This window comes from Streptomyces sp. NPDC096013 (assembly GCF_044763565.1).
Lineage (GTDB): Bacteria > Actinomycetota > Actinomycetes > Streptomycetales > Streptomycetaceae > Streptomyces.
This window is the reverse complement of sequence record NZ_JBIWGK010000024.1, coordinates 1-55,221: the sequence shown is the minus strand read 5'-3', so window position 1 is coordinate 55,221 and position 55,221 is coordinate 1. Positions and strand designations below refer to the sequence as shown.

Here is a 55,221-nt window from a genome sequence, read left to right as displayed (position 1 = left end):
TTCACCCGGCCTGGACCAGGTCCAGGTCACCTGCTGGAACTCCTGGATGCGCTGGTCGCCGTTCTCCCAGATCGCCGCCGCCGTCCTCGCACTGACCCTGCACGCCTTGACGCCCGGCACCACCGTCAGCGCGAGGCCCGTCCGGCTGGTCCCCCCGGCCTGCCCGGAATTCGTACGTCTCCTGCGCGGCCTCGTTCTGCCACCACCCGCCCGTGACCGCGAACACGTCCTGCACTGGACCGGTTGGCGCCGACACCATCAAGCCACCGCCCAACCTCATATATTCAGCCGCGGCCGTGACTTGACGCCCCGACAGAATAAGGGTGCCTCCCACCTGCGATGATCTGGACCGTCTAGTCAAAAGCGTCGCAGAGAAGTGGCACCCAACAGGTGCAGGCTACCGATGGGATCACCGGCTTGCCGTGCGGGCCAGCGGCAAGAACCGGTGAAGGCCGCAGGACAGCGCACAACGCCACGGGGGAGCCGAGCCGAATGCTCCACGTGCAGACCACGGTCCGCTCAACCGTTGCCGAGGCTGCTGGGTGACATCCACCGCCGACCAGGTCCCCGAGTGAGATTTTCGCACAGTGCAAAATCTGTCGCCAGGTCTTGGGGTGGCCTTGGCCTGGAGTTGAACCGGCGCGGTGCCCTGGCTTCACGGTGGCCGGGTTCAGGGGCCGGCGTCCAGACGTACGAAGGGGATGCTCCGGCCGGCCTCTCGGAATCCACCGTCGGTGCCGTCGGGTGACAGGCCTATGAACGCGCAGAGGCGTCGTGCGGCCCGTCGATGACAACGCGCGTAGCGGGCCATGATCTCGGCGCCCTCGTCCGGTGTGAGGAAGCGGGCCGTGACCGCGTGATGGCGGGTGCCCGCCATGATGAACGTCTTGGGTTCCGCGCGCAGATTGCTGTACCAGGCCGCCTGCGGACCGAAGCCGGACGCGATGGTCCAGCTGCTCTTGTCCGGTGCGCGCTCCACCACCTCCAGGACCACGTGGCGGTCGAGTCCGGTGATGCGGCCCACATGATGCAGCAGGAGCAGCCGACCTCGGAAGATCCAGCCCAGGCCGCAGCGGAAGAGCGGTATCGGCAGGCGGGCAAGTAACCGCCGCCAGCCGATGGGGAGTTGGGGGCGTTTTGGTGAAGTAGGTCTGTGGGGCATCTTTCCCTTCCGGCGTCGGACTTGTCGGCTCCCGGCCTCTGTTGGGTAAAAGGCTGGGCCGTGAATGTCTTCATCGCGCGAACCTTTGCATAGCCTAAATGAGGGGAGGGGTGTCTGTGCCACAAGGGATCAGACGGCTCTCGTGCGCTGGAACTTCTCTGGAGGACGCATGAACGGGCAGAAGTCGACGCAGAGTTCTGCGGTGCTGTCCTGGATGCCGGTGGCGGCGATAGTTGTGGTGGCAGGGGTGGACGTCGTTGCCGGTCCCGGGGTGGGACTCCTGCCGCTGGTCTCGCTGGGGCCGGCGTTCTCCGGGCTGGTCGGCGGGTGGCGGCGTACGACGCTGATCGGTGCGCTGGCTCTGCTCGTGTGTGTGGCGCTCGGGATGTACGACGGGCTGTTCGAGGAGCGCCGGGGGTTCACCGCCATGGCTTCGGTGGCGGGTGTGACGGGGGTGGGTATCGCGGCTGCGGTGACGCGGTCGCGCCGGGAGGCGGAACTGGCCAGTGTCCGGTTGATCGCGGAGGTGGCTCAGCGAGTGCTGCTGCGGCCGGTGCCGACGACCGCGGGCCCGTTACGGGCGGCGGTGTCCTACACATCTGCGGTCGCGGAGGCGCGTATCGGCGGGGACCTGTACGAGATGGTGGCCTCGCCGCACGGGATCAGAGTGATCGTGGGAGACGTGCAGGGCAAGGGGCTGGCCGCGGTGGAGACGGCCGCCGTGGTCCTCGGCGCCTTCAGGGAGGCGGCGCACGACGAAGTCGACCTGGTCGGGCTGGGGGAGCGTCTGGAGCGCAGCGTGTCCCGGGAGTTGGAGGGCGAGAAGTTCGTCACCACGGTTCTTGCCGAGATCGGCTCGGACGGTGAGGTCGTATTCCTCAACTACGGTCATCCGGCTCCCATGGTCGTACGCCAGGACGGCACGGTCGACTTCCCGCAGCCGCCCGTGTACGCCCTCCCTCTGGGACTCGGTGCCCATGGCACGGAAGGGCCGCAGTCGTATCGGGTGGACTTCGCCCCCGGCGAGCAGCTGCTGTTGTATACCGACGGTGTCACCGAGGCCCGGGACGCGGACGGTTCCTTCTACCCTCTCGCTGAGATGGCGGGCCTGCTCAAGGAATCCGACGCGGGCCACGCCCTGGAGGCGCTGCGCGAGGACCTGGTGCGCCATGTCGCAGGGCCGCTCCACGATGATGCCGCGATGCTCCTGCTGCGCTACCACGGTCATGGGGAAGGAAAATCTGTTCCCATCGGGTGAGGGGGCATCACCTTTGGCAAGGTAGAAAGGACGCATGCAGGAGCGTGAGAACCCCGCGGGGGCGATGGACGACGTCGATGCGGTCACCCGAGCGGTGCTGACCGCGTCCCGGCTGCTGGTGGCGGTCTCGGCCCGCTCGCTCGCCGCCGTCGAGGAAGGGGTGACGCTGCCCCAGTTCCGGATGCTGGTCGTGCTGTCCACTCGTGGCGCCACCAAGCTGGTGACCCTGGCCGACCTGCTGCAGGTGGCACCGTCCACGGCGATGCGGATGGTGGACCGGCTGATCGCGGCCGGTCTCGCCGACCGGCAGACCAATCCCGGCAACCGCCGCGAAACGCTGCTGCAGCTCACCGAGGAGGGTCGGCGCACGGTCGAGGACGTCACCGCCCGGCGCCGCTCCGAGATCGTCGCCATCGTCGAGCGGCTCTCCCCGATTCAGCGTCTGGCGCTCGTCGAGGCCCTGGGCGCCTTCAACAAGGCGGGGGGCGAACCCTCTGCTCCCGCCCTGGACGACCCTGAACCATATCCTCTCGGCTGGGTCGTCGACGGCGTGACGGCCCACGACACCTGACGGCTCCCCGGCCGCTCGTCACGATTCCCGGACGGCGGTGTTCTGGGCCCAAGGAAACCGTGAACGTCAACTCCCCTGTCTTGCCGCGGCAACACGCGCGACGGGCCGGTGTCCGGTCGCGGGTGTTCCTCCGAGCGACGGAATGAACGGCCGCCGACGGACGGGAAGAGTACGGCGGTATGAGACGCGTGCCCCTGAGAGGTCACCACTCGTCCTCGTCCGAACGTCACCTGACGGCGTACTTGCGCGCCATGGTGTGGGGCCCGGCGGAGTTCGTCGGGCGGCCACCTGGTGGCTCGTGGGGGAGGGGCTCCTGGCCGGGGGCCTCGGTGCCGGGCTGATCGTCGGTACCGTGCTCTTCGGGGCGTGGTCGGGGCGACCTTCGTTGGCCGATGAAGAGGCGAGCCTGGTGTGTACTGGGTCGTTGAGCGTTTATCTGTCCGTCGTGAGGGCCGGACGTGCGCTGATCGGCATCGTCGCGTTGCTCGATGTGTGTCTCGCTCTCCAGGCCCCGGAAGCAGCGGCCGGGGTAGTGCTGGCCGAGCGGGGGCACGTGCAGTCCGTGGTGGTGACTTCCGTCGAAGACCGGGCGGCCACAGGCGGGCACGCCCTCTCTTGTGTTCGGTGCCGGACCGCGACGGCAGCCCCCTCAAGGCCCGCATCTGGCGCGGCTGCGGAGAAGCCACCCGGCCCGGAGACGCGCTCGCAGTCGTGTCCGACCCCGAGGGACGGGTATCCCCGCGCGGTGCGCAGACGGGGTCCGCTGTGCCGGGGCTGCTGCGCGGCCTGGCTCCGTGGGCCGTGATCCTCGTGGCCGCGAGCGTGATCGCCGCCGTCCGCTCCTACCGGCTCTCCGTGCTTTCCATCGCCTTGGCGTCTCCCGGGCGGGGCATCGTCGCGAACTGTTGATCATCCAGCCGTCGGGGTGGGTGCGGGCGAGGCGGTGTTGACGTTCAGGTCGGGGCGGGAGGTGAGTGCGACGAGGGGTGCGCCTGCCTGCGGCGGGGGCGGGGTCACCTGGTCCTTGGGGAGCTTGGGCGGGGTGCTCTGCTGGAAGTTGACCTGGTCGAAGTTGACCACGCCGGTCTTCTCCAGCACGGTGATGTGATCCAGGACCGTCTCGTTGGCGAGGTCGGCGAGAGCGCGGACCATGGTGTTCGTGTTGGTGGCGCGGATCTTGGCGATGGCCGGGAAGATCTGGCCGTGGGTGACGCGCATGATGTTGGCGGCGGTGGTGTCGAACTGGGTGCCCGACTGGGCGGCGGAAGTCGCCACGAACTGCTGCTGTTGAGGGGTGGCCTGGTTGGGAAGGGTGATGTTCAGCTCAAGGGCGATCTTGCGGCACAGCTCGTCGAGGCCGGCATGGCCGACGATCAGATGTCGGCCGGCTTCCCTCATCTCCTCCGTGGAGCCCTTCTTCAGCGCGATTTCCCCCAGCGGGTACTCCCACAGTCCGGCCGAACGGACCTTGACGACGAAGTCGCGGTCGGCCTCGGTGAGCGGGCCGTAGCGGGTGCTGGCGATGATGCGTGAGGGGATGCCGGAGGTGTTCTGCACGCCGAGCATCGCGGGGTAGGCGAGGGCGCTGCGAGTCACGCCCAGGGCACCGACCACGAAGGCGGTTCCTGCCGTGTTGCGGGAGATGGGCATGCGGCCTCCAAGTGAGAGCGGCTCGCACGCCAGGGGGTACGGACAGGCCGGCCGGTCCGATCATTGCTCTGAGTAAATTTTGCATGCCGTCATATGGAGTGCGTCACATAGTTGACGTCATCCGGTGGTGGGGGAGGCGGACGGTGAGGGTGCCGCGGCAGGGTCCGCCGGGCCTGTCGGTACTCCGGCGGTCGGCAGTCCGGGGGGCACGGTGAGGGTGACCAGGGGTGCTCCCGGTTGCGGCACCGGTGGTGTGACCTGGCTGGCGGGCAGCTTCGGCGGGGTCGTCTCCTGGAAGTTGACCTGGTCGAAGTTGACCAGCCCGGTCTTCTCCATCTGGGTGATGTGGTCCAGGACCACGTCGTTGGCCTGGTCGGCCAGTGCGCGCACGAGGGTGTTCTCGGTGGTGGAGCGGATCTTGGCGATGGTGTTGAAGATCGAGCCGTGGGTGATGCGCAGGGTGTTGGCGAAGTCGGTGTCGAACTGCTTTCCGGTGTCCGACTTGAACTTGTCCAGGAAGCCTTGCTGCTGCGGGGTGGGCTGGTTGGGGATGGTGATGTTCAGTTCGGGGGCGATCTTCCGGCAGGAGGCGTCGAGTGCGGCGTGCCCGATGACCAGATGCCGGCCGGCCTCGCGCACGGCCGCGGTCGTCCCTCTCTGCATGGCCAGATCCCCGGAGGGGCCTTCCCACAGTCCGGCGGAGCGCACGAAGACCACGAAGTTGCGGTCGGCCTCGGTGAGCGGACCCCACTGGGTGTTGGCGATGATGCGGGATGGATTGCTGGACGTGTTCTGCACCCCGAGCATGCTCGGGTAGGCCAGAGCGGCGAGCGTGACACTCAGAGCGCCGCCCACGAAGACGGTTCCGAGCGTGCTGCGCGAGATGGGCATCGTGCCTCCTGGAGCGGACAGCGGTACGTCGGCAGGTACGGGTCCGCAACGGAAAGAAAACCCTTGCTCCAGGTAAAGATTGCACTATGCCATTTCGTGTCCTGCGGGAAGTTACCCGCGACGACGTCCTCACCTACATCAAGACACTGCACGGCCACCAGCGCCACGACCAACTCGTCGCCCTGCGCTCGCTGTTCACATGGGCCAAGCGGAACGGCCTGATCTTCCGCAACCCCACCAGTCGGATCAAGGTCGGGCAGTACGAGTAGGCCGTGCTGCAACCGCTCGTCCCCGAGCAGGTCGACCGCTCCGTCGCCGCGGCCACCACCCCGGCGACGCGGCTCATCCTCGCCTTCGCGGCGGTCCACGCCGCCCGAGTCGCCCTGATCGCCACCCTCATGCTCGACGATGTCGGCCTCGGCAACCGTCGCCTGACCATCGCCGGACGCGCCCGCCCCCTTGACGACCTCACCTTGAAGCTGCTGCTGGACTGGCTGGAACACCGGCGCCGCCGATGGCCGAACACCGCGAACCTCCACCTACTGATCAACAACCAGACCGCTACGAAGACCAGCCGCGCCAGCAACCACTGGATCAGCGCCGCGATGCGCGGACAGGACGCGACGCTGGAACGGCTCCGCGTCGACCGACAACTCGAAGAGGCCCTGACTCACGGGCCCGACCCGCTCCACCTCGCCGAGGTGTTCGGGCTCGACGAGAAGACCGCCATGCATTACGCGGCCTCCGCACGAGCCCTGTTGGAACAGGCCGCTGAACAGCAGCTTCGATGAAACCCGCTCGACCGGGACGCACCGTGAAGGGAATCATGAGCGAGTGACGTCGACCGAAGCAGCAGCAATCGCTCTAAAGGACCATGCCGCCCTCTGGAGCATGGGGGAAATCCGCGCCAGCGACGTCGTCAATGCCGCCTGTGATGCGCTCGTCGCCGGACTCGACACTCCCGGCCTTCGAATCCTCGCCGCCTGCACGCGCGCCGAGGCGGACTACGACGTCCACGACTTGCTTCCCGCAGCACTCGACGAACTCGGCCTCACCTTCTATCCGATCGCCAGCGAGGCCGGCAAAGGAGCCGCCGCCCGAGCCCTCGCACGCCGCATGCTCGCCGGCGAGCTCACGCCTCGGGAGTTCACTTTCCGGATTCACCAGCGCTACGGACATGAGCTGCCCCTGACTGAGCGGCTCGCCGAACTCGACGATGAGTACGACGTCCTCGAATACGACGACAGGACCGTGGACCAGGTCGATACCGAGGTCACGACCGAAGCCCGCCGCCTCGTGACCCACCCCACGGTTCCCGCCGAACCCACGGACACGCCCAGCTGATGCGCACGAACCGACCCGCGAGTTCCCGTTGAACAGGCTTCAGTTTCCCTGAACCCACGGGGCTCTCAGGGGGTGAGTTACATCCGCTCCTTCCAGCCGACGCGGACCAGCCAGCCGTTGACCGGCCAGGCCGTGAAGAAGCCCACGATCATGGCGAGCTGCATCAGTAGCCAGTACGAGGCCGTGGTCTTCGCCAGTCCTGGGGTGAAGAGGATCACCTGGTAGCCCCACATGCTGGCGAACAGGCCGATCTGGAAGGCGACGATGGAGAACGTGTCGGCCTTGACCGCCGTCCATAGGCCCTGAGCGGGGCCGATGTCACGCATGGGGGCGATGGTGAAGTACTGGAACCCGCTGCCCAGCAGCCAGGCGAAGGCGAAGTCCAGGAGAAAGTCGGGGTACAGAGCCTTGCCCGCGATCGTCAGGCCGGTCGCCCGCACCAGCCACTCGCCGCCGAGGTCGCCCAGGACGCAGCCCGCGCCGCAGTGGCTGACGGTCTTGACGGACGTGACCCACTCAGGCAGCTTCTCCGGATCCGGCTCGCCCTCCCGCTCGATCACCGGACGGCAGGTGCGCCGACCATGAGGGAGGTAGAACCACAGGGCGGCCGGACCCCAGTACAAGGCCGTGACCGGGTACACCAGATGCATGATCCACATCTGCTGGCGGTAGCCGCGCAGTGCCATGTCCGCCGCGATCGCCACAGCGCTCGCCCCGGCCAGGCCGGCCCAGCCGAGCATCTCCAGCCAGATCGGAGGCTGGTGATGGGGTTCCGTGATGATCACTTCTCGTGGAGGCGGGCGGTCGCCACGCGCCCAGGCCGCATGATGCGTATCTTGCGATTCTCGCAGGAGGGGCAGCGGGGCGACTGCAGCGGTGACGGCACCCGCCTGCCGTCGAGGTGGTAGACGGCGTTGATCTGTGCCTCTTCGTCCACGGTCACGTCGATGTCGTAGGTGTCCTCCCAGCCGTGGCCGCAGTCGAGGCACACGAACGAGTAGGGGCGCTGGACATGGTCTGTATGCATGAACCACCTCATTGGTGATGATTCGGGCGTCAAACCCCGTGTATCCAGTTTTGCATAGTGCAAAAGTTAATGTCGGGTTCGGCAGCGCGGGGTCGGGCACCGTCAGGGGGCCGCGTGTACCGCGCGCAGCGCGCTCTGGTGGCTGAGCCAGCCGACCGGTTTGCCGTGCTCCGAGTCGAGGACCGGAACGCCGGTTCCGGCGGCCGACAGCAGCGCGTGCAGGGCCTGAGCCAAGGGCTGATCTGCGGTGACAGCGGCGGGAGGTTCGGCGAGCTGTCCGACCTGGGTCGGGGCGTCCTCCGGCTGTTCGGCGAGGGCCTCGGCCACCGCCTGTGCGGTGACGACCCCTGCGTAGGCGCCTGAGTCGTCGATCACCGGAAGGGCGCCATGCCCGGACAGGCTCAGCAGATCGGCGGCGTCTGCCAGCGCCGTGGAGGTGGCCAGGGGGGAGGGCAGCGGTTCCATCACGGCGCCGACGTGCTGGGTGCCGATCCGGGCGCCAGGGGCGGGGCCTTCGAGGTCGATGCCGCGACGGCGCAGCTTCAGGGTGTAGATGGTGTCTCGGGTCAGCAGGCGGCTGGTGGCGGTGGCCAGCACGATCGCCAGCATCAGCGGCAGGATGATCGAGTACTCGCCCGTGAGCTCGAAGAGGATGACCACGGCCGTGATCGGTGCGCGGGCCGCGCCGGCGAACACGGCGCCCATGCCGACCAGTGCGTACGCGCCGACCGCGCCGGCGGAGTGGGGCAGCAGGTGGTGGACACCGATGCCGTACGCCGAGCCCAGCATCGCCCCGATGAACAGGCTGGGGGCGAAGACCCCGCCCGAGCCGCCGATCCCGATGGTCAGGCTGGTCGCGAGCATCTTGCCCGCGAGCAACAGGAGCAGGAATCCGACGGCGTAATGGCTTTCGGTCGCCTTCTGCAGCACGGGGTAGCCGACGCCGTACATCTGCGGCAGAGCCAGCAGGAGCGCCCCGAGGGCCAGCCCGCCGACGGCCGGACGCAGCCACTCCGGGCCCCGCCAGACCCAGTCGCAGGCGTCCTCGATCAGATACAGGAACCGCGAGAAGCCCACCCCCACCACAGCGGCACCGACGCCGAGCGCGGCGAACAGCCCGTACTGGGCGAGGTGGTCGACATGGAAGTCGGGCAGGCTCAGGAAGGCGGCGTCACCGAACGCGGCCCGCCCGATGACGCTCGCCGTCACGCTGGCCAGCACGGTGGCACCGAAGGCTTCGGCGGTGAAGGTGCCCAGGATCAGCTCCATGGCGAAGAACACACCGGCCAGCGGTGCGTTGAAAGTGGCCGCGATACCGGCCGCCGCACCACATGCGACCAGCAGTTTCATCCGCCCCTCGGTCACCTGCGTCACCCGGCCGAGGGTGGAGCCGAGCGCCGAGCCGATCTGCACGATCGGTCCCTCCCGGCCCACCGAACCGCCCGAGCCGATGCACAGAGCGGAGGCGAGGGTCTTGACGACGGCGACCTTCGGGCTGATCCGCCCGCCGCGCTGGGCGACGGCCAGCATCACCTCGGGCACCCCGTGCCCGCGCGCCTCCTTGGCGAACCGGTTCACCAGCGGCCCGTACAGCAGACCGCCGACCACCGGCGCAAGGAGCACGAAGTACGGGCCCAGCCACGGTACGTGCGGATTGCTCGCGCCGGGGGCTGCCGCGTAGTCGGCATGACCGGAGAACAGGCGCGTGAACGTCCTGATGCACCAGCGGAAGACGACCGAGCCCGCTCCGGCTCCGGCGCCGACCGCCACGGCCAGCGCCATCAGGCCCCAGGGGGCGGTGCGCAGTCCCGCGAGCCTCGGTGCGGGTGTGAAACCACTGGTTGTGCTGATGGACACGTACTTCCCGTCAGTCGTTGCCGGTATGGCGCTCATCGCTGCCCCTTTCCCACCTTTGCATTATGCAAAACGAGTCAAGGGTGCGCGTCACCGGCCGTAGTCTGCCGATCGGGGCCGAAGGGCCCGGCAGGTTCAGGTTGGGTCGGGGGAGAGTGGGTGAAAGCACGAGACGCGGGCGATGAACAGTGAACAGCCAGGTGTCCCCACGCTCATCGTGGTGAGTGTCGACGGGGCCGAGACGGGCCGGGCGGTTCCTGTGCTGAGCGTCCCGCCAGGCGGGACTGACCGGTGAGCGGCTGCGCCCTGCGCAAGCGGGGCGGATGGCTGCGACCTACGGCATGCCCGCGACTGCTCCGACGCGGACTTCGGGATACAGACCCGCCGGAAGCTACGGGTCACGGTCAAGGAGTACCTGGGGGAGCATCCGGGCGTACCGGTCGACCCCCAGGCCGTCGAAGGCCATCCGGCGGCGGAGCCGACCGGGGCGGCCAGGGGGGCAGCCTGCTGGTCGCCGGAAGCCACCAGCGCGGCGCCATCGCCGGGATGCTCTTCTCGGAGGGGTGTTCCTCGGCTCAGTCAGCCAGTACCGGGTGTGCCACGTCGCCTGGCCGGTCTACGTCGTCTGGGCCGGCAGTGGCTTCCCTTCCTACGGGTGTCAGTTCGCTTCGGCATGCGTCTCGACGTCCTCGATGCCGCTGGGGCGCCCTGCCCGTGTCCACCGGACGTACAGTCCGGCCGCGATGAGAAGGGTGGCGGCCAGGGAGAGCAGGGGCCAGCCGCGCAGCAGGTTCACCGCGAGGGTGAAGGCGACGGCCCCGGCGGCCAGGCCGTTGACCCAGGCAAGGACGGTCTTCTGTTCGCGGGTGGCGAAGCGGGCCATGGCCATCAGCCCCACCAGGAAGCTGACGAACACGGCGACGGCGTAGAACAGGACCAGTTCCTGCTCCTGGCCCGCGGCGGCGACGATGATCAGCGCGGCTGCGGCGAGGTAGACGACGACCGACCAGTACGGGGTGTGGTGCCGGTTGGTCCGGCCGAGTACCGGGGGCAGTACCCCGGGCTGTTCGGCCGTGCCCGACAGTGCCTTCAGCAGTCCGGGTCCGGCTTGGAAGGAGGAGCTGGCGGCGGCGAGCAGCAGCAGTGAGCTGGTCAGCTGGAAGGCGCCGTAGAGCTGGCCCGGTCCGGCTGCGGCGTGGGCGATGTCGGCGATCTGGGTGGAGTCGGTGGCTGGGATGCCGACGTGCAGGTGGACAGCGAGTGCGGTCAGGGCCAGGGTCAGGCCGCCGACGATCACGACCAGCAGTGCGAGGGTGCCGCGGCCGAAGCGGCGGCGGTGGGTGTCGTCGAGCTGGCCGAGCTGGGCGATGGCGGTCGACGGCGCCTCGATGCCGGTGGCCAGGGCCATAGCGACCGGGAAGGCCAGGACCACCGCGAGTGCTGCCGAGCGGCCGGGGTCCGTGGCGGCAGCGGCGTGGCCGGTGGCGTGGGGCGAGGTGAAGCCCAGGATCAGCACGGCCACGGAGATGACGACGAACGCGACGGTCATGACGGCGAACAGCAGTCGACCGCCGTGCCCGAACCAGGTCAGCCCGGCCACCACGACGAGCAGCACCATGGCCAGCGGTATGCGCCACGCGGCCAGCCCCGGGAACAGGGCGATCACCGCGCTGGCTGCCGCCGAGATCGAGATACCGATGGTCAGCACGAAGTCCACGACCAGCGCGCCGATGGGCAGGAAGGTCCAGCGCGGCCCGAAGGCCCGACCGGCCGCCGCCGCCGCGCCACCGCCCTTGGGGAAGCGCCGTACCAGTTGCCAGTAGTTGGCGGTGACGACCACGACGAGCCCGACGACCAGGCTCATCGTCGGCAGCAGCAGCGCCAGATCCCCGTGCAGGGCACGCAGCGCGGCCTCGATCGCGTACGCGACGGAGGAGACCGGGTCGGCGATCACCGCGAAGGCGAAACCGAAGAAGAGAACGGAGCGGCGCGGGCCACGGCCGCGCTCAGCGAGGGGCGGGGCTGTCGCGACGGCAGCGGTCGGCTTTGACGAGGTCACGCGAAGACCTTCCTGGGGATGGTTCGTTCAGGACACTTCGCCGACCCGTCTTCCCGGCACACCGCTCATGACAATACGTCAGGAGACCGTCAGCGAGGCGTTAGGGAAGTATCAAGATTCCCCGCCTCCGGGTGGCCCGGACAGGACCTTCTTGCCCCGAGCTTTGCATAATGCAAAAGTGGGGGAGAGATGAACGCCCAGGGAGTGGAGAGGCGAAACGCATCGATGAGAGCAGTGATCTGCGGAGCCGGTATCGCCGGGCTGTCGCTGGCCGGCCGCCTGCACAGCATGCTCGGCTGGGAGATCGTAGTCCTGGATCAGGCTCAGCAGCCCCGCACCGAGGGATACATGATCGACTTCTTCGGACCGGGCTACGCCGCGGCCGAGGCCATGGGCGTGCTGCCCTGGCTGGAAGAGCTGGGCTATCCGGTCGCCGAGGCGGCCTTCCTGGACGACGACGGCCGGTGTCGCGCGCGGCTCGACTACGGCCGGTTCGCCCGTTCCCGGTCGCCGCGATCTGCCACGTGCCGTGGACGCTGGTCGAGGCGGGCGTGCTCTCGGGCCGCACACTGACCTCGTGGCCGAGTCTGCGCTCGGACATCCGCAACGCGGGCGGACCTGGGTTGACGAACAGGTACACGTCTGTGACCAGGGGTCCAACACGCTGGTCACCAGTCGCAAGCCGGACGATCTGAAGGCGTTCTGCGAAGCCCTGCTCACCGAGTTCGCGAAGGCCGGCATCGAGGTCTGACGCGTCGGCCCCGGACGTTAGCTGCCTCGATCAAGGGGCACTCGACCGGTTGCGTCCGAGCGGTCCTCCCGGTCGGGGCCATCGTTGAGGGGAGCAGTAGGTGAGCGAGGCACGTGGATCGGAGTCGCCGCTGGACAGGCGTGCTCTGGAGCGGGCGCTCCGCGAGCGGGTCGACGGCGAGGTGCGCTTCGATGCGGGCAGCAGGGGCGCCTACGCGACGGACGGCTCGAACTACCGGCAGGTCCCCATCGGGGTCGTCGTCCCCCGCACGATCGACGCCGGCGCCGAAGCGGTCGCGGTCTGCGCCGATTTCGGGGCGCCGGTGCTCTCCCGGGGCGGCGGGACGAGCCTGGGCGGCCAGTGCACCAACATCGCCGTGGTCATCGACTGGACGAAGTACTGCCACAAGGTGCTCTCCATCGACCCCGAACGGCGTACCTGCCTCGTCGAACCCGGCATCGTGCTCGACGAACTCAACCGCCACCTCTCCGACCACCAGCTTCAGTTCGGCCCCAAGCCGTCCACCCACAGCCACTGCTCCCTCGGCGGCATGATCGGCAACAACTCCTGCGGCGGCTCCGCCCAGGCCTACGGCAAGACCGTCGACAACGTCCGGCGCCTGGAGATCCTCACCTACGACGGCACCCGCTGCTGGGTCGGCCCCACGACCGACGAGGAGTACGCCGAGATCGTCGCCGCCGGCGGACGGGTCGCCGAGATCCACCAGGGGCTACGGCAGATCATCGACCTCACGATGGCTGACGTACGGCGCGGATTCCCCCGCATCCCGCGCCGCGTCTCCGGCTACAACCTCGACTCGCTGCTGCCCGAGAACGGCTTCGACGTGGCCCGCGCGCTCGTCGGCAGCGAGGGCACCCTCGTCACGGTCCTGCGCGCCGAACTCGACCTCGTCCCCCTGCCGCCCTGCGAAGCCCTCCTCGTCCTCGGTTACGACGACATCTGCACAGCGGCCGACGACGTGCCCCGGCTGCTCGAGCACAGCAGCCCGACCCAACTGGAGGCCCTCGACGGGCGGATGGCCCAGCTGATGCGCGAAGAGGGCGCCTACCTCGACTCGTTGAACGAACTTCCGGAGGGCGAGAGCTGGCTCCTGCTCCAGTTCACCGGGGACAGCCAGGCCGAAGTCGACGACCAGGGACGGGAATTGCTCCGGGCGCTCGGACGCGACGAGAAGGATCCGACGGTCACGTTCTCCGACGACCCGGCGCGCGAACGCAAGATGCTCAAGGCACGCGAGGCCGGACTCGGTGTCACGGCACGGCCGCCGGACGGCCGGGAGACCTGGGAGGGGTGGGAGGACTCGGCCGTGGCGCCCGAGGTCCTCAGCGACTATCTGCGCGACCTGAAGAAGCTCTTCGCCGACTTCGGCTACGACCACCCCTCCCTGTACGGGCACTTCGGGCAGGGCTGCGTGCACACCCGCATCCCCTTCGAGCTCACCACCGCCGAAGGGGTCACGCACTTCCGGGAGTTCCTCTTCCGGGCGGCCGATCTGGTCGCCTCCTACGGCGGTTCGCTCTCCGGCGAGCACGGCGACGGACAGGCACGCGGCGAACTGCTGCCGCGCATGTACGGGGAGTCGGTCGTGACCGCCTTCGGACAGATGAAGGCCCTGTTCGACCCGGACAACCGGATGAACCCCGGCAAGGTCGTCAACCCGTACAGCGTCGACGAGAACCTGCGCCTGGGACCCCTGTGGCGCCCCAACAGCCATGACACGCACTTCAGTTACCCCGACGACGACCACTCCTTCGGCCGGGCGGTGCTGCGCTGCGTCGGCATCGGCAACTGCCGTACGCACGCAGGCGGAGTGATGTGCCCCTCCTACCGGGCGACCGGAGAAGAGGAGCACTCCACGCGCGGACGGGCCCGGCTGCTGTTCGAGATGCTCGACGGCCACGCGGACTCCGCGATCACGGACGGCTGGCGCTCCACCGAGGTCCGCGACGCCCTGGACCTCTGCCTGGCCTGCAAGGGCTGCAAGTCCGACTGCCCGGTCGGCGTCGACATGGCCACCTACAAGGCCGAGTTCCTCTCCCACCACTACGAGGGACGACTACGGCCCGCCGCGCACTACTCCATGGGCTGGCTCCCGGTGTGGGCCCGGCTCTCGCGCGTGGCACCGCGCCTGGTCAACGCCGCGCTCGGCGCACCCGGCATCGCCGCGCTCGGCAAGCGCCTCGCGGGCGTGGCCGCCGAACGTGACGCACCTGTATTGGCCGAGCAGTCCTTCGTGCAGTGGTGGCAGGCGCGCGGCACTCCCGACCCCGATCCGGCCGACCCGCGCACCGTCCTGCTCTGGCCCGACACCTTCAGCACCTACTTCCACCCGAACGTCGCCAAGTCCGCGGTCCGGGTCCTGGAAGACGCCGGATTCAACGTCACCGTCCCCACCCGCTCCGTGTGCTGCGGACTCACCTGGATCTCCACCGGCCAACTTGCCACCGCGGAGCGGGTGTTGCGCCGCACGCTCGACGTGCTGCGGCCCTGGCTGGAGGCGGGCACCCCCGTCATCGGTCTCGAACCGTCCTGTACGGCCGTCTTCCGCGCCGACGCCCCCGAGCTGCTACCCGAAGACCAGGATGTGCGGCGCCTGGCCGGGCAGTTCAGGACGTTCGCCGAGCAACTCCTCAACCACACACCGGAAACCTGGCAGCCCCCGCCCCTCGCCAGGGCGGCGACCGTGCAGACCCACTGCCACCAGCACGCGGTCACCAAGGACGACGCCGACCGCGAACTGATGCGACGCGCCGGGATCGACGCCGACGTCCTGGACGCCGGCTGCTGCGGTCTGGCCGGCAACTTCGGCTTCGAGCAGGGTCATTACGACCTGTCGATGACCGTGGCGGAAGACGGGGTGCTGCCCGCCGTACGGGAGACCGACCCCGGCGCACTCGTCCTCGCCGACGGCTTCAGCTGCCGTACACAGATCGAACAGGGCGACACCGGCCGGCGCGCCCTGCACCTGGCCGAGGCCCTGGCCCTCGCCCTGGACGGCCAACACCTCCCCGCCGACCACCCCGAGAAGCTCGCCGACCGGCCCGAGGGCTCGCCCCGAGACGGCCGCCTGCTGGCGGCGGGCACGGCAGCTGTCGCCCTCGGCGCGTCGGTGGCCGGGACCTACTGGCTGCGCAACCGCTCCTCAGCACGATGAAAGGAACTCCCGTGTCCATCAAGGTGTCCGACTACGTTCTCCAGCGGCTGCGTGAATGGGATGTCGAGCATGTCTTCGCGTACGCGGGCGACGGCATCAACGGCCTGCTCGCCGCATGGGGCCGCTCCGACAACAAGCCGAAATTCGTGCAGGCGCGGCACGAGGAGATGGCCGCGTTCGAGGCCGTCGGCTACGCCAAGTTCTCCGGCAAGGTCGGCGTCTGCGTAGCGACTTCGGGCCCCGGCGCGATCCACCTCCTCAACGGTCTCTACGACGCGAAGCTCGACCACGTCCCGGTGGTGGCGATCGTGGGACAGACCAACCGCAGTGCCATGGGCGGCAGTTACCAGCAGGAGGTCGACCTGCTGAGCCTCTACAAGGACGTCGCCTCGGAGTACTGCGAGATGGTGACCGTCCCCGAGCAGCTGCCCAACGTCATCGACCGCGCCATCCGCACCGCCTACGCAAAGCGCACGGTCACCGCGATCGTGATCCCCGCCGATGTACAGGAGTTGACGTACTCGGAGCCCACCCACGCCTTCAAGATGGTCCCCTCCAGCCTCGGGCTGACGCACTCCGCGCCCGTCCCGCCGACCGCGGAACTCGCGCGCGCCGTCGAGGTGTTGAACGCGGGAGAGAAGGTCGCGATCCTGATCGGCCAGGGCGCGCGCGGCGCCCGCGCCGAGGTGGAGGAGATCGCCGACGTACTCGGTGCCGGGGTCGCCAAGGCCCTCCTCGGCAAGGACGCCCTGCCGGACGACCTCCCTTACGTCACCGGCTCGATCGGCCTGCTCGGCACCCGCCCCTCGTACGAGCTGATGCAGGAGTGCGACACCCTGCTGGTCATCGGCTCCAGCTTCCCCTACACCCAGTTCCTGCCGGAGTTCGGCAAGGCCCGCGCCGTCCAGATCGACATCGACCCGTTCATGATCGGGCTGCGCTACCCCTTCGAGGTCAACCTCGTCGGCGACGCGAAGGAGACCCTCCGCGCGCTGCTGCCGCAGCTGAAGCCGAAGAAGCACGGCAAGTGGCGGCAGAAGATCGAGAAGGACACGGCGCGCTGGTGGGAGGTCATGCAGCGGCGCGCGGCCGTCGAAGCGGACCCGATCAACCCCGAACACGTCGTGCACACCCTCGACGCGCTGCTGCCGGACGACGTCATCCTGGCCGCGGACTCGGGCTCCGCCGCCAACTGGTACGCACGTCACCTGCGGATGCGCGGGAGCATGCGCGGCTCGCTGTCCGGCACGCTCGCCACCATGGGGCCAGGGGTGCCGTACGTCATCGGCGCCAAGTTCGCCCACCCCGGCCGCCCCGCGCTGGCCATCGTGGGCGACGGGGCGATGCAGATGAACGGCCTGGCCGAACTCATCACCGCCGCGAAGTACTGGCCCGAGTGGGAAGACCCCCGGCTGATCGTCGCGGTCCTCAACAACCAGGATCTGAACCAGGTGACCTGGGAGATGCGGGCCATGTCCGGCGCCCCGCAGTTCCTGCCCTCCCAGGGGCTCCCGGATGTGCCGTACGCGGACTTCGCCCGCTCGATCGGGCTGGGCGGCATGCGGGTCGAGAAGCCCGGAGACGTGGAGGACGCCTGGCGACAGGCGCTCGGCGCCGACCGGCCGTTCGTCATCGACTTCCGCACCGACCCCGCCGTACCGCCCATCCCGCCGCACGCCAGTCTCGACCAGATCGAGGCCGCCGCCTCCGCCGTCATCAAGGGCGACAGCGACCGGGTGGGCATGATCCGCCAGGGCCTGAAGGCGAAGGTCCAGGAGATGCTCCCCGGCGGCAAGCAGCGCCAGGACGAGCCGGGGGAGTGATGACCCCGCAGAGCGGCACGCGCGGCGAACCGCCGGTGGACCGGGTCGACACCGCCGTGTACACCGTCCCCACCGACGCACCCGAGGGCGACGGCACCCTGACCTGGGACTCGACCACCATGATCGTGGTCCAGGTCAGCGGGGGCGGCGCCACGGGACTCGGGTACACCTACGGCGCGGCGGCGACCGCCCACGTCGTCGAGCAGCAACTCGCCGACGTCGTCACGGGATTGAGCGTCTGGGACGTGCCCGCCGCCAACGAGGCGATGAACCGGGCGGTCCGCAACGCCGGCCGCCCCGGCCTGATCGCCGGCGCCGTCTCGGCCGTCGACATCGCCCTGTGGGATCTGAAGGCCCGTCTCCTCGACCTGCCCCTGGTACGGCTGCTCGGCGCGAGCCGCACCGACGTACCCGTGTACGGCAGCGGCGGCTTCACGACGTACGACGAGAACCAGTTGGGCCGTCAACTGCGCGGCTGGACGGAGGAGTTGGGCATCCCCCGAGTGAAGATCAAGATCGGGGAGTCGTGGGGCGGGGCCGAGCGGCGGGACAGGGAACGGATCGCGCAGGCCCGCCGCACCATCGGCGACGCCGCGGAGTTCTACGTCGACGCCAATGGCGGGTACGGCCGCAAACAGGCGATCCGCATGGGCCGCCACCTCGACGAGCACGGCGTGACGTGGTTCGAGGAGCCCGTCTCCTCCGACGACCTGGCCGGGCTGGCGGCGATCCGGGAATCCATCACCCCCGAGGTCACCGCCGGTGAATACGGCTACACCCTCGCCTACTTCGGGCAGATGCTCGGCGCCGGAGCCGTGGACTGCCTCCAGGCCGACGCCACCCGCTGCGGCGGCCTCACCGTCTGGCTGCGTGCGGCGGCCCTCGCGGAAGCCGCCGGACTGGAACTCTCCGGGCACTGCGCCCCGCACATCCACGCGCACGCGGCCGCCGCGATCCCCAACCTGCGCCATCTGGAGTGGTTCCACGACCACACACGCATCGAGGACCTCTTCTTCGACGGCACCCTCGACCCGCACGGCGGCAGCATCCGTCCAGGCGCCGACGGCGCACCCGGCCACGGTCTGACCCTCCGCGCCGAACAGGCGGAGAAGTACCGGACCGGATAGCGGCGGAACAGGAAGTGAGTGATGACGAACATGCCGAACACGACTGGGTCGGCCGAGCACGACGCCTACCCGCCACAGGCGCTGCACGACTATGCCTTCCTCGCAGACGGCGAGCGCGGGGCACTGGTCGGCCCACGCGGGGAGATCGCCTGGCTGTGCGCCCCCCGCTGGCACAGCGGCTCGGTCTTCTCCACCCTCATCGGCGGACGCGGTCTCTACGCCGTCACACCGGCAGGCCGCTTCGTGTCCGGCGGACACTACGAAGAGGGCTCCCTGATCTGGCGCAGCCGCTGGGTCACCGAGGACGGGATCGTGGAGTCCCGGGAAGCGCTGGGGTTTCCGGGCGAGCGGGGCCGACTCGTCCTGCTGCGACGCGTGCGGGCGACCGAGGGACCGGCCCGTATCCGGGTGCTGCTGCATCCCCGCGCCGACTACGGCACCCGGCCCCTGAGTGAGGCGCGACGCGGCGACGACGGTGTGTGGACCGCACGGCTGGGCGACCTGCACCTGCGCTGGACCGGTGGCGGCGACGCCTCGCTCTCCGAAGCCGACGCCCTGGCGGGGCAGTTCACCCTCGACCTGGCGCTGGCCGCCGGACAACAGCACGACCTGGTGCTCGAACTGAGTGCGTTCCCCCTGCATGACGTCCCTCTGCCCGTCCCGTCCACCGAGTGGTCCCGCACCGAACAGGCCTGGAAGGACGCCGTACCCGGGCTCGACGACACGGTGGCCGCCCGCGACGCCCGGCAGGGGTACGCCGTGCTGCGCGGCATGACCAGCGCCGACGGAGGCATGGTCGCCGCGGCCACCACGAGCCTCCCGGAGCGCTCCGAGGAGGGACGCAACTACGACTACCGCTACGCATGGATCCGCGACCAGTGCTACGCGGGCCAGGCGGTCGCCGCAGCCGGTCAACACCCCCTGCTGGACGAGGCTGTTCGGTTCGTTGGCGCCCGCCTGCAGGAGGACGGCCCGAAACTGAAACCGGCATACACGGTTGACGGCGGCCCCGTTCCCGACCAGCGCACGCTCGAACTGCCCGGCTATCCCGGCGGATTCGACCGGATCGGGAACCACGTCAACCGTCAGTTCCAACTCGACGCGTTCGGCGAGGCGTTGCTGCTGTTCGCCGCCGCCGCGCGCCACGACCGGCTCGACCGGGACGGTCGGCGGGCCGCCGAGACCGCCGTGGCAGCCATCACCGCTCGCTGGAACGAACCGGACGCGGGCATCTGGGAGCTGGACGACCGGGCCTGGACGCACAGCCGGCTGATCTGCGCGGCGGGGCTGCGGCGGATCGCCGACGTGGCGCCGGACGCGGCCCACAGGGACGAGTGGACCGACCTGGCCGACACGATCCTCGCGCACACCACGGCGCACGCACTGCACGCCGACGGACACTGGCAACGCGCCCCGGACGACTCCGGGTTGGACGCCGCCCTGCTGCTGCCCCCGGTACGCGGACTGCTCCCGGCCGACGACCCGCGCACCCGCGCCACCCTCCACGCCTACACCGAGAACCTCGCCCGCGACCACTACGCCTACCGCTTCCGGCACGACGAACGCCCCCTGGAGGAGGCGGAAGGCGCCTTCCTCCTCTGCGGGTTCGTCACGGCACTGGCCGAACACCACCAGGAGCGGGACGTGGAGGCGCACCGCTGGTTCGAACGCAACCGGGACGCGTGCGGAGCGGCAGGCCTCTACACCGAGGAGTACGACATCGCCCAACGGCAGCTGCGCGGCAACCTGCCGCAGGCCTTCGTCCACGCCCTCATGCTCGACACCGCGGCCACCCTCGCCCGAACTCCGGCCTCTCCCGACCGACCTCCGACCCGAACAGGACGCGCATGAACCAGCAGACCGTAGTCATCACCGGGGCCAGCGCCGGCATCGGCCGGGCCACCGCGCGGCTCTTCGCCGAACGGGGCGCCAACGTCGTTCTCCTCGCACGGGGCAAGGCGGGCCTCGACGCCACGGCAGCCGACGTCGAGGAGCGAGGCGGACATGCCCTCGCCGTGCCCACCGACATGGCCGATCCCGCACAGGTCGAGGCCGCGGCCGCGGCCGCCGAAGAAGCCTTCGGTCCGATCGACGTCTGGGTCAACAACGCCTTCACGTCGGTGTTCGCACCGTTCATGGAGATCGAACCCGCCGAGTACAAACGGGTCACCGAAGTGAGCTACCTCGGCTTCGTGCACGGCACCCGGGCCGCGCTGCAGCGCATGATGCCCCGGGACGCCGGAGTGATCGTGCAGGTCGGCTCCGCCCTCGGTGACCGCTCCATTCCTCTCCAGTCCGCCTACTGCGGTGCCAAGCACGCGGTCAACGGCTTCACGTCGAGCGTGCGCACCGAGCTGATGCACCAGCACAGCGCGGTACGCATCACCGTCGTGCAGATGCCCGCCGTCAACACCCCACAGTTCTCCTGGGTGTTGACCCGGCTGCCGAAGAGCCCCCAGCCCGTACCGCCCATCTACCAGCCGGAGGTGGCCGCCCGAGCCGTCGTCAACGCGGCGGACCATCCGCACCGCAAGCAGTACTACGTCGGCGCGTCCACCGCCGCGACCATCCTCGCCAACAAGCTGGCACCCGCCCTGCTGGACCGCTACCTCGCGCGCACGGGCTACGCGTCGCAGCAGACCGATGAAAGCGACAACGATACCCGCCCGGCCAACCTGTGGGAGCCGGCGGACGAAGCCCCGGAACACGACTACGGCGCCCACGGCTCCTTCGACGAGAAGTCCCACCCCCGCTCCACGGAGGCCGCACTCGCACGACACCCCAGGCTCGTGCTGGCCGCTGCGACGGGAGCGGCGGTGGCGGGTCTGGGAGCGGTGATCCGGAGCAGGCGAGCGCGCTGAGCCCCGCCACCTCAGGGGTGAGGGAGAAACGAACGTGCTCGGCCGTCGCCAGCGGCCTGGTGCCCGACGATGACGTGTTTCCCGGAGCACGAAGGGAAGTGACGCGGGACGTCAGCCGGCGGTGAGCACGGAGTCGTCCTCGGGACGGGCGCCGGGGAGGTGGTGCCGGGCGGCGACCAGAGCGGTGTCGATGTCCCGGGTGCCGGTCGACACGCACAGGGTGTAGGCGACGTCGTCCATCCGTCGGCGTGTGGCCGGGCTGCCGTTCTCCGCATGCAGCGCGTGGAGGGTCTCGTACTGCTCGATCAGGTTCTTCAACACCGCGGGGTGGGCCATCAGCACCTGGGATCTCCATTCGCGTGTACCTGCCATGCAGGTTGACCTGTGTGGCCGAGTACCCGCTGCTCGCTCGCTCATGCGGTCGCTTTCGAGCCCCGCTTATCCGTCCGGTGCCCAGCCGGTTGCGGCGCACTGCCTGGAGAGGTCGCGTGGCGCTCCTCGCCGGATTCTCCCGGCATCCCGCTGACGACCGATGCCGCCGGTCACGCGAGCGGGCCGGTCACCTCGCCTTCGAGGTGCCGGCCGTTGCCGCATCAATTCCCGTGCTCAGGATTTCTGTTTCTTGACCGAGACAAGGTGAGCGAAGACGACGACGTTGGCCGCATAGCCTTGTTTCTTGTCGAAGTTTCCGCCGCACGTCATCAGTCGGAGTTCCGGACGCCTGGTGGCTCCGTACACCTTGTCGTCCGGGAATTTGTCCTTGGCGAACCTCTTCACCGTGTCGACGGTGAAGGCGGCGGTCGTCCCGTCGGCCCGGGTGACCTTCACCAGGTCACCCGGGTGCAGGGCGTTGAGGTTGAGGAAGATCGCCGGCCCGGTCTTGGTGTCGCGATGCCCGACGATCAGGGAAGCCCCCGCCTCACCGGGTGATGGACCGCCGCGAAACCAGCCCACCACTTTCGGCGTGCTCATCGGCGGAGCGCCCAGCCGACCCCTCTGGTCCAGGTCGAGGCCGGTCACCGGGGCCTCGATGAAGATGGCCGGGATGGCGATCTTCACCGGCAGGGAGCGCGACAGCGGTGGGTGCGGAACCTGTCGGGCTGGGGGAGCGCCGCCGCCCGCGGCGTCATTGGCACGGGCGGCGGCGACCTCGGGGGTGTCGGAGGGGTCCGAGAACGCCCAGACGGCACCGGTCACCAGCGAGAGCGTCGCACACAGCGTCATCGACAGGCGGCAGGCACGACTGGGTCCCCGTCGTCGCCGTGGTCGTCGCTGTGGGCGTCGGTGGTGGCTATGCGTCGTGGCGGGCACGGCGGCGCGCGGCTCGGCGGACCATGACGAGTGCCGCGACGGCGATCCCCCCGGCGGTCAGCGCGGTGGTGGTGCCGGCGGTCGAGTCGCTCTCCGAGCTGAGGTTCTTCATGTCCGGGACACCTCCACCGCCCGCGGGCACGCCGCCGGTGGGCTGGTGGTATTCGTGGCCGGGGCCGATGGCCGCGGGACCGCGGTTCTGCTGCTCCGGCGCGGCGAGCTTGGCGTGACGGTGGCAGTCGACCGCGAAACGTCGCTGCTTGGGGCCGGACGGAGTGGTCCACACCAACTGGTACGTGCCGTGCGGGAGAAGGTACTTCGCGCTGTGCGCCGAGCCGTTGATCAGCGGCAGCGTGCTCTGGAGAGTGTCGCCCGGCGGGATGGTCGGGGGCTGCGCGGTGATCGTCCAGGCGACCGCCGGGAACGACTCGAAGTTGCTCGCGACGAGGACGAACTCGCAGACCTCGACTCCGTCGCTGCCTCGTGAGTGGAAGTCGACCGAGCGGATGTCGATGTTGCCGCTGTCCCCCGCGGCGGCGTAGGCCGCTCCGGCTCCCGCCGCGGTGGCGCCGGCGAGGACGACTGCCGCGGCGGCACTCCCGAGGACACTACGGGAGCGGAGGAAAGAGGACATGACCATGCTGGACTCCTTCAAGCCGGAATGATTGTCGTACTTTTCGGTCGCGCCCGTAATGAATGACATGGAAAGCCAAAGAATGTGTTGAGGCGCCACTGAGAAAACAAGAAACAACTCAAATGGACCACGAGGCGATAAAGGCGTGTCCGAGGCACAGGGGGCCCCGCTCGCGGCGGGCACGGAATCCCGGGTACTCGGAGCTACGGTTCTCCCTGCCCTTGCCGCCAACGCCGTACCGGAAGCGCCCTGCCGCCGAGTTGACTCCTCTCCACGGTCGGGGGCGCCGTCGGCGGTTGCGGGCGCTCCCCGTGGTTCCCCGGTCATGACCATTGACCGAAGGACGAACGAGGAGGCGGACAGTATGCGTGCTCTGACCTGGCAGGGTCGGCGGGACGTTCGGGTGGAGACCGTCCCGGACCCCCGGATCGAACAGCCCGACGACGTGATCGTACGGATCACCTCCACCGGCATCTGCGGATCCGACCTGCACCTCTACGAAGTCCTCGGGCCGTTCCTGGACCCGGGCGACATCCTGGGCCACGAGGCCATGGGCGTCGTAGAGGCGGACGGCCCCGAGGTGCGCGCCCTCGTACCCGGGGACCGGGTCGTCATCCCGTTCAACATCTCCTGCGGCACCTACTTCATGTGCTCCCGGGGCCTGCGCTCGCAGTGCGAGACGACGCAGGTGCACGCGTACGGCTCGGGCGCCGCCCTGTTCGGCTACACCAAGCTGTACGGGCAGGTGCCGGGTGGTCAGGCGGAGTACCTGCGGGTGCCGTTCGGCAACATCTTCCGGTCAAGGTGCCCCAAGGGCCGCCCGACGACCGCTTCGTCTGTCTCTCCGACGTGCTGCCCACCGCATGGCAGGTCGTCGAGTACGCGGCGGTACCGCCCGGCGGATCGCTCACCGTGCTCGGACTTGGCCCGATCGGTGACATGGCCACGCGTATCGCCCAGCACCGGGATGTCGGCCTGGTCATCGGCGTCGACCTGGTGGCCGAACGGCTCGACGGGGCATCCGCGCACGGAGTGACCTGCCTGGACCTGCGCCGTCACGAGAAGGACCTCGGGGACGCGGTGCGGGAACTGACCGACGGGCGCGGCACCGACGCGGTGATCGACGCGGTCGGCATGGAAGCGCACGGCAACGCGGGAGCCAAGGCCGCCCAGTGGGCGACAGGGCTGCTGCCCGACGCGCTGGCCCAGCCGTTCATGGAGAGGCGGGCGTGGACCGCCTCGGCGCGCTCTACGCGGCGATCGACCTCGTACGGCACGGCGGTACCGTCTCGCTCTCCGGGGTGTACGGCGGAGCCATGGACCCGTTGCCGCTGCTGCACGGTGTCCTTGCGGAACCGCTTGCGTTGCCGGAGGGCGAGCGGGGGCCCGAGGCGGTCGATGATGCGGTCTGCTGCGGACTTGGACACCCCGAACAGCGGCGCCAGTTGGCGCAGTGTCAGGTTCGTCCGCCAGTACGCGGCGACCATCAGCACTCGGTCCTCCAGCGGCAGGCTCCACGGCCGGCCCCTGCGTATCGGATCTGCCCCCTCGCGCCGGAGGGCGGTGATCAGCCGGCCGAACTGACGCGGGCTCAGCCCGGTGAACGGGGCTATCCAGAACGGCTCCGACGCCGTGATCACACCAGACACGCGGCGATCATCCCACTACAAGATCACACACGGTGCAACTTCGAGGGCAAGGCCGCCTGCCTGCCTCGTGAGCGTGGAAATCCCTTTGCCGGGACTCGCCGCGTGACTCCAGACTGAGGGCATGCTCGGGTTCATCAGCACCGACGACGACGCCCTCGTTTCGTGCCTGGGCGATCCTCAGCGCACCATTGCGGCATACCGCGAGCTTCTGCGACGCGGGGAGAACGCACTGAGCGCCATCTGCGCCGGCCTGCGCGACGCGAATCCGGCCGTCCGTGAAGGCTGCTGTCGCTTTCTCGATCACCTGGTCGACACCGAATCGATGGGCGAACTCATCACCATGGCCGACGACCCCGACGCCCGTGTCAGGATCGCCGCATTCCACGCTCTGGCCTGTGACCGGTGCAAGGGCGACACCTGCGCACCGGGCCCGGACCGGGTCCTCGAACCCGCGTTGCGCCACCTGATCTCCGACCCCGACCCGCACGTCCGGGCAATGGCTGCCGAACTCGTCGGCAAGTTTGCCCACTCCGATGCCCGCGCCGTTGCAGTCCTGAAGGCGTCTCACGCCAACGACCCGAGCCCCGCAGTCCGGAAGAAGGCGGGTTGGTTCACTCCCGGCGGGACCATCTACGAACGGAACCTTCCACCCACAGTCAGATAACGGGGGCCGGCTCTGCGACTCCGTCGCCCTAGGGAAGCACGGACGCCGGTCGCTCACTGTGCTTCCCTCCCACGGCAGGGTGTGGACGCGCGTGCGGGTACCCAGCGGGCTGGATCCCACACCGGGCGGATGTGCGGGGGCCGGCTCCCGTCCGAGTCCTGGACATGCCGACGGCATTCGGCTTGATAAGGGGGGAGAGGTGGAAGAACCCGTCGATGGAGTCGCGACGAAGATCACCTTGCCGGGCCAGTCCCCGAGCAGGCCGCCGACGATGCCGATGAGCATGGTGACGACCTCTGCGACTGCTCCGCCCTCAACGCATGGACGACACGCGGGAACGCGCACCGTCTCAGCGCTGCCCTTTGCGATCGCGGTGGGCCAGCCGGCTCTGGAGATGAGCCAGCGCTCCGGTGTGCCGGCGAAGGGCGGCCCGTGCGGCGTTCGCTCCGGGGGCGCCGTGCACACCTCCGCCCGGGTGAGCCGAGGCGGAGGCGAGGTACAGGCCGGGCACGGGCGTTTCGGGTCGTCCGGTGCCGGGAGTGGGGCGGAAGACCAGCTGCTGGTGCAGGGCCGTGGTACCGCCGTTGATGGCGCCGCCGTGAAGGTTGGCGTCCATGCTCTCCAGCGTGGGCGGGGCGAGGATGCGCCGTGCTCTGATGAGACCGCGGAAACCCGGTGCGTAGCGTTCGACCTGCGTCTCGACGCGGTCGGCCATGGCCTCCTGTTCCCGGGCGTCCCAGGAGCCGGTCAGCTTGCCGTCCCCGGCATCGCCCCGCACCCGGTGCGGCACGTGTGTGTAGGCCCAGGCGGACTCGGTGCCCCGGGGCGAGCGACTGGCATCGGCGGTGGTCATCTGACCGAAGAGGGCGAAGGGTTCGTCGGGCACGTGGCCCGTGGCGATCTGTGCCGCGAAGCGGGTGAGGGCGTCGACCCCCTCCGCCAGATGGACGGTCCCCGCCTGCGCCGCTTCCGGACAGTTCCACGGCACCGGACCGTTCAGCGCCCAGTCCACCTTGAACGTCGCGAAGTCCCAGTGGAAGCGCCTCAGGTCGCCGAGCAGCCGTGCGGGGAGGTGGTGTTCCGCGACGAGGGAGCCGTAGAGGACGGGTGCGGAGACATCGGCCAGGACCGCCCTGCGGGCCACGACCGCTTGGCCGCTCGCGGTACGGACGCCGACGGCCCGGCCGCCGCGGACGACGACCTCGGTGACCCGTTCCCCGCAACGGACCGTGCCACCGCTGCGCGTGACGCGCCGGACGAGGGCGTCGGTGAGGGCTCCGGCGCCGCCGACGGGGACGGGGAAGCCGTAGGTCTGGCCGAGCATGGACATCAGCCATCCGAAGCCGCCGCTGCCCGCCGCTTCCGGTGCGAGGTCCGCGTGCAGGGCGTTGCCCGCGAGCAGGAGCCTGCCGCCTTCGCCGCGGAACTCCTCCTCACCCATGCGCCGGACCGGCAGCAGCATCGTCCTGGCCAGGCGTAGTCCGCCCGCCGCCCGCAGCCGCAGCGCCAGCCGGGCCCCGGCACGGACCGGGGGGAACGGTGTGAACAGCGCGTCGAGGATGCCGGGCCGCAGGGTTTCCCAGACCTTCCACAGCTCCTTCCACGCGGCTCCGTCGCCGGGGGCGAAAGCCTCCAGGCTCGCGGCCGTCTCGTCCAGGTCTCGGCTGAGGACCGCGCAGCGGCCGTCCCGCAACGGGTGGGCGAGCACCTTCGGAGCATGAGTCCAGCTCAGCCCTTCGCGCTCCAGGTGCAGGCCAGCCAGGACCGGGCTGGCGGCGGCGAGGGGATAGAAGGCGCTGAAGAGGTCGCTGGCGAAAGCCGGGTCGACCCCGCGGTCGTGCCGCACCGCGCCTCCGGGCTCGTCCTGGGCTTCCAGGACTTCCACGCTCCAGCCGGCGTCGGCCAGGAGGTTCGCGGCGACCAGCCCGTTGGGACCGGCCCCGATCACTACTGCGTCCGGCATGACTCGCTCCTGGCTCGATAGGGGCGCCGCGCCCGGCGGCGCGGACTTCTCTTCAGGTCCCGCCGCTGTTTCAGGCCGGGCGCGGTCGTGGCCGTCCGGGAGTGGCACGGGAGGGACCCTCGTCCTCCTCACACAGCCGGGCCAGACGGGCCAGCATCGCGCGGCTGCGCATCTGCTGCGCCGCGTCCAGCAGGGGATTGTGCAGGGCGCCTCCCGCGCCGCGCAGCGGGTGTTCATCGAGGATGATCAGGGTCTGTTCGCCCCAGGGCCGCAGTTCCATCGCGATCCTCGCGGTCCCCAACGGCCCGCTGTGTGCCTCCAGTTCGAGGACGGAGGGTGGTTCGCTGCGGCGTACCACGGTCCGGTTGTGCAGGGTGAGCGGCCCGATCCTGATCTCGTAGCGGAGGGACGCGCCCACCTCGGGCCACAGCCCCTCGTCCAGCTCGGCCCGCGAGGTGCCGACGACCCAATCCCCGTACCGCTCGGCGTCGGACAGGATCTTCCAGACGTCCTCTGGGGACCTCTCGATCAAGCGGTGTCGTACGGCCATGGGGTCCTCCGCCGTTCGGATTGTCGCGTCCGCCGCCGCGAGTTCCCGTGCTGGGCTCGTGTACACACTCCCCGGGTGAACGACCTTCGTCCGAGGAGCCCACCGGGCGCCGAGCGGATCGGTAGGCGGGGGCCCGGCCACCGCCGCCGAGACTTTCCGCCGAGGCCGTGTGCCAGCTGCCGGGTCGAGGGGCACCTGGGGGCGGAAGCCGAGGACACACCTGCTGCCCGAGTGCTGATCGTTTCGCGCGCGGCACCGCCCCCCAAGGGGGCGCGGCTGTACGACACGGACCATTCCCTGAAGGCAGGACCGCGGCCCGGTGCTGCTCCAGGACCACCATCTGCGGGAGAAGGTCACTCACTTCGATCACGAGCGCATCCCCGAGCGGGTGGTGCACGCCCGTGGTGCCGCGGCCCACGGTGTGTTCCGTGGCTACGGCGCCGCCGCGGGGATCACCAAGGCGGCCTTCCTCGCCGAGGGCGTCGAGACACCGGTGTTCGTGCGCTTCTCCATCGTGCTCGGCTCACGCGGCTCGGCCGATACCGTGCGCGACACCCGGGGCTTCGCCACAAAGTTCTACACCGATGAGGGTGTCTTCGACCTGGTCGGCAACAACATGCCGGTGTTCTTCATCCAGGACGCCATCAAGTTCCCCGACATCATCCATGCCGGCAAGCCGCATCCGGACCGGGAGATCCCGCAGGCCCAGAGCGCGCACGACACCTTCTGGGACTTCGTCACGCTCCACACGGAGGCGACCCACCACACGCTGTGGAACATGTCCGACCGTGGTATCCCGCGTTCCTACCGGATGATGGAGGGCTTCGGAGTCCACACCTTCCGGCTGGTCAACGCCGAGGGTGCCACGACGCTGGTGAAGTTCCACTGGAAGCCCAAACTGGGTGTCCACTCGCTGGTCTGGGAGGAGGCGCAGATCACCGCGGGTGTGGATCCCGACTTCCACCGCCGCGATCTCGCCGACGCGATCGAGGCGGGCGCGTTCCCTGATCGACACCTCCTGGCGAGCGGCCCTCAACGCCAAGGGTCAACGCCCTTGTGGCGTGTGTGCCGGTGCGGGTCAGACGTGGCGATCTGCTGACGCCGGTGGCCGGCTGGTCCTTCGACCTGGTTTTGCCCAACCCGCCCTACGTGCCCGCCCCCGCCGCCGCGTGCCCGCGCCGGGGCCCGGCACGGGCCTGGGACGCGGGCCGCGACGGCCGTCTCGTCCTGGACCGCATCAGCCAGGACGTGCCCGCGCTGCTGAAGCCCGGCGGAACCCTGCTGCTGGTCCAGTCCGAGCTGAGCTGCCCCGAGGAGTCGCTACGGCGACTGCGGACGTCCGGGCTGCACGCCGACACCGTGGAGCACCGCAGCGTCGCCTTCGGCCCGGTCCTGCGCTCCCGCAGCGACTGGCTGCACGACCGCGGACTGATCGAGGACGACACCGAGAGGGAAGAACTGGTGGTCATTCGTGCCGTACGACCCGAGTGAACGACGACGCACCGTCGCCCGGCGTACGACCTACCTCGGGGCAAGGACCTCTCGTCCTACAGCCTGGAGGATTGCACTCGCATCAAACACGTCATGACCTACCTCGGGGCGTAGACCCACCCGCCGACCCCTTGCCACAGCGCGCCATCGGGCCCGGCTCAGCGCAGCGCGATGAGCCCGATGGCGAGCGCCGCACAGGTAAGACCGGCGGCCTGACGGCGGTTCAGACGCTCCTTCAGGAGCAGCAGGGCGAGGAGGACGGGAATGGCGGGATAGAGGGCGGAGAGCACGGTGGCGACGGCCATGAGCTGTTGCCTCGTGGCCTCCAGGTACAGCACGATCGCGAGCGTGCCCAGAGCACCGGCCGCCACCGCCGCCGCCCATGGCCTTCTCGTCAACCGCCAGTCGGCACCGTAGGACCCCAGGACCGCGGCGATGACCGCGACGGAGACCACTCGGCTCAGCGCCACCGGCCACAAGCCGCTCTCCCTGCCGACCTGTGCCATGGCCAGGAACTGCACACCGAAGCCCATGCTTGCGACCAGGGCACTGGGCACACCCGCAGACAGCGTCCCGTGCCGCTCATCGTCGGGGCCCGGCGAACTCTGCGAGACGAGCCACAGTGCCGGAAGGACAGCGGCTATCCCCACCCATGTGGGGACAGCCGGGCGTTCGCCGAGGAAGCACACACCGACCAGGACCGGAAGGGCCACGGCCCCCACGTCGCTGACCGGGACGACCACGCTCATCGCGCCCTGCGACATCGCCCGGTACAGGAAGGCCACTCCCACCCCTGTCCCCACCCCGGACAGGGCCCCCCACCCGTAGTCGACGGGTGTGGCCGATCCGGCGTTCAGGAACAGGGCCAGGAGCAACGCCAGGACAGTGCCGCCCAGTTGGGCGTGCAGTGCGACGGTCAGCCCGTTGTGTCTGCGCGAGACCAGGCCGTTGATGAAGTGGGTGACGCCGAAACACACGGCGGAGAGCAGAGCGAGCAGTTCACCCATGGTCACGCTCGTGACCCACGCGGTGGCTTCGGTCCGCCTGGCCCACCGGGCAGGTCCCGCCGTCGCGGACGCAGACAATGCGGTCGCACAGTCGGCAGATGCGTTCGGCGTCACCGGGCTGCCGGTACAAACCCGTCAGGAGCTTGCTCAGCAACTCGCCGAGTTGCTTGCGCTCGCCGTCGTCGAGGTGGCTGAGGGCTTGTCGCAGCACCTCACCCCGGCAGGCGAGGAGGGTCTGGGCTGCCTGCCCGCCCAGATCGCTGAGTTGCAGGCGGACCCGCCCTCCCCAGCTGGCTTCCTTGTGTACTAATCCCTGTTTTTCCAAGCCTCCGCCCATGCGCGCCGCTGCGGACTGACTCAGTCCTACCCGCCGCCCCAGCTCGGTGGTACTCAAGCCCGGATCCGTGGACAACACCACCAGCGCGGCAGCCCCGCTCGAACTGGTACCCACCGCCTTGGTCGCCTCGGCCAGGACCAGGTCGCTCAGAGCCAGCGCGGTGGCCCCTAGAAGATTCTCTGTACGGAAGTCGTCATGCATGACTCATGCGTGACCCCGATGAGGTGCGGGAAACCGTCAACGCAGAAGCCGAGGTCTTTCTGCTCTGCGTTTAACCTCGCTGCTGTTTCAGGCGGACATGTTCGGTGAGGGTTTCGGCTCGTTTTACGGTCTTCCCGGGTTCGTGTCGTGGGGCTGGCCTGCGGTTTTGTGCGCCTGGGGGCCGTCCGGGTCCGGGTGCTGACGGTTTGGGCGCGCCTGCGGGACGGGTGGTCTTCGCGCGGAGGTGGCGGAACCCTCGGCTGACTCGGGCCGGGGTGAGCCGTCGGGGTTCGGCGGGCCGTTCCCAGGGACGGCGGAGGTCTGCGGCGAGGGGGCGGGCAAGGCGGAGTTGGGTGTGCGCGGCGATGATCAGCCAGGTCCAGAGGTCGGCGGTGTTCGGATCGCGGACCTTGGGGACGGTCCAGCCCAGGGTCTGCTTGAACAGCCGGAAAGTATGTTCAAGATCGAATCTGCGCAGGAACGCCTGCCAGCGCAGGTCGACGTCCTTGCCGGTCAGTGCAGTGCGCGAGGACCACAGCCAGACCGGCTTGGGGTCGCGGTCACCGGGCAGGTGCTCGACCTTCAGCCGGATCAACGTGCCGTGGATCAAGGGGAGTTCACCGCAGTGATCGAGCCAGGGCCCGCGGGTGGTCAGGCGCGGGTGCATCCGGTCCCAGGCGAGGGCTTCGGCCTTCCCGTAGCGGGTGGTGTCACGGAGCATGACCCGGTCCGAGCGGAGCCGGCCGACCAGCTCAACAGGCAGGTCCGCCAGGACATGGGCGAGGCGGGTGACGTCGTAGCCGGCGTCCATGACGATGAGGATGTCCGCGTCGCCGGGTTTCCACTGCCTCGCGTGCACAAGCCTGTTGAAGACTTCACGGAGTTGGGCGGCGGTCACCGCGGTGGCGTCGTCCGCGGGCCCCAGCCGGATCGCGTCCAGGACCGCGGTCCACGAGGTGCGTCCCGTCTCCAGGGCGGCGACGAAGGAGTAGGGCCAGCCCGGGATGAACTGATCCGCGCTGCGGCCCCGTCCGTAGACGTGGCAGAAGAGCCGGTTCGCACTGGTGGAGGCGTCGGGACGCAGCCAGTTGCTCACGTCCACCGCGAGAATGATCCTCCCGTCGGCCGCCCTCGGCAGCGGGGTGGAGGCGAGGGGCCTGCGCAGGCGGCGTGGTTCCAGCCAGCCGTGATTGACTGCGTCGTACATTGCCCCGTGCCCGCGCCGGTGCTCTGCCGTCAGCGTCAACTCGACCAGCGAGGTGACCGCACCGTCCGCACACAGCACCGCGTCGGTCAGCTCGAAGAGCGCATCCGCCCGGCTGTAGAGACAGTCGTAGAACTCGACACGAAAGTGGGACAGCACGCTCATCGCGGCGTCAACTGGACCTGCAAAAGCCAGACTTTTCACAGCGGCCGTTCCTTCACGCAACGTTGCTCGACACCTCGAAGCGTGGAGAACGGCCGTCCTGCTGTCTCACGAAGAACCCATGATCAGCAGGTCGGGTGACTCGGCGAGGTTAAACGCCAAGCTGTGTGGGGGCTGCGCTTTCGAACCCCGTCCGGGCCGGGTATCCGGTGTCCCGTCAGCCATGCTCGCGCGGGTCGGGGAGTTGTTCGTTCAGCCCGGCGGCGGGGGCTGGTTCAGGGGTGGAGGGCGTGGGGGAGGGTGGGGTGGCATTCGATGACGGCATCGATGCCGACGAGTTGGATGGGGCGCAGGGCTGCCGGGGTGGGGGCGGCCAGGCGTAGCCATCCGCCTGCCTTGGTGAGGTCGTGGTGGGCGGCGAGGAGGAGGTTGATGCCGCTGGAGTCCATGAACTGGACGCCCCTCAGGTCGATGACGACGCGCGGTCCGCGGTCCGCGCTCGCCTGGAGAGCCTGTTGGAGAACGGGGCCGTTGTGGTGGTCGATCTCCCCTTCGAGGCTGATCACGCGGATCCCGTCGCGCTCGGTGGTCACGGCCGACAGCCCGCCCGCTGCCGTCGTGTGTTCGGTGTCCGTCATTGCTGCTCCCTCAGCCCTGGGTGTTGTGCGCGGACGGTCCGCCTCGGGAGCCTGCCCGGGATCCCGGTAGGAATTCCTGTGCAGTGCGGCACGTGCCGGGCTGGTGGGGAAGGGCCGGGCAGCATGGAGCCCCGGGCCGGGCCCGGGGCTCGGTCGCGTCCTCGTGGGGTGGGACGACGCGGTGCCGGTTCAACGACACCGCCTTGGCACGGTCACGACGCCAGCCTTCAGATGGGGGTGTTGACGAACCGCACCACGGAACTCCACCCCGACTGCACCGGTGCCATCCCAGCACACGCCGGGCGGGGCGGGCGCCCGGACGATCGGGCCATCGACCCGAAGCCCTACGCAATCGGCACCGCCCGCCAGGAGGACGCGGTCAAACTGGCGGTCATGCGCATCGACCGGGCCCTGCGTGAGAACTACCGCGTGTATGTCGCAGTACAGGCTGTGAAACGGCTCCTGCAGGAGGAGAAGCTCCCGGAGAACATCGCCCGGTTGCGCATGGCCCTCGACCGCGGCGAGAGGCGGCTGGGCCTGGGTACCCAGGAACTTGATGAGGCCCTGCGGCAGCTCCAGCACAACCCCACGGCGCCGCTCCTGGCGAAGGCCGACATGCTGATGGAGGAGGGGAACGTCTCAGCCGCTCAGAGGGAGATCCTCCGTGTCGTCAGGCAGCAACACCGTTTCACACAGGCTGAGCGCCGGCGGACGGACGAGATGATTTTGGTGGTCAGGCCTCCTCGGGATCGGCCGAGGGCGTGATCGTCTGTTTCGTCCTCGGATCGCATCCTGCTCACCACGTGTGCCCACAACCAGCTGGTGCGTCTGCGCGGCTACCGCATCCTCAACCGGGGCGGCAAGGCCGTCTACGGGGCGACGGTGGGGCTGCCGACGGCCAACATTCGCCGCGCTCGTGAGGGCGGCTCGCGCTACACGCTGGTAGGTCGCGGCTCCGTTTGAAAGGCCGGCGGTCCGGTTACACGGACCGTGTGATCCACGAGGAAGAGCGGCGGTCGGGGCGCGACGAGTCCGAGGACGAGCGGGCCGACCGGATGTGGGGCGAGCTGATCCAGGAGGTCCGCGTCGCGCAGACCGGCGTACAGATCCTCTTCGGGTTCCTGCTCACCGTCGTCTTCACCCCGAAGTACGCGCAGCTCGAGCACGCGAACCAGGTCCTGTACATCGTGACCGTCGTCCTCGGCGCCACCGCCACCGGCGCCCTGATCGGCCCGGTGTCCCTGCACCGGCTGGTCTCCGGCCGGAAGGTGAAACCGCAGGCGGTGCGCTGGGCGTCCCGGCTGACCTTCGTGGGGCTCGTGCTGCTGCTCGCCACGATGGCCTCCGCGCTGCTGCTGATCCTCCGGGTCGCCACGCGTGACGGCTATGTGCCCTGGCTGGTCTCCGGGGTGGTCATCTGGTACCTGCTGTGCTGGTTCGTGCTGCCGTTGTGGACACGGCACCGGCATACGACCCGATGAGCCCGAGCCGCGCCAGCTGCCGGTCGTGGGCGAGGCCGCTCGTGGACATCGGAACCCAGGGCTCCGGGACTTGCCCGGATTTTCGCCGTGCAGAGCGCCCTGCTCGGTGGAGGTTCTGACGGGCCGTCCTGACCAGGGTGATGAGTTCATCAGGACTGCGACCACCGTCGCCACCGCGGTTAGACTCTGCGCATGTCTATGTCAGCCCCGCCGAGCAACTGGTTCGAGCGGCATCGTGCTGAGACCCGCCGGGCGCTCGTCAGCGCCGCCTGGCAGATGCTCGCCGAGACCGGGGACAGCAGCGCGAGCATCCAGGCGATCGCCGAGCGCGCGGACATCGGCTTCGGCTCCTTCTACAACCACTTCGAGTCGAAAACAGAGCTGTCCGAGGCGGCGGTGCGTGATGCGTGCTTGTTGGCGAGCCGGGCCCGCAGCCGCCGAGGAGGAGCCCGCACCAGAACGTGTCATGGGCGTGGGAGTGGCGGAACCCGTCCAGTTCGATGGCCTCGGTCGGCAGGACAACGGGCACGTCCGAGTGCTCGTCCCCGATCACTGCCGTCTATACCAGCCGTGTGTCCCGCACGACGACGACCCTCAATCGTCCAAGGCCAACAGCTCTGCTGGTCGCCGTAGCCGCAGTCCGCGGCCACCGCCCGGAAAGTGACTGCGGTGGCTTTGGCGGTGCCGACCAGTTCGGCGGCGATTTTCAGCTTCGTGCGGAAGCCGGGGTCCTTCTTGCCGGTCGGGAAGTGGTGAGCGGGGCTGTAGGGAACGGCGTGCAGCGGGTAGTAGAGGTTCTCGTCGGCCCAGCAGGTGGTCACCGTCACGATGCCGTTGTCCGTTTTGCCCAGCCGGCCCAGCCACGGGCGGCCGATGTGCGCGGTCGCCTTCCCGTCCTTGCGGTCCCCGGAGTCGTCGATCACGAGGACCCCGCCGGGGTGGGGCGCGGTCGCGGGGTCGGTCAGCAGCAGTTCGACCCGGCGTGTGTTGACCTGCTCGTGGTCCCATGTCGACTCGGACAGGAAGAACTGCAGCCGCTGTACGAGGCGTGCTGGGCACCGACCACGGGCTCGGTACCGGCCAGGGCGGTACCGAGTCTTGTTGCGGTCCCGCGGCAGCAGCCCTGCGAGGTACTCGCGGAACCCCCGGCGCTGTGCCAGGGTAGACAGCAGGTCATCGAAGCGTGCGGCGTAGGCTTCCAGCGGGCCCGGAGCGGGCGGACACGGAACACGACGGGTCATCACAAGCCCCTGGGCAGCGAGGCGACGTTCCTCTGCTACCGGCCTACTGCGGCCATGGCCCGCCGTCAACAAACCACCGCTAGAAGGTAACAGGGCAGACAGGCTAGAGCTTCCTAGACGGCGTCATCACCTGCGACCATCCCGCGGTCCGCTACATCGTGGACGCCACCCGGCCGCACCGGATCAGGCCGCGACGGCGCAACGGCGTGCTCCGGTTTGTGGTCGACGGGCAGGTGATGTACTCCGCGCACGCCAGACACCCCAGCACACGCCCCAACAACTTCCTGGCGAGGGCCCTGCGCCCGGGGCGCTGAGAAAGAGGGACGATGCCGATGTGCAGCCGAGCCCCTCTTCACAGCGCCGTTGACGCCACTCAGCAGTTCTTCACCCAGTGGACCCAGTACCAGGGCGCGTTGAGGTCCTGGCTCCAGGCACCGTCGTCGTGCCAGCGCGAGACGCCACTGTCGTCCAGGAAGCGGGCCACGCTGCCTGTGGTTTGGTTGTTGATCCACGACCCGTCATCTGTCCACGGGGTCCGGTCCCAGTACGGTGGCCCGGTACGAACGCCGTTGCCTTGCTCGGGAGGCGGAAAGTGCCGCCGCCTACGTTCCGTGTGTGAGCGTGGCGAGTTCCTTGTCGAGCGCCGAAGCGATGCCCGGCGCGTCGAGGTCGGCCCTCCCACGCACCTTCCGTACGAACTCCGCGACATCGTCCCAGGGCAGCCACACTCGTGCGGTGCGCTGGGCGTGAAGCGTCACCTCGATGCCTCCGATTGGGCCCGGTGCGGGGCGCACGGTGATGTCCCCGTCGCCGGTCGGAGACATCAGGCCCCTGGCGAGTAGTTCCCAGGCGAAGGTCCAGCAGACTTCCAGTCCATCAGGTCCCAGCATCATGAGACGCGCGGCGAGGCAGTCGTCCGGCCGGTAGAGCAACTCCGTGGCGATGATGGCCCCTTCGTCGTCCGCGAGGACCACGAATCCGGTCGCACCGACCTTCAGCTGTAGGCCGCCCGGGGGCTGAGTCACGAGATGACCTCTGTCTGGCCGGAGCCGCTCTCGGCCGATGGGAGCATCGATGTATGCGGTCGCGTTTCGGGCGTCGGCGATCCCGGGCGCAGCGTGTTCACGGCCGACCTTGTTTCGCTCACCGTACGTGTGCCGGTGAGGACGCACTGGGTGTAAGCGGCGTTCCGCGTACTGGCGTCGACGGTCGGGTTCTCTTCCGCCGCGAGTGCCAGGTAGTGCTCGACGGCCGTCTGGAGTACCGCCTGGTCCGGGATCAACACCCGAGATCTCCACCTTCCCGGCGGGCGGCCCGGGCTCGGCGGGTCGGAGTTGTGACGCGAGGGGGAGGGCACGATGACTCTCCTCAGAAGGGGACGGGAGCGTGCCTACCTGGCCGAAGCACTTGATTGGGCTCTCGTGTGCCCCATCCGCACGACCCGAAACAGACCGCGTCGCGGCGGACGCGCGGCTCGGCCGGTACCGGAACATGAGGCGAATGGGCTATAGCCGCGCAGTGGCCCGTCGACCACCCTGTGCAGGCCAGGTGACCTGGCCGGATCGTCAGGGTCCCGCATGTGGACGAAAGATGGGTCGCGCCGTGCCGTGGCAGCCCGTCGCATACGCCGCTCGGTCCACGGTTGCTCGCCTGTGCCAAGCTCGGGTGAAACCGCTGAACGGAGCAGTCGCGGGAGGTGATGGCCATGGCGAGCGGAGACCTACCGGCCGGACACCTTCCGGTAGTGCGCGCCATGGCCCCCGGGGAGGTACCCGGGTTCGGTGGCCGACCGGGGCGACGACTCGCCCGGGTCCTGGAAGGACTCCTTGGCGCCCATGGCGCCTTCCTCAGGCACCAGCACGGTACTGGCAGGTCAGCTCCCGAGGGCGGCGAGGGCGGGTGCCTCATGTGGTGCCGGGTCCGCCGCTGCCGAACGATCCGCTTGAGCCGGAGCCCCACCGCGGGCGCTCCTGCTTGTCACTGCGCTTGGTGCCGGAACGGCCGAGTTCGTGGGGCCTGAGGCGCTCGCATTCGTCATTCGCTCGGGGCACCTCGTTCGGCTCGCGGATCTCACTGATTTCGTAGGCGGGCCCGGATTCAGGCGTCGCGGGCTGCTGCTTGGCTGCGGGCGGATTCGGCTCGCGCCGACGCACCCGGATGCCCAGCCGGACAGCCCACACGAGGACTCCGGCGATGACGAGACCGCCCACGAAGGCGCCCAGAGCGCCGTGCGCCGCGTCCGGGACGGCGATTTCCCAGTGTGTTGCGTTCATGGTTGCTGAGTACTCCTCCTGGTGAAGTCAAGCTTCAGTGATCGTCTTTTCCGCCTCGGTCCCACTGTGCCCGATCCTGTTTGGACCTGCCTGCTGCGGGGCTGGCTGGCTGACGAGCGGGCTGATCGATTCCGGTGATGTCGTCGCGGCGACGGGGAAGCCGCCTGCTGTCGGCTGGTGCGGCGGCAGGGCAAGTCTGCGACGACGGGCTTGGGGATCGTCCTGGAGAAGTTTCGGGACTGCGGATTCGGCGACTGTTCTCATGCGGTGCTCGGTCCTTCTCGGCGTCAGACCGTTGTCGTAGGAGACGGACAGGCCGGCTCTGTAGGCACTGCGGAGGTGGCGCGACGAAGTCGTCATCATCCCGCTGAGGGGCATTGCTGGCGTTTGGCCGCTGACGCCGGTTTCCCCCACTTCGCGGACTCATCTGCGCCTACGGGATGCCAGGCGTGGCATCCACAACTTCCGAGAGCGCGGGGATAGCGTCTCGCCCCGAACGATCACACAACGGCGTGGCCGGTGACGCCGCCGCCCGGAATTGAGGCATCGTGTGAGCCCTCCGTACGGAGTCCGTGCGTCGGCGGTTTCCGTCGGGGTGACGGGGGCACTCGCGAGACGCTTTTCTGCTCCGCGGTCCGCGCGCGTCCCGCCGCAAGTTGGCCGCGGGCGCCCAACAACTTACGGAGGACCATGACCCAGCTCTCTGAACGCGGCGTCGCAGCCGTGCGGACCGCGTCCCCGGCACCTCCGGGACAGGCGCTGTTGCGCTGGACCACCACCACCGATCACAAGGTGATCGGCAAGATGTACATGGTCACGGCCTTCTGTTTCTTCCTCTTGGCGGGTCTGCTCGCTATGGGCATGCGGGCCGAACTCGCCCGTCCCGGGCTGCAGTTCATGAACGAGCACACATACAACCAGCTCTTCACGATCCACGGCACCATCATGATGCTGCTCTTCGCGACGCCGATGTTCGCGGGCTTCGCGAATGCGGTGATGCCGCTGCAGATCGGTGCTCCCGATGTGGCTTTCCCCCGCCTGAACGCTCTGTCCTACTGGATGTACCTCTTCGGCGGCCTGATGGTCGTCTCGGGCTTCCTGATCCCCGGCGGTGCCGCCGCCTTCGGCTGGTTCGCTTACGCGCCCCTGAACAGCGCGTACCACTCGCCCGGCGCGGGCGGCGACCTGTGGGCGATGGGTCTCGTGGTGGCCGGGGTGTCGACGACGCTCGGCGCCGTCAACTTCATCACCACCATCCTGTGCCTGCGCGCCCCTGGGATGACGATGTTCCGGATGCCGATCTTCACCTGGAACATCCTCTTCACGTCGATCCTGGTGTTGCCCGCCTTTCCGGTTCTCACCGCGGCTCTGCTGGCACTTGAGGCGGACCGGAAATTCGGGGCACACGTCTTCGACGCGGCCAACGGCGGTGCCCTGCTGTGGCAGCACCTTTTCTGGTTCTTCGGCCACCCGGAGGTCTACATCGTCGCCCTGCCGTTCTTCGGGATCATCACGGAGATCATTCCGGTGTTCTCCCGCAAACCGCTCTTCGGGTACGTTCCGTTGATCGGTGCGACCATCGCGATCACCATGCTGTCCGCCGTCGTCTGGGCACACCACATGTTCGCCACCGGCGCGGTGCTTCTGCCGTTCTTCTCCCTCATGTCGTTCCTGATCGCCGTGCCCACTGGCATCAAGTTCTTTGCCTGGATCGGCACGATGCACAGAGGCTCACTGTCGTTCGAGACCCCGATGCTGTGGGCGATGGGTTTCCTGACCTCGTTCCTGCTCGGCGGCCTGAGCGGCGTACTCATCGCCTCGCCGCCGCTCGACTTCCATGTCACCGACTCGTACTTCATCGTGGCGCATCTGCACTACGTCCTGTTCGGCACCGTCGTCTTCGCTATGTTCGGCGGCTTCTACTTCTGGTGGCCCAAGTTCACCGGGAAAATGCTCGACGAGCGGCTCGGCAAAGTGCACTTCTGGCTGCTGTTCCCCAGCTTCCAGCTCACGTTCCTGGTGCAGCACTGGCTCGGCGAGGAGGGCATGCCACGCAGGTACGCGGACTATCTGCCCGCCGACGGTTTCACCCTCCTCAACACGCTGTCGTCGACCGGCGCCTTCCTGCTCGGCGTCTCGACCCTGCCGTTCCTCTATAACGTGTGGCACACGGCCAGATTCGGGAAACGGGTTTCGGAGGACGATCCCTGGGGCTTCGGACGAGGGCTGGAATGGGCGACATCCTGCCCCCCGCCCCGCCACAACTTCTTGGCACTGCCACGGGTGCGTTCTGAGTCCCCTGCCTTCGACCTGCACCATCCCGACATCACCCGGCTGGTCAGGGAGGAGGGTCAACGATGAAGGTCGAAGCGTTCCTCTTCGGCGGCGTCGCCGTGTTCTTCGCGGGCTCCGCCGTCCTCTACGGCTACTGGTCCCACTGGGACCCGCCGGGCACGGCGGCGCTGATGGTGGCGACCCTGATGGCCGCCCTGATCGCGTTCTTCTGCGGGATGCAGTACCGACGCAAGGGGCGCCGCCCTCAGGACCGTAGCGACGCCGAAGTGGCAGACGGCGCGGGACCGTTGGAGTTCTTCCCGGCCAAGAGCCCTTGGCCTGTCGTCACCGGCCTGGGCTTCGCCGTGCTGAGCACGGGAATCGTCTTTGGGCTGTGGCTCTTCCTCATCGGCGTCGGGGTGCTGGCGCGGGGTGTTCTGGGGATGGTGTTCCAGTACGCCGACCGGGGTGCCCGTCAGGAGGGCTGAGCGGCACCCGGGGTGCTCCGGGACGGAACATCTCGACCGGGCGGTGCTCACTTTCGTATCCCCCCATGACGGACTGTCGTACCTCTCCCGTCTCCTCGCCCTCCTCCAAGGCCTCCTGCTCCGCACGCAGTAGGGCGTGGCACAGCTGGCGCGTCACCGCGAACGCCAGGACCGGCGCCAGTACGAGGGAGATGCGTAGGATCCAGGTGAGCGCGTTGACCGAGATGCGGAACGTCTGGGCCACCACGTCGTTGCCGCCAGCCAACAGCAGCACGCCGAAGAAGGTGATGCCGGCGACGCCGAGTCCAGTGCGGACGGGGCGTTCACGGGGCCGGTCGCAAAGGTGGTTCTCCTGATGCCACTCGCCTGTCACCCGCTGTTCGAGGAACGGGTACAGGTAGAGGACGAGGAAGAGCAGCAGGGGCAGTACGACCGCCGGTAGCAGGACGTTCCACATGATGGTGTGTCCGGCGATGTTCGTCTCCCAGGGCGGTACGAGGCGTAGCGCGCCTTCCAGGAAGCCGACGTACCAGTCGGGCTGGGAACCGGTCGACACCTGATCGGGGCGGTAGGGCCCGTACACCCACACCGGGTTGATCTGGGCGATCCCGCCGAGGAGGGCGAGCACACCGAAGACCATGAAGAACAGACCGCCGGAGGAAGCCGTGAATTGGGGGAAGAACGGTTTGCCGACGGCGTTGCGGTTGGTCCTGCCCGGTCCGCGCCACTGGGTGTGCTTCAAGTAGACGACCAGGATCAGGTGGACGGTGACCAGAGCGATCAGCGCGCCGGGGAGCACCAGGATGTGCAGGCCGTAGAGCCTGGAGATCATGTCGTGGCCGGGGAACTCGCCGCCAAACACGAACATGCTCACGTACGTGCCGGCCACGGGGATCGACAACATGATGCCCTGCGCGATACGGAGTCCCGTTCCGGAGAGCAGGTCGTCCGGGAGTGAGTAGCCGGCGAATCCCTCGGCGAGCGCGAGCATGAACAGGGTGACGCCGATCAGCCAGTTGGCCTCGCGGGGCCTGCGGAAGGCGCCGGTGAAGAAGATCCGCAACAGGTGTACACCGATCGCACCGATGAAGACCAAGGCCGCCCAGTGGTGCATCTGCCGGACCAGGAGCCCGCCGCGGACGTCGAAGCTGATGTGCAGAGTGGAGTCGAACGCCTCCGATACCCGCTCCCCGCGCAGCGGCACATACCCTCCGCCGTACGTCACTTCGCGCATCTCGGGCTTGAAGAACAGTGTGAGCCACACACCGGTCAGAACCAGTACGAGCAGGCTGTACAGCGCCAGCTCCCCGAGCAGGAACGACCAGTGGTCGGGGAATGCCTTGCGGAGCAGCCGACCGCCGCCGTCCGTCGTCGGCAGCCGGGCGTCGACCGCGTCCGCGAAACGCTCGCCGGGCGTACTGGGTGGCTCGCTCCCCGATGCCTCCTTGTTTCGGTGGTGTCGCGCCGCGCTCATGTCGCCCCCGGCCCACACCCGGTGAGCGCCTCGCACCGCTCGTCCCTCACGGACGCCTCCCTCCGTACGCACTCGTGGCGCGCTCGTGCTTGTGCCGTGCCGGCAGATGGCGGCAGGCGAGTACCCCGACTGCGCGGAACAGTCGCGCGGCCCGACGGTACGTACCGGTCAATTGAGGGACACGTACCGTGTCTCTCCGGAGACGGAGCAGTCGGATAGTCCCACCATCTCCTCTCGGTCTCCGCGAGCGACATCGCAGTGCGTCCGAATGGGCGCCCGGCCTTCTCGCAGGACCGCCTTCATGGATTCCGCGGTGCGCGTTACACAACACGGGGGGCCGGGAACGGGGGTCGTGTCCGCGGCAGCCTGTGGGGTCTCAGCATGAGGAGGACGCAGGTGCATGATGAAATCGCGAGGGATCAGCCGGTGCCCAGTGCGTCGGCGCCGACTCGAGCGTGCGGGAGGCAGCACGGCAGAAGAGGGAACTTGGTGTCGGAGCGTGGTCCACCTGCGGCACGGATAATAGGCTCACGGACCGCGACATCGTCGTGAAGGTTTTCGACGTCGGCAAAGATCCCACCAACAAGAGGATCGTCATCCCGCGTTCCCAGCCGATGCGCTCGGCGATCACCGTCGCCGGCATCGTCGGCGTCTCCCGCAGAAGCTCGCGGATCTGCACCTCGACCGCGTCCACCGCCGAGCCCTTGAGCGGTCGCTCGTACTTCGGCGGCCGGTCGTGCGCCAGCGCCCGCTTCACCGTGTTCTTCGATATGCCTAGGTGCCTGGCGATCGCCCTGATCGGCATCTGCTCGGCCCGGTGCAACCTGCGGATCTCTGCCCAGTCCTCCACAAGGATCACCTCTTCCTCCTGACCTTGATCAACAAGGCCAGAGTCGGACAAAGGGTACCAAGTGGGTCAGTTTTGATCCGCCGTCAGAGGGTCCGCGTTAAGGCTCTGCCAAGATGTCCGTGAAGCCGATCATGCTCCCGCGCGCCGGTGTCGCTCCGTCACCTGCGGCGTGACAATCGCCGAGTGTGAGGAGCTGCTGAAGACGGTGTTACCGCACCTGGGCGGGGTGCTGGTGGAGCAAGTGAGCCCCGAGACGGGGGTGTTACGCATCGTGGCCAGAACCTCGGAGGCTGTGCCTGTGCCGTGCCCGGGCTGCGGGACACTTTCGGCACGCCGGCACAGCGGATACCGGCGCCGTCTCGCGGACGGTGCGGTCGGCGGGCGGCAGGTCTGCATCGAGCTGACCATCCGCCGTCTGTTCTGCGACGCGCCGGGATGTGTACGGGTGACCTTCGCCGAGCAGGTGGAGGGATTGACCGTGCGCTACGGGCGCCGGACACCGCATCTTGGAAGCCTGCTGGGCGCGATCGCGGTCGCCCTGGCCGGACGGGCCGGCGAACGCCTGGTGGCCCGGCTGCTTGCGCCAGTCAGCCGGACGACCCTGCTGGCCCTGGTCATGGCCCTGCCCGACCCGCCCGCCGCAACGCCCCGGGTGCTCGGGGTGGACGAATTCGCCCTGCGCAAGGGCCATCACAACTACGGCACCGTACTGGTCGATTGCGAGACCCGTGCCCGGGTTGACCTGTTGCCCGAGCGGGAGGCGGCCACCTTCGCGGCCTGGCTCACTGAGCACTCAGGCGTGGAGATCATTTGTCGTGACCGCGGTGGCACCTATGCCGACGGCGCCCGCGCCGGAGCCCCCGGCGCCGTGCAAATTGCTGATCTCTGGCACATCTGGCACAACCTTGCCGAGGCCGTGAAACGCCTGGTCAGCCAGCACAGCGCGTGTCTGCGGGATCCGGCTCCGATCCCGGGCGAGGCTCCCGAGGTCCTGCACCCGCCCGTCTCAAGGGCGGGCCGGTTGGCCGCCCGGGTCGAGCAGCACCACGCGGCCGTGCACGACCTCCTCGACCAGGGCCTGGGTATCCGGTCCGTCGCCCGCCATCTCGGCTTGGCCGTGAACACCGTCTGACGCTATGCCCGGGCCGACACCTGGCAGGAACTCGCCACCGGCCGCTGGCAGAACCTCCCCAGCACCCTGGACCCCTACAAGCCTTACCTGCATCAACGCTGGCGCGAAGGCCATACCGTCGCGGTGAAGTGAAGCTGCACGCCGAACTCCGCGAACGCGGCTTCACCGGCTCCTACTCCGTCGTGCGCGACTACCTCCAAAGCTTCCGCCGCACACCCAACGACACACCCCCGCCACGGCCGCCGGGCGTGCGGAAGGTGACCGGTTGGATCACCCGTAACCCCGACCGCGTGAGCGACGACGACCGGCAGAAACTCAAGGCGATCCTGGCCCGTTGCCCCGAGCTGGAGGCCGCGACCGGGCATGTCCGGTCCTTCGCCGCGATGATGGCCATCCGCAGCGCGGACCGGCTGCCGGAGTGGATCGCCGCCGCCCGTGCGGACCAGAGCCACGGTCTGCGTGCCTTCGCCGACGGGCTGATGGCCGATCTCGACGCGGTCGTCCTCGGGTTGAGTACCGAATGGAGCTCAGGCTGCGTCGAGGGCAGAGTGACGGACATCAAGCTGCTGAAGCGGCAGATGGCGGGCCGTGCCGGCCATCCCTTGCTCCGCAAGCGAGTCCTGCTCCTGGCAGCTGACCGCCGACAACACAGAGTCACGACCACGGCGGCCCCATGATCGGCTTCACGGAAATCTTGGCAGAGCCCGCGTTAAGGCGTCGCCGACAAGGCCGGGGTCCTCTACGCACCCGGCCCGCCGGGGTGTGTGCTGGCCCGGCGCGGGTACCCGCGCCGGGCGTAGGAGTAGGACCCCGGAATGTAAAGGAGGCCCCAATGACCAGCAGCCCGGAGACCGGCGGCGCCACGGGCACGCCGGACAAGGACTACAACCTCATCTGGTACGTGGAAGCATGCTTGAACAACGCGCTGCGTCTGGAGACGTACATCGCGGACGCGGAACGCGAGAAGGACACGGAAGTCGTCGACCTGTTCCGTAAGGCCCAGGCGGACAGCCGCAAGGGTGCTGACATCGGCAAGCGGCTCCTGCGTGCGCGGCTGGGCGGAGCCTGAGCAGCGTCTTGTCACGTGTGAGTGGCGTCCGGCGTGAGCTACGCCGGACGCCACTCACACGGCCGAGCCGCGCGGTGTCACCAGGATGAGGCCTGGTCCATGTCGCACCGGTCTTTCTGTCAGGGGAACAGGGCGATGCCGATGACGATCAGTGCGATGACGCCGATGACGAACGCGGCGATCAGCCAAGGGCTGCGGTGCTTCACAGGAGCCTTGGGCTCCACCCCGCGCGGCCGGTCCTCAGGCAGGGTGGGATGAGCCGGACGGTCCCGAGAGTAGAGTTCCTCGTCACGTCGGTTGTCCATGAGAACTCCTCGATGGTTTCGGCGAGTTCGCCGCACCGCCCCTTCCGAGCGGGTGGCGGAAGACTCCTCATGACCATGCGAGTCCCCCTCATCAGCCACGACAATCTCACCTGTTGACCGGAATCCGACGATGAGCGGCCAGGCGCGGCGAGGCCACGCCCCAGTCGCGTCTGGGGCGTCGCTTCTCGCCGCAGGGGGCGCACACGCAGGCAATAACGACGGACACCGTCCCGCCGGGCGGCACGTCACGGGCCGCTTCTGCGGGTCCACCTGGGCCCCGGCCGGGAAGCGCAAGCCGAATCCCGGACCGGCCACCACGCATGAGGCACGCCGGAAAATACCGTGTCGCACTCCGAGCCGTACCACGCGCTCTGCGGGACCGGCTCCCTGTGGTGTCCAGATCCTGATTCCCGGGGAGGGCTTGATGTCACTCCTGCTGGGCCGGAACGGTTCGACGGCGGGGCCGGTGACCTCGGTGGTGTGCGGGCCGCAGGGCTTTCAACTGTTGCGTAATTCATCAGTGAATCTCAGTTTTTCTGTTCTGTTATTTTGATCGTGTGAAGCTTTCCGAGTGGGCGTCGCGCAATGGCGTGCACTACCAGATCGCGTGGACGTGGGCGAAGGAGGGCCGTATGCCGGCCCCCGTGCGTCAGACGCCGTCCGGTACATGGCTGGTCGACGAGCCCGCTTCGGAGTCGTCCGGCCGGGTGGTGGTGTAGTGCCGGGTCTTGTCGGCGGACCAGGAGCCGGATCTTGAGCGTCAGGTGGCTCGCGTGGTGCAGGCGGCCACGGGTCTGGGCCTGCCGGTTGCGGAGGCCGTGAGCGAGGTTGGTTCGGGGCTGAACGGCAGGCGCCGCAAGCTGCACCGCTTGCTGTCCGACCCGCACGGGTTCTCCCCTCTGCTCCTCGGTCGTCCTTGCAGACGGGCATGGGCCCTCATCCACCGGACGGGTCGCCTGTTCCGCCCTCGGGGTGTTGCCCCAGTTCGGCGTGAGCGTGCCCCTCAACGGGCCGGAGGACCCGAACTCCGTCACGGTGCTCACTTCACGGTTGCGGATCGTCCGCCTTATGGAGGGCCCCGGAGCGTGGCGGGGCACATGTGTCCTGCGCCTCTGGAGGTGAGAGCTGGGCGACCGCCCTGGAGATCTGGCGTTGCACTTGGTCGGACAGCGGGGGCCCGGTGACCGAGCCGACGAGTTGCTCGGCGAGTTGGTGGAGTTTGGTGTTGGTGTGCTGCGAGGCGTCGACCAAGACGCTCCAGGCGTCTTCGGGGCCCAGGCTGTAGGAGGCCATCAGGATTCCCCGGGCCAGGTCGATGATCGGCCGGGTCAGCATGGCGCGTTTGAGCTGCACGGCTTCGACGCGCAGTTCCTCGGCGTCGTTGGGCACCCTGTTCTCCTCCAGGAAGTCGTGCGTTGTCGCGGAATGTGGGTTCCAGGCATTGACCACACCGTTGCTGGGGACGCGGCTGAACATCGACGACGTGTCGGTGAGAGTGAACAGCCTCTCGACCTCGGGGCTGAGGGCCCGGATGCAGAGTGTCTTGCCGTCCGCCAAGGCGAGTCGCCGGACTCGGATCAGGACGTTGAGGCCGGCGCAGTCGCAGAAGCCGACTCCGGCAAGGTCGAGGTCCACGCCTTCGGACGACCGGGCCAGAGCCAGTCGTAGGGCGTGGTGCATCATTTGTTCCGTATCGATGTCAATCTCGCCGGAGATCGCCACCACCGTACGGCTGCCGGCTGAGCGCGTCACGATGTCCAGGAACGGCGACGGCACCACTGCTGCCGGGGTCCGCGGCCTTGCACAGACAGCTTGGCCGCTCCTGGGCGGGGCAGAGAAGTCGTGTTCTGACATGGCACTCGCTCCCGAGGCGTTCGCCCGTCCTCCACTGCTGCAAGTCTCACCCCAAGTATGAGACCCGTCAAGATAAGCAGGAAATCTATTTCGCGCCTTTGAATGCGTGAATTGGATGCCCTAGGTTTAGAGCATGGGTGACATATCCGAGACGCGTACAGGATGGACGTTCCTCACCAGTCATGCCCGGGTACTGGCCACGATCGCCAGGGATAGTCGCATCCGTATCCGTGACATCGCCGCGCGGTGCCAGCTCACCGAGAGGGCGGTTCAGAAGATCATTTCGGATCTGGAGGGGGACGGCTACCTCACCCACACGCGGGAGGGGCGCACGAACACCTATCGCATCGAGCCGGGCACCATTCTCAGGCACCCCGCTGAGGCGGGGATGGCGGTCGAAGCGCTCCTGTCCGTCTTCGCACGGCACGATGCACAGCGTGACGGGCACCCGCATGGATCGTCGGCGGTTACGGAACGGGATCGTGACTCCGAGGCCGCCAGGTGACGACGGCGGCTTGACCGCACCGCGGTTTGAAGCGTGCGAGGAGGGAGCCCAGCCGATGCTGGGTGGTCCAAGGAGGTGGGGCTGCGGAGCCGCTCTTCCCGCCGCACGCGGCGAGGCGCGATCCGCAGCCCTATCGGCCCATCAGCGGTGGCGTGCCGCTGGCCCCGCTCGTCGACTCGGAGCGGTCTGCGCGAAGAGGTGGAGCCGACCCGTCTTTACCCCGTCTCGATCCCGGTTTCGCGAGCGTTTCGCAACTGTGCCCCATTTGTCGTGACATATGTGTATTTTCTGGCTCGTCATCTTTGTGGGTGAGTGCTTGTTTCACGACTCTTGGCGGGGGAAGGCGGAGCTGTGAGTGCTTCGGACAGGAGGCACATCCGTGGGAGCCGGTCACGCCGGATCGCGGGTGTGATTCGCCTGCTCGGTGCGTGCTCGCTCCCATGGGACCGCCCAGTCGGCACCCCCTGAGGGAGTGGTGAGCACCCATGGAGACAGTGACCAGGAAGCATCATCCGCATGACGACGCACCGCGTACCGCTGCCGCTTTCGAATGCCTTTCCCGTCTGCCTGACGGGCCGGAGAGGGATGCGCTGCGTGATGAGCTTGTGCGGGTCTGGCTGCCGATGGCGGACCGTATCGCGGGCCGGTACCGAGGGAAGGGGGAGCCTTACGAGGATCTGCGCCAGGTAGCGGCGCTGGGCCTGGTCAAGGCCGTCGACGGCTACGATCCTTCGCGCGGCCATGCGTTCGAGAGTTATGCCGTGCCGACGGTCACCGGTGAGATCAAGCGCCACTTCCGTGACCACATGTGGGCTCTGCACGTCCCTCGGCGGGTCCAGGAGCTCCGCAACCGGGTGCGGGAGGCTCTGCGGGAGTTGTCCGCGAGCGATGCGGGCCGGCGTCCGAGCGTCGCGGAGATCGCCGCGTGTGCGCAGCTGAGCGAGGACGACGTTCGTGCCGGCCTGGAGGCGCTGGACAGCTTCGCCGCGCTCTCGCTGGACGCCGAGACGCAGAGTGAGGATACCGGTCTGACGCTCGCCGGGCTGCTGGGGGAGCGGGATGCGGGGTTCGACCTGGTCGTCGACCGTGAGGCCGTCAAGCCCGCGCTGCAGTCACTGCCCGAGCGCGAGCGCGTCATCCTGTATCTGCGGTTCTTCCGGGGCATGACCCAAAGCCGCATCGCGGAGCAGCTGGGCGTCTCCCAGATGCATGTCTCCCGCCTGATCAGCACCACCTGCGCCACCGTCCGTGAGCGCGTGCTTGCCGACGCGGTCTAGCAGTTCCGTCCACGGACGCCGGTGACACGCTCGGGTTGGGGTGATCTTGAATCAGCGAAAGTCCCGCGGGCTCGGTGGTGCGGATTGCGGTATCTCCACACGAACGGTCAGAAGGCCCTGAGACGCCCCAGCGTAATTCTCCCTGACAGGGATCAGTGGCCGGAGGTTCTGCTGGTGAGGCGGGTCCGCCGGGCGGCCCGACCGCCCCGCGGGACTCTTCCTGGGGCGGCCGGTGGCGGACTCACTGCCGAACCCTCCCGGGACGGGTTGGACAGCTTGTCGCCCTCTTCGGACTACCGGGCTGGATCCGCTTCAAACAAGACGTGCGGAGCACGCTGAGTCGGGGTTTCGGAAGACTGGGCGGGCCGTGCTTGCGCTTGTCGGGGACCCCGTCGAAGGGCTCCAGCACATAGGACGAAAGATCCCCCGCTCTTTGATCATCGTCGCGGGCGCAGTTCGTCGTCGGACGGGCGGCGTCCGGTGATGCCGGTGATGAGTTCGGCGCAGAGGTCGCGGAGTTTGGTGTTGCGGTGCTGGGAGGCGGTGCGCAGGATCTGGAAGGCTTCCTCGGCCGTGCAGCGCTGTTGGCCCATGAGGACTCCCATGGCCTGGTCGATGACGGTTCGGGACTTCAGTGCCGTCTGGAGGTCGGCGGTGAACTGCTGAGCGTCCGCGATCCGTTGGGCTAGCTCTATCGCGCCGGTGGCTTGGGCTGCCAGCAGCCGCAGGGACGTCAGGTCGGCGTCGGCGAAGGCGTACGGTACGGGCGCATACAGGTTCAGGGCCCCCGCGGTATGGGTGTAGGGAGCAATCGGCAGGGACAGGGACGAGCGGGCGCCGCAGGCAGCGGCGTAGGCGGGGTAGCCGCCCCAGCGTTTCTCGCTCAGGGTGTCGGGGACGTCGACCGTCAGACCGGTACGCATCGCCTGCAGACACGGGCCGTCGTCCTGGCCGTACTGGGCCTCGTCGAGCTTGGTCGCGCTGGCGCCGGCGCTGGACACCGTGACGGGGCGGCCCCGGCGCTCCATGGTGACCCCGCAGCCGTCCGCTGCGGGCGCCAGCTCGAGCGCGCGCTGTGCGAGGGCTTGGAGGAATTCGTCCAAGGTGTCGGTGTCGAGCAGCAGTGCGGTCACGTCCTGCGCAGCCGGAAGTGGCCTGTCGGTCATGGTCATCTCGTTCTGGGTGGGGCGGATACCCGGGCAGCACGGGCGACCTCACGGGAACGCCGGGAGGGGCCGCTGTCGGCTGCGCGCGTCAGGTACTCCGCACGGGCAGAGGGTGGGTACTACAGCGGCACTCAGAGGAAGAGGTGACGCCCGGTGGTTCGGCATACCAGCGTCGGCTGGCCAGCCCCCTCATCAGGGACGTCTTCGCGGTGATGCACGGGTGGACAGCCGCGGGCGAGGGCTGAGGCCGCGCCGACCGTGGTGGTCACCCGGAGCGCGCGCGTCAGGCCAGCGGCTTGCAGAACGCGGCGGGCCAGTGGCCGACGTGCCGCGACGCACAGCACAGTGCCCTGCTTCCCGGCGGTTCGTCGGACGCTCAACAGAAGCTGCAGCGCGGTAGAGGTGAGCAGGGGAGTACGGATGTCCACGATCACGACCGACGTTCCTGCCGTGCGAATCAGCCGCTCCAGTTCCCGTTCGACAGTGTCCTTGGTGTCCGGGTCGATGACCTCGTCCAATTCCACGACCAAGCGGCTACCCGCGTGATGGCTCAGAAGCGACACGAAAACCCCATAAAGGTAAAGAAACCCCGGGGCCGCTTCCTGACCTCGTCATCATTATGCCCTGGCGTACGGCGGGGCGAGAAACGATCGGCGACGTGGGCAGAGTGCTGTCGGAGGAGGGCGTTCATCGGGGTTCAACCACGCGGGCGCAGTTCGTCGTCGGACGGGCGGCGTCCGGTGATGCCGGTGATGAGTTCGGCGCAGAGGTCGCGGAGTTTGGTGTTGCGGTGCTGGGAGGCGGTGCGCAGGATCTGGAAGGCTTCCTCGGCCGTGCAGCGCTGTTGGCCCATGAGGACTCCCATGGCCTGGTCGATGACGGTTCGGGACTTCAGTGCCGTCTGGAGGTCGGCGGTGAACTGCTGAGCGTCCGCGATCCGTTGGGCTAGCTCTATCGCGCCGGTGGCTTGGGCTGCCAGCAGCCGCAGGGACGTCAGGTCGGCGTCGGCGAAGGCGTACGGTACGGGCGCATACAGGTTCAGGGCCCCCGCGGTATGGGTGTAGGGAGCAATCGGCAGGGACAGGGACGAGCAGGCGCCCGACGCGGCGGCACGCGCCGGATAGCTGCCCCAGCCGTTCCTAGAGCGTGTCGGGCACGTCGATCTCTTGCGGCTGCGCAGGGCTTCCAGAGAGGGCCCGTCGTCCCGGACGCACTGCGCCTCGTCCAGCACGGCGGCGCTGGAGCCGGCGCTGGTGACGGTCAGCGGGCGTCCCCGGCGGCCCAATGTGAGCCCGCATCCCTGCGCGTCGGGCGCGAGATCGATGGCCCGGTCGGCCAGCCGCCGGAAGGATTCTCCAGAGGGTCGGTCTCCAGCAGCAGCGCGCGATGTGCTGTAAGTCGGCGGAAGGGCCCGTGACCATGAATGTCCGATTCAGACGGCAGGGCCGCCCTGTGATGTCGTAACGAGTGATGTAGAAGGCACGGCCCCGCCCGCGCGTACTCCGGCGAGGCCACCAGTCCTATGCGGGAAGGGGAGTGACCTGCTTCCTTCGTGGTACACGCCTACTGCGTACGACGGTGTTGCGTACGAATCGGGGACATTCAGTGTCGGCAGTGCCCGGCATCGCGGCGTTCGTGTCGTGGGCGGCAGCGGATGCGCGGGGACTGACGCATGATGGACCAAGTCGTTGTCGCCGGAGGTGGGCGTGTGAAGTCCGGTCGTCCGGACGAGGGCGGAGAGCGGGGCACCGGGTCTGCGAGCGGCTCAGGTGCTTCGGATCACCGTCCCGTCATCAGGGCGCTGGCGGGCGCGCTGGAGGCGTCCGACGCTGCCTCGGCCCCGGCGCGGCTCTGTCAGATCTGTGTCGATCTGCTGGACGTCACGGGAGCATCGGTCTCCCTCGCCGGCGGCGCGTCCGGGGAAGCGGCGTTGTGGTGGTCCAGCGACCCGGTGGCCGCGCAACTGGCGGAGGCGCAGTACAGCCTCGGCGACGGCCCCTGCCACACGGCCCGGACGTTGGTCGCTCCAGTACTGGCCGCGGACCTGACCGGTGGAGCCGACGCGCGTCGATGGCCGATGTTCGCCCAGCGAGCGGTGGAATTGGGAGTGCGCGCGGTGTTCTCGCTCCCTCTTGGCACTGACGCGGTGGCGATCGGTTCGCTGGATCTGTACCGCCGCAGTCCGGGGCCGCTGAGCGCGGGGGACACGGTGGGCGCTTTCACCGCTGGTGACGCCATCACCCTGGCGCTGATGCGCGTCCAGTCGCAGGCGGAGGCCACGGCCGAACATGACGACGTTGAGCTCACTTCCTGGCTGGACGCCGCGGAGTCGGGCCACGAGGAGGTCCATTACGCCACGGGCATGCTGATGGTGCAGTTGGGCGTCGGTCCACAGCAGGCACTGGCCCGACTGCGTGCCCACGCGTACGCGCAGGGCGTGACGGTGACCGAAGCAGCACGTGAGGTACTGGCCCGCAGAATGGAATTCGATGAGTAGGCCCGGACCGACCGACACCGAGGACAGCGACATGGGCATGAGCCGGGTACAGCGTGTCGCGGAGGCCTTCATCAGCGTGTCCGACGTCTTCGACTCCGACGTCGACGCGTTGGTGCTGGCAGGCCGGCTGGTGAACCACTGCATCGAACTCACGGAGGCCGACAGAGCGGGACTGCTGTTCGTCGACGCGCGCGGACGACTGCGCACCGTCGTCTCGTCAGACCGTCGCGCGGAGGCGCTGGACAGGTTGCAGGCCCGGACCGTCGAAGGGCCGGGCGTGGATTCCCTGCGGACCGGGGGACCGGTCCGCGCCCCACGGCTCGATACCCACGCCGAGCGCTGGCCCGAGTACGTTCGCATCGCCGAAGACGTGGGTGTCCACGGCGTCTACGCGCTTCCTGTCACTGCGCGCGATGAGCCGGTTGGAACACTGAACCTCTACGTGAGCGACGCTCGCGAAATCCCCGCCGAAGACCTTACCGTGGCGGCGTCGCTTGCTGGGGTCGCCGTCGATGCCATGCTGCGCTGGCGGCCGGAGCCACCGCGACCCTCGGACGTCTCGACCCGGATCCAGTCGGTGATCTCCTCCAAAGCGGCGCTGGAAACGGCGATCGGGATGCTCGCGGCGAGTGAGGGCCTGACCATCACCGAAGCCACACGGGCGCTGCGGGACTACGCCCGGCGCCACGGGACGCCGTCGGTGATCGTCGCACAGCAATTGTTGGGACGCGCCCTTGCCCTGCAGGAGGTCCTCAGCACGGCACCGGTTGCCCGGCCTTCGGACCCGACCGGCTGAGTCGGCTGCTCCAGCCTCTTTCCGAGGGGCGTTGCCCGACCGGGATCGGCCGGTCGGTGGGACAGTGGGAATACACAGCGGTTGCCTCTCCCGCCCAGGCCCTTGGCGGGACGACCGAACGGCGCTGGAGGTTTCCGGGGACCGGAGCCCGCCCCAGCGGCATGCTGCCATGCCGAACAGCGGACAACGCTCCGCGAGGGGATCACCATGACCGGCTCACCCGACCCCGCCGTACCCGACCTCACAGCGCTCCTTTTGACTACCAGGACACTGGAAGCCTTCCTCACCGCTCTGGCCGATACTGTCGTCGATCTGGCGCCCGGATGCGACGGATGTGGAATCACCCTGGAACGGGAGGGGCTTCTGCTGACGGTGGCCAGTAGCGGCACCAGTGCCAGACAGTTGGACGAAGAGCAGTACGGCCAGAACGACGGCCCCTGCCTGCAGGCCCTGCGCACCGGTCAGGAGATCTTCGTCCAGGACACGCGTACCGACCGGCGCTGGGGCGAGTACCCCGCATACGCCGCGGCCGCCGGCACCCGCTCTTCCCTCTCCCTGCCGATCGCCGCCCGAACCCACACGCCCGGCGCCATCAACCTCTATGCCTCCGCGCCGGACGCATTCGCTGACGCCGATCTCAGCGTCCTACGGGCCATCGCTGCCGAGGCCACGGGAGCCATCGCAATGGCCCAGCGGCTGGCCGACGTCTCGGCGTTCAACGACGAACTACAGACTGTTCTGGCTACCCGCACGCTCATTGACCGGGCGACCGGCATCACCATGGCGCGCAACGGCTGCACCTACGACGAGGCACTCGCCTCCCTCAAGGACGTCGCTCGTCAGCACGACACCACACTGCGCGAGGTGAGTGCGGCCCTCGTACGCCACTACGGCGAACCGCCGAACTCGAGTGAACCCCAATAAGTTCATTGCTTTGGGCTGCGGCACGGTACCGGCGGTATCTCCGGTACCCGGTTGGGCAAGGCGGCCCGGGGGCGGCGGGGGTGCGGTGCGATCAGCCCGATCACCCCTCGAACCAGGTACTCGCCGGGTATGCAGGCCCGGTTCCGAGAACCTGAGCTAGTGCTGTGACCGCGTTGGTTCGCCGGGGTGGCGGTTGGATGTGGGGTGACGTCCGATCCGATCGCTGGAGGCGCGGTGGCCGAGCCTGTCCG

52 protein-coding genes and 8 pseudogenes (1 of these 60 only partly in view) are annotated in these 55,221 nt (G+C 68.8%); 31 read left to right on the top strand and 29 right to left on the bottom strand.

Going from position 1 to position 55,221, the window contains the following annotated elements:
* Window positions 1–216: the 3' end of a hypothetical protein gene (locus ACIRB1_RS43515; RefSeq protein WP_403469516.1), read on the top strand. Its footprint begins 396 nt before the window's first position; only the last 216 of its 612 coding nucleotides appear in the window; the start codon falls outside the window, past its left edge; its stop codon occupies window positions 214–216.
* A 454-nt stretch (window positions 217–670) separates the two neighbouring features.
* Here ACIRB1_RS43515 and ACIRB1_RS43510 read toward each other — a convergent pair whose 3' ends face one another.
* Window positions 671–1,162: a nitroreductase family deazaflavin-dependent oxidoreductase gene (locus ACIRB1_RS43510; RefSeq protein WP_403469515.1), complete on the bottom strand. Its 492-nt coding sequence runs from the start codon at window positions 1,160–1,162 to the stop codon at window positions 671–673.
* Between the two features lie 169 nt (window positions 1,163–1,331).
* On the opposite strand from ACIRB1_RS43510, the gene ACIRB1_RS43505 reads away from it, so the two are divergent.
* The 3 genes from ACIRB1_RS43505 to ACIRB1_RS43495 all read left to right on the top strand — a co-directional run bounded on the left by ACIRB1_RS43505 (window position 1,332) and on the right by ACIRB1_RS43495 (window position 3,900).
* On the top strand, window positions 1,332–2,420 hold the full coding sequence (locus ACIRB1_RS43505; RefSeq protein ID WP_403469514.1) for a PP2C family protein-serine/threonine phosphatase: 1,089 nt from the start codon (window positions 1,332–1,334) through the stop codon (window positions 2,418–2,420).
* Window positions 2,421–2,454: 34 nt separating this feature from the next.
* Window positions 2,455–2,991: a MarR family winged helix-turn-helix transcriptional regulator gene (locus ACIRB1_RS43500; RefSeq protein ID WP_403469513.1), complete on the top strand. Its 537-nt coding sequence runs from the start codon at window positions 2,455–2,457 to the stop codon at window positions 2,989–2,991.
* 624 nt (window positions 2,992–3,615) lie between these two features.
* Window positions 3,616–3,900, top strand: coding sequence for a hypothetical protein (locus tag ACIRB1_RS43495; RefSeq protein WP_403469512.1), 285 nt, complete (start codon window positions 3,616–3,618; stop codon window positions 3,898–3,900).
* Here the strand turns inward: ACIRB1_RS43495 and ACIRB1_RS43490 are convergent, their stop codons facing one another.
* Entirely contained in the window at window positions 3,901–4,641 is a 741-nt protein-coding gene (locus ACIRB1_RS43490) for a DUF4142 domain-containing protein (protein WP_403469511.1), read from the bottom strand.
* A 117-nt stretch (window positions 4,642–4,758) separates the two neighbouring features.
* Window positions 4,759–5,532, bottom strand: coding sequence for a DUF4142 domain-containing protein (locus ACIRB1_RS43485; protein ID WP_403469510.1), 774 nt, complete (start codon window positions 5,530–5,532; stop codon window positions 4,759–4,761).
* An 86-nt stretch (window positions 5,533–5,618) separates the two neighbouring features.
* On the opposite strand from ACIRB1_RS43485, the gene ACIRB1_RS43480 reads away from it, so the two are divergent.
* The 3 genes from ACIRB1_RS43480 to ACIRB1_RS43470 are packed head-to-tail and all read left to right on the top strand — an operon-like array spanning window position 5,619 to window position 6,876.
* Window positions 5,619–5,801 (top strand): hypothetical protein, encoded by a 183-nt coding sequence (locus tag ACIRB1_RS43480; protein WP_403469509.1) that lies wholly within the window; start codon window positions 5,619–5,621, stop codon window positions 5,799–5,801.
* A gap of 3 nt (window positions 5,802–5,804) precedes the next feature.
* Entirely contained in the window at window positions 5,805–6,323 is a 519-nt protein-coding gene (locus ACIRB1_RS43475) for a hypothetical protein (protein ID WP_403469508.1), read from the top strand.
* A gap of 43 nt (window positions 6,324–6,366) precedes the next feature.
* Window positions 6,367–6,876 (top strand): hypothetical protein, encoded by a 510-nt coding sequence (locus tag ACIRB1_RS43470; RefSeq protein ID WP_403469507.1) that lies wholly within the window; start codon window positions 6,367–6,369, stop codon window positions 6,874–6,876.
* A gap of 77 nt (window positions 6,877–6,953) precedes the next feature.
* Here the strand turns inward: ACIRB1_RS43470 and ACIRB1_RS43465 are convergent, their stop codons facing one another.
* The 4 genes from ACIRB1_RS43465 to ACIRB1_RS43450 all read right to left on the bottom strand — a co-directional run bounded on the left by ACIRB1_RS43465 (window position 6,954) and on the right by ACIRB1_RS43450 (window position 11,816).
* On the bottom strand, window positions 6,954–7,661 hold the full coding sequence (locus ACIRB1_RS43465; RefSeq protein WP_403469506.1) for a DUF4396 domain-containing protein: 708 nt from the start codon (window positions 7,659–7,661) through the stop codon (window positions 6,954–6,956).
* Entirely contained in the window at window positions 7,658–7,903 is a 246-nt protein-coding gene (locus ACIRB1_RS43460; protein WP_403469505.1) for a hypothetical protein, read from the bottom strand. Before ACIRB1_RS43460 ends, ACIRB1_RS43465 begins: the two co-directional genes overlap by 4 nt.
* Window positions 7,904–8,005: 102 nt before the next feature.
* Window positions 8,006–9,685: a chloride channel protein gene (locus ACIRB1_RS43455; RefSeq protein WP_403469565.1), complete on the bottom strand. Its 1,680-nt coding sequence runs from the start codon at window positions 9,683–9,685 to the stop codon at window positions 8,006–8,008.
* A 730-nt stretch (window positions 9,686–10,415) separates the two neighbouring features.
* Window positions 10,416–11,816, bottom strand: coding sequence for an amino acid permease (locus tag ACIRB1_RS43450; RefSeq protein ID WP_403469504.1), 1,401 nt, complete (start codon window positions 11,814–11,816; stop codon window positions 10,416–10,418).
* A 225-nt stretch (window positions 11,817–12,041) separates the two neighbouring features.
* On the opposite strand from ACIRB1_RS43450, the gene ACIRB1_RS43445 reads away from it, so the two are divergent.
* The 7 genes and pseudogenes from ACIRB1_RS43445 to ACIRB1_RS43415 all read left to right on the top strand — a co-directional run bounded on the left by ACIRB1_RS43445 (window position 12,042) and on the right by ACIRB1_RS43415 (window position 21,553).
* Window positions 12,042–12,389, top strand: a complete 348-nt coding sequence (locus tag ACIRB1_RS43445) for a hypothetical protein (RefSeq protein WP_403469567.1) — start codon at window positions 12,042–12,044, stop codon at window positions 12,387–12,389.
* Window positions 12,320–12,567: pseudogene (locus ACIRB1_RS43440) on the top strand (DJ-1/PfpI family protein); the annotation flags it as partial. The gene ACIRB1_RS43445 and the pseudogene ACIRB1_RS43440, both read left to right, overlap by 70 nt.
* A gap of 100 nt (window positions 12,568–12,667) precedes the next feature.
* A complete protein-coding gene (locus ACIRB1_RS43435; RefSeq protein WP_403469503.1) occupies window positions 12,668–15,742 on the top strand; it encodes an FAD-binding and (Fe-S)-binding domain-containing protein in 3,075 nt (1,024 codons plus the stop codon).
* Window positions 15,743–15,753: 11 nt separating this feature from the next.
* Window positions 15,754–17,565, top strand: coding sequence for a thiamine pyrophosphate-requiring protein (locus ACIRB1_RS43430; RefSeq protein ID WP_403469502.1), 1,812 nt, complete (start codon window positions 15,754–15,756; stop codon window positions 17,563–17,565).
* Window positions 17,565–18,692 (top strand): enolase C-terminal domain-like protein, encoded by a 1,128-nt coding sequence (locus tag ACIRB1_RS43425; RefSeq protein WP_403469501.1) that lies wholly within the window; start codon window positions 17,565–17,567, stop codon window positions 18,690–18,692. Before ACIRB1_RS43430 ends, ACIRB1_RS43425 begins: the two co-directional genes overlap by 1 nt.
* 21 nt (window positions 18,693–18,713) lie before the next feature.
* On the top strand, window positions 18,714–20,543 hold the full coding sequence (locus tag ACIRB1_RS43420; RefSeq protein WP_403469500.1) for a glycoside hydrolase family 15 protein: 1,830 nt from the start codon (window positions 18,714–18,716) through the stop codon (window positions 20,541–20,543).
* A complete protein-coding gene (locus tag ACIRB1_RS43415; protein ID WP_403469499.1) occupies window positions 20,540–21,553 on the top strand; it encodes an SDR family oxidoreductase in 1,014 nt (337 codons plus the stop codon). Before ACIRB1_RS43420 ends, ACIRB1_RS43415 begins: the two co-directional genes overlap by 4 nt.
* 111 nt (window positions 21,554–21,664) lie before the next feature.
* On the opposite strand, the gene ACIRB1_RS43410 is transcribed toward ACIRB1_RS43415, so the two are convergent.
* The 3 genes from ACIRB1_RS43410 to ACIRB1_RS43400 form a co-directional block, all read right to left on the bottom strand.
* The gene (locus tag ACIRB1_RS43410; RefSeq protein ID WP_403469564.1) at window positions 21,665–21,895 is read right to left on the bottom strand and encodes a DUF5133 domain-containing protein; all 231 of its coding nucleotides are present in this window, start codon (window positions 21,893–21,895) and stop codon (window positions 21,665–21,667) included.
* Window positions 21,896–22,159: 264 nt separating this feature from the next.
* Window positions 22,160–22,777: a class F sortase gene (locus ACIRB1_RS43405; RefSeq protein WP_403469563.1), complete on the bottom strand. Its 618-nt coding sequence runs from the start codon at window positions 22,775–22,777 to the stop codon at window positions 22,160–22,162.
* A 67-nt stretch (window positions 22,778–22,844) separates the two neighbouring features.
* On the bottom strand, window positions 22,845–23,504 hold the full coding sequence (locus tag ACIRB1_RS43400) for a hypothetical protein (protein WP_403469498.1): 660 nt from the start codon (window positions 23,502–23,504) through the stop codon (window positions 22,845–22,847).
* Between the two features lie 358 nt (window positions 23,505–23,862).
* On the opposite strand from ACIRB1_RS43400, the pseudogene ACIRB1_RS43395 reads away from it, so the two are divergent.
* A pseudogene (locus tag ACIRB1_RS43395) lies at window positions 23,863–24,835 on the top strand (alcohol dehydrogenase catalytic domain-containing protein); the annotation flags it as partial.
* On the opposite strand, the pseudogene ACIRB1_RS43390 reads toward ACIRB1_RS43395, so the two are convergent.
* Window positions 24,836–25,147 (bottom strand): annotated as a pseudogene (locus ACIRB1_RS43390) (transposase family protein); the annotation flags it as partial.
* 121 nt (window positions 25,148–25,268) lie between these two features.
* On the opposite strand from ACIRB1_RS43390, the gene ACIRB1_RS43385 reads away from it, so the two are divergent.
* Window positions 25,269–25,811, top strand: a complete 543-nt coding sequence (locus ACIRB1_RS43385; RefSeq protein WP_403469497.1) for a HEAT repeat domain-containing protein — start codon at window positions 25,269–25,271, stop codon at window positions 25,809–25,811.
* A 349-nt stretch (window positions 25,812–26,160) separates the two neighbouring features.
* Here ACIRB1_RS43385 and ACIRB1_RS43380 read toward each other — a convergent pair whose 3' ends face one another.
* Both ACIRB1_RS43380 and ACIRB1_RS43375 read right to left on the bottom strand, forming a co-directional pair.
* A complete protein-coding gene (locus ACIRB1_RS43380) occupies window positions 26,161–27,774 on the bottom strand; it encodes a phytoene desaturase family protein (protein WP_403469496.1) in 1,614 nt (537 codons plus the stop codon).
* Window positions 27,775–27,844: 70 nt separating this feature from the next.
* Window positions 27,845–28,324: an SRPBCC family protein gene (locus tag ACIRB1_RS43375; RefSeq protein ID WP_403469495.1), complete on the bottom strand. Its 480-nt coding sequence runs from the start codon at window positions 28,322–28,324 to the stop codon at window positions 27,845–27,847.
* A 267-nt stretch (window positions 28,325–28,591) separates the two neighbouring features.
* Here ACIRB1_RS43375 and ACIRB1_RS43370 point away from each other — a divergent pair.
* Together ACIRB1_RS43370 and ACIRB1_RS43365 are read left to right on the top strand one after the other, a co-directional pair.
* Window positions 28,592–29,342: pseudogene (locus tag ACIRB1_RS43370) on the top strand (catalase); the annotation flags it as partial.
* Between the two features lie 53 nt (window positions 29,343–29,395).
* Window positions 29,396–29,815 (top strand): hypothetical protein, encoded by a 420-nt coding sequence (locus ACIRB1_RS43365; RefSeq protein WP_403469494.1) that lies wholly within the window; start codon window positions 29,396–29,398, stop codon window positions 29,813–29,815.
* Window positions 29,816–29,973: 158 nt separating this feature from the next.
* Here the strand turns inward: ACIRB1_RS43365 and ACIRB1_RS43360 are convergent, their stop codons facing one another.
* From ACIRB1_RS43360 to ACIRB1_RS43340, 5 genes and pseudogenes are all read right to left on the bottom strand, one after another.
* Window positions 29,974–30,822 carry a GRP family sugar transporter gene (locus ACIRB1_RS43360; RefSeq protein ID WP_403469493.1) on the bottom strand — a complete coding sequence of 283 codons (849 nt, stop codon included), beginning with the start codon at window positions 30,820–30,822 and terminating at the stop codon, window positions 29,974–29,976.
* A complete protein-coding gene (locus ACIRB1_RS43355; RefSeq protein ID WP_403469492.1) occupies window positions 30,815–31,360 on the bottom strand; it encodes a MarR family winged helix-turn-helix transcriptional regulator in 546 nt (181 codons plus the stop codon). Before ACIRB1_RS43355 ends, ACIRB1_RS43360 begins: the two co-directional genes overlap by 8 nt.
* 70 nt (window positions 31,361–31,430) lie before the next feature.
* On the bottom strand, window positions 31,431–32,729 hold the full coding sequence (locus ACIRB1_RS43350) for a transposase (RefSeq protein WP_403469491.1): 1,299 nt from the start codon (window positions 32,727–32,729) through the stop codon (window positions 31,431–31,433).
* 272 nt (window positions 32,730–33,001) lie between these two features.
* Window positions 33,002–33,364 carry an STAS domain-containing protein gene (locus tag ACIRB1_RS43345; RefSeq protein WP_403469490.1) on the bottom strand — a complete coding sequence of 121 codons (363 nt, stop codon included), beginning with the start codon at window positions 33,362–33,364 and terminating at the stop codon, window positions 33,002–33,004.
* A 686-nt stretch (window positions 33,365–34,050) separates the two neighbouring features.
* A pseudogene (locus ACIRB1_RS43340) lies at window positions 34,051–34,152 on the bottom strand (IS5/IS1182 family transposase); the annotation flags it as partial.
* A 267-nt stretch (window positions 34,153–34,419) separates the two neighbouring features.
* Between ACIRB1_RS43340 and ACIRB1_RS43335 the strand changes: the two are divergent.
* Entirely contained in the window at window positions 34,420–34,845 is a 426-nt protein-coding gene (locus ACIRB1_RS43335) for a DUF6328 family protein (protein ID WP_403469562.1), read from the top strand.
* A gap of 192 nt (window positions 34,846–35,037) precedes the next feature.
* Window positions 35,038–35,253, top strand: a pseudogene (locus ACIRB1_RS43330) (TetR/AcrR family transcriptional regulator); the annotation flags it as partial.
* 56 nt (window positions 35,254–35,309) lie between these two features.
* Here ACIRB1_RS43330 and ACIRB1_RS43325 read toward each other — a convergent pair.
* The 4 genes from ACIRB1_RS43325 to ACIRB1_RS43310 all read right to left on the bottom strand — a co-directional run bounded on the left by ACIRB1_RS43325 (window position 35,310) and on the right by ACIRB1_RS43310 (window position 38,359).
* A complete protein-coding gene (locus ACIRB1_RS43325; protein WP_403469489.1) occupies window positions 35,310–36,086 on the bottom strand; it encodes a transposase in 777 nt (258 codons plus the stop codon).
* 602 nt (window positions 36,087–36,688) lie between these two features.
* Window positions 36,689–37,111 (bottom strand): SsgA family sporulation/cell division regulator, encoded by a 423-nt coding sequence (locus ACIRB1_RS43320; protein ID WP_403469488.1) that lies wholly within the window; start codon window positions 37,109–37,111, stop codon window positions 36,689–36,691.
* Entirely contained in the window at window positions 37,108–37,371 is a 264-nt protein-coding gene (locus ACIRB1_RS43315; protein WP_403469487.1) for a DUF5133 domain-containing protein, read from the bottom strand. Before ACIRB1_RS43315 ends, ACIRB1_RS43320 begins: the two co-directional genes overlap by 4 nt.
* A 619-nt stretch (window positions 37,372–37,990) precedes the next feature.
* Window positions 37,991–38,359 (bottom strand): DUF6479 family protein, encoded by a 369-nt coding sequence (locus tag ACIRB1_RS43310; protein WP_403469486.1) that lies wholly within the window; start codon window positions 38,357–38,359, stop codon window positions 37,991–37,993.
* A 690-nt stretch (window positions 38,360–39,049) separates the two neighbouring features.
* Here ACIRB1_RS43310 and ctaD point away from each other — a divergent pair.
* Together ctaD and ACIRB1_RS43300 are read left to right on the top strand one after the other, a co-directional pair.
* Window positions 39,050–40,720 carry a cytochrome c oxidase subunit I gene (gene ctaD / locus ACIRB1_RS43305; RefSeq protein WP_403469485.1) on the top strand — a complete coding sequence of 557 codons (1,671 nt, stop codon included), beginning with the start codon at window positions 39,050–39,052 and terminating at the stop codon, window positions 40,718–40,720.
* Window positions 40,717–41,121, top strand: coding sequence for a cytochrome c oxidase subunit 4 (locus ACIRB1_RS43300; protein ID WP_403469484.1), 405 nt, complete (start codon window positions 40,717–40,719; stop codon window positions 41,119–41,121). Before ctaD ends, ACIRB1_RS43300 begins: the two co-directional genes overlap by 4 nt.
* Here ACIRB1_RS43300 and ACIRB1_RS43295 read toward each other — a convergent pair.
* The gene (locus ACIRB1_RS43295) at window positions 41,039–42,595 is read right to left on the bottom strand and encodes a cytochrome bc complex cytochrome b subunit (protein WP_403469483.1); all 1,557 of its coding nucleotides are present in this window, start codon (window positions 42,593–42,595) and stop codon (window positions 41,039–41,041) included. The two genes, ACIRB1_RS43300 and ACIRB1_RS43295, sit on opposite strands and share 83 nt — an antisense overlap.
* 586 nt (window positions 42,596–43,181) lie before the next feature.
* Window positions 43,182–43,454, bottom strand: a pseudogene (locus ACIRB1_RS43290) (helix-turn-helix domain-containing protein); the annotation flags it as partial.
* A 160-nt stretch (window positions 43,455–43,614) separates the two neighbouring features.
* Between ACIRB1_RS43290 and ACIRB1_RS43285 the strand changes: the two are divergent.
* From ACIRB1_RS43285 to ACIRB1_RS43275, 3 genes are all read left to right on the top strand, one after another.
* The gene (locus ACIRB1_RS43285; RefSeq protein ID WP_403469482.1) at window positions 43,615–44,577 is read left to right on the top strand and encodes an ISL3 family transposase; all 963 of its coding nucleotides are present in this window, start codon (window positions 43,615–43,617) and stop codon (window positions 44,575–44,577) included.
* A gap of 128 nt (window positions 44,578–44,705) precedes the next feature.
* Window positions 44,706–45,254: a transposase gene (locus ACIRB1_RS43280; RefSeq protein ID WP_403469481.1), complete on the top strand. Its 549-nt coding sequence runs from the start codon at window positions 44,706–44,708 to the stop codon at window positions 45,252–45,254.
* 155 nt (window positions 45,255–45,409) lie between these two features.
* The gene (locus ACIRB1_RS43275; protein WP_403469480.1) at window positions 45,410–45,646 is read left to right on the top strand and encodes a hypothetical protein; all 237 of its coding nucleotides are present in this window, start codon (window positions 45,410–45,412) and stop codon (window positions 45,644–45,646) included.
* Window positions 45,647–45,765: 119 nt separating this feature from the next.
* Here ACIRB1_RS43275 and ACIRB1_RS43270 read toward each other — a convergent pair whose 3' ends face one another.
* Window positions 45,766–45,951, bottom strand: coding sequence for a hypothetical protein (locus ACIRB1_RS43270; RefSeq protein WP_403469479.1), 186 nt, complete (start codon window positions 45,949–45,951; stop codon window positions 45,766–45,768).
* A gap of 557 nt (window positions 45,952–46,508) precedes the next feature.
* Here ACIRB1_RS43270 and ACIRB1_RS43265 point away from each other — a divergent pair.
* Window positions 46,509–46,670, top strand: coding sequence for a hypothetical protein (locus ACIRB1_RS43265; RefSeq protein ID WP_403469478.1), 162 nt, complete (start codon window positions 46,509–46,511; stop codon window positions 46,668–46,670).
* Window positions 46,671–46,995: 325 nt separating this feature from the next.
* Here the strand turns inward: ACIRB1_RS43265 and ACIRB1_RS43260 are convergent, their stop codons facing one another.
* Window positions 46,996–47,703, bottom strand: coding sequence for an ANTAR domain-containing protein (locus ACIRB1_RS43260; protein ID WP_403469477.1), 708 nt, complete (start codon window positions 47,701–47,703; stop codon window positions 46,996–46,998).
* 235 nt (window positions 47,704–47,938) lie between these two features.
* Here ACIRB1_RS43260 and ACIRB1_RS43255 point away from each other — a divergent pair, with 235 nt between their 5' ends.
* Window positions 47,939–48,310 carry a helix-turn-helix transcriptional regulator gene (locus ACIRB1_RS43255; protein WP_403469476.1) on the top strand — a complete coding sequence of 124 codons (372 nt, stop codon included), beginning with the start codon at window positions 47,939–47,941 and terminating at the stop codon, window positions 48,308–48,310.
* 485 nt (window positions 48,311–48,795) lie between these two features.
* Window positions 48,796–49,587 carry a SigB/SigF/SigG family RNA polymerase sigma factor gene (locus tag ACIRB1_RS43250; protein ID WP_403469475.1) on the top strand — a complete coding sequence of 264 codons (792 nt, stop codon included), beginning with the start codon at window positions 48,796–48,798 and terminating at the stop codon, window positions 49,585–49,587.
* Between the two features lie 437 nt (window positions 49,588–50,024).
* Here ACIRB1_RS43250 and ACIRB1_RS43245 read toward each other — a convergent pair whose 3' ends face one another.
* From ACIRB1_RS43245 to ACIRB1_RS43235, 3 genes and pseudogenes are all read right to left on the bottom strand, one after another.
* Window positions 50,025–50,753, bottom strand: a complete 729-nt coding sequence (locus tag ACIRB1_RS43245) for a GAF and ANTAR domain-containing protein (protein ID WP_403469474.1) — start codon at window positions 50,751–50,753, stop codon at window positions 50,025–50,027.
* Between the two features lie 131 nt (window positions 50,754–50,884).
* Window positions 50,885–51,277 (bottom strand): STAS domain-containing protein, encoded by a 393-nt coding sequence (locus tag ACIRB1_RS43240; RefSeq protein ID WP_403469473.1) that lies wholly within the window; start codon window positions 51,275–51,277, stop codon window positions 50,885–50,887.
* 173 nt (window positions 51,278–51,450) lie between these two features.
* A pseudogene (locus tag ACIRB1_RS43235) lies at window positions 51,451–52,178 on the bottom strand (GAF and ANTAR domain-containing protein).
* A gap of 283 nt (window positions 52,179–52,461) precedes the next feature.
* Here ACIRB1_RS43235 and ACIRB1_RS43230 point away from each other — a divergent pair.
* The 3 genes from ACIRB1_RS43230 to ACIRB1_RS43220 all read left to right on the top strand — a co-directional run bounded on the left by ACIRB1_RS43230 (window position 52,462) and on the right by ACIRB1_RS43220 (window position 54,970).
* A complete protein-coding gene (locus ACIRB1_RS43230; protein WP_403469472.1) occupies window positions 52,462–53,250 on the top strand; it encodes an ANTAR domain-containing protein in 789 nt (262 codons plus the stop codon).
* On the top strand, window positions 53,243–54,046 hold the full coding sequence (locus tag ACIRB1_RS43225) for a GAF and ANTAR domain-containing protein (RefSeq protein ID WP_403469471.1): 804 nt from the start codon (window positions 53,243–53,245) through the stop codon (window positions 54,044–54,046). The genes ACIRB1_RS43230 and ACIRB1_RS43225 overlap by 8 nt, the downstream gene beginning before the upstream one ends.
* Before the next feature lie 207 nt (window positions 54,047–54,253).
* Window positions 54,254–54,970, top strand: a complete 717-nt coding sequence (locus ACIRB1_RS43220; RefSeq protein WP_403469470.1) for a GAF and ANTAR domain-containing protein — start codon at window positions 54,254–54,256, stop codon at window positions 54,968–54,970.
* Window positions 54,971–55,221: the final 251 nt, after the last annotated feature.

What these genes read in the sequence shown, in the direction of transcription:
- ACIRB1_RS43510 (WP_403469515.1), bottom strand. Translation starts at nt 1,162, where the DNA reads ATGCCCCACAGACCTACTTCACCAAAACGCCCCCAACTCCCCATCGGC.
- ACIRB1_RS43505 (WP_403469514.1), top strand. Translation starts at nt 1,332, where the DNA reads ATGAACGGGCAGAAGTCGACGCAGAGTTCTGCGGTGCTGTCCTGGATG.
- ACIRB1_RS43500 (WP_403469513.1), top strand. Translation starts at nt 2,455, where the DNA reads ATGCAGGAGCGTGAGAACCCCGCGGGGGCGATGGACGACGTCGATGCG.
- ACIRB1_RS43490 (WP_403469511.1), bottom strand. Translation starts at nt 4,641, where the DNA reads ATGCCCATCTCCCGCAACACGGCAGGAACCGCCTTCGTGGTCGGTGCC.
- ACIRB1_RS43485 (WP_403469510.1), bottom strand. Translation starts at nt 5,532, where the DNA reads ATGCCCATCTCGCGCAGCACGCTCGGAACCGTCTTCGTGGGCGGCGCT.
- ACIRB1_RS43480 (WP_403469509.1), top strand. Translation starts at nt 5,619, where the DNA reads ATGCCATTTCGTGTCCTGCGGGAAGTTACCCGCGACGACGTCCTCACC.
- ACIRB1_RS43460 (WP_403469505.1), bottom strand. Translation starts at nt 7,903, where the DNA reads ATGCATACAGACCATGTCCAGCGCCCCTACTCGTTCGTGTGCCTCGAC.
- ACIRB1_RS43455 (WP_403469565.1), bottom strand. Translation starts at nt 9,685, where the DNA reads ATGGCGCTGGCCGTGGCGGTCGGCGCCGGAGCCGGAGCGGGCTCGGTC.
- ACIRB1_RS43445 (WP_403469567.1), top strand. Translation starts at nt 12,042, where the DNA reads ATGAGAGCAGTGATCTGCGGAGCCGGTATCGCCGGGCTGTCGCTGGCC.
- ACIRB1_RS43425 (WP_403469501.1), top strand. Translation starts at nt 17,565, where the DNA reads ATGACCCCGCAGAGCGGCACGCGCGGCGAACCGCCGGTGGACCGGGTC.
- ACIRB1_RS43420 (WP_403469500.1), top strand. Translation starts at nt 18,714, where the DNA reads ATGACGAACATGCCGAACACGACTGGGTCGGCCGAGCACGACGCCTAC.
- ACIRB1_RS43415 (WP_403469499.1), top strand. Translation starts at nt 20,540, where the DNA reads ATGAACCAGCAGACCGTAGTCATCACCGGGGCCAGCGCCGGCATCGGC.
- ACIRB1_RS43405 (WP_403469563.1), bottom strand. Translation starts at nt 22,777, where the DNA reads ATGACGCTGTGTGCGACGCTCTCGCTGGTGACCGGTGCCGTCTGGGCG.
- ACIRB1_RS43400 (WP_403469498.1), bottom strand. Translation starts at nt 23,504, where the DNA reads ATGGTCATGTCCTCTTTCCTCCGCTCCCGTAGTGTCCTCGGGAGTGCC.
- ACIRB1_RS43385 (WP_403469497.1), top strand. Translation starts at nt 25,269, where the DNA reads ATGCTCGGGTTCATCAGCACCGACGACGACGCCCTCGTTTCGTGCCTG.
- ACIRB1_RS43380 (WP_403469496.1), bottom strand. Translation starts at nt 27,774, where the DNA reads ATGCCGGACGCAGTAGTGATCGGGGCCGGTCCCAACGGGCTGGTCGCC.
- ACIRB1_RS43375 (WP_403469495.1), bottom strand. Translation starts at nt 28,324, where the DNA reads ATGGCCGTACGACACCGCTTGATCGAGAGGTCCCCAGAGGACGTCTGG.
- ACIRB1_RS43360 (WP_403469493.1), bottom strand. Translation starts at nt 30,822, where the DNA reads ATGGGTGAACTGCTCGCTCTGCTCTCCGCCGTGTGTTTCGGCGTCACC.
- ACIRB1_RS43355 (WP_403469492.1), bottom strand. Translation starts at nt 31,360, where the DNA reads ATGCATGACGACTTCCGTACAGAGAATCTTCTAGGGGCCACCGCGCTG.
- ACIRB1_RS43350 (WP_403469491.1), bottom strand. Translation starts at nt 32,729, where the DNA reads ATGAGCGTGCTGTCCCACTTTCGTGTCGAGTTCTACGACTGTCTCTAC.
- ACIRB1_RS43345 (WP_403469490.1), bottom strand. Translation starts at nt 33,364, where the DNA reads ATGACGGACACCGAACACACGACGGCAGCGGGCGGGCTGTCGGCCGTG.
- ACIRB1_RS43335 (WP_403469562.1), top strand. Translation starts at nt 34,420, where the DNA reads ATGTGGGGCGAGCTGATCCAGGAGGTCCGCGTCGCGCAGACCGGCGTA.
- ACIRB1_RS43325 (WP_403469489.1), bottom strand. Translation starts at nt 36,086, where the DNA reads ATGACCCGTCGTGTTCCGTGTCCGCCCGCTCCGGGCCCGCTGGAAGCC.
- ACIRB1_RS43310 (WP_403469486.1), bottom strand. Translation starts at nt 38,359, where the DNA reads ATGAACGCAACACACTGGGAAATCGCCGTCCCGGACGCGGCGCACGGC.
- ctaD (WP_403469485.1), top strand. Translation starts at nt 39,050, where the DNA reads ATGACCCAGCTCTCTGAACGCGGCGTCGCAGCCGTGCGGACCGCGTCC.
- ACIRB1_RS43300 (WP_403469484.1), top strand. Translation starts at nt 40,717, where the DNA reads ATGAAGGTCGAAGCGTTCCTCTTCGGCGGCGTCGCCGTGTTCTTCGCG.
- ACIRB1_RS43295 (WP_403469483.1), bottom strand. Translation starts at nt 42,595, where the DNA reads ATGAGCGCGGCGCGACACCACCGAAACAAGGAGGCATCGGGGAGCGAG.
- ACIRB1_RS43275 (WP_403469480.1), top strand. Translation starts at nt 45,410, where the DNA reads ATGACCAGCAGCCCGGAGACCGGCGGCGCCACGGGCACGCCGGACAAG.
- ACIRB1_RS43270 (WP_403469479.1), bottom strand. Translation starts at nt 45,951, where the DNA reads ATGGACAACCGACGTGACGAGGAACTCTACTCTCGGGACCGTCCGGCT.
- ACIRB1_RS43255 (WP_403469476.1), top strand. Translation starts at nt 47,939, where the DNA reads ATGGGTGACATATCCGAGACGCGTACAGGATGGACGTTCCTCACCAGT.
- ACIRB1_RS43250 (WP_403469475.1), top strand. Translation starts at nt 48,796, where the DNA reads ATGGAGACAGTGACCAGGAAGCATCATCCGCATGACGACGCACCGCGT.
- ACIRB1_RS43245 (WP_403469474.1), bottom strand. Translation starts at nt 50,753, where the DNA reads ATGACCGACAGGCCACTTCCGGCTGCGCAGGACGTGACCGCACTGCTG.
- ACIRB1_RS43225 (WP_403469471.1), top strand. Translation starts at nt 53,243, where the DNA reads ATGAGTAGGCCCGGACCGACCGACACCGAGGACAGCGACATGGGCATG.
- ACIRB1_RS43220 (WP_403469470.1), top strand. Translation starts at nt 54,254, where the DNA reads ATGACCGGCTCACCCGACCCCGCCGTACCCGACCTCACAGCGCTCCTT.